At 70.5% G+C, this 45,556-nt stretch carries 46 protein-coding genes and 1 tRNA gene (1 of these 47 only partly in view); 29 read left to right on the top strand and 18 right to left on the bottom strand.

The genetic code is table 11. The annotated features are described in order from the left end of the window. On the top strand, positions 1–609 hold the 3' portion of the coding sequence (locus ACGFMK_RS03305) for a patatin family protein (protein WP_392758015.1). It extends 330 nt beyond the left edge of the window; the window shows 609 of its 939 coding nt (coding positions 331–939); its start codon lies beyond the left edge, outside the window; the stop codon is at positions 607–609. Here ACGFMK_RS03305 and ACGFMK_RS03310 read toward each other — a convergent pair. The 3 genes from ACGFMK_RS03310 to ACGFMK_RS03320 all read right to left on the bottom strand — a co-directional run bounded on the left by ACGFMK_RS03310 (position 606) and on the right by ACGFMK_RS03320 (position 2,481). Continuing rightward, positions 606–1,070: a hypothetical protein gene (locus ACGFMK_RS03310; RefSeq protein WP_392758018.1), complete on the bottom strand. Its 465-nt coding sequence runs from the start codon at positions 1,068–1,070 to the stop codon at positions 606–608. The two genes, ACGFMK_RS03305 and ACGFMK_RS03310, sit on opposite strands and share 4 nt — an antisense overlap. A gap of 85 nt (positions 1,071–1,155) precedes the next feature. Next, a complete protein-coding gene (locus ACGFMK_RS03315; RefSeq protein WP_392758020.1) occupies positions 1,156–1,998 on the bottom strand; it encodes an SAM-dependent methyltransferase in 843 nt (280 codons plus the stop codon). A 30-nt stretch (positions 1,999–2,028) separates the two neighbouring features. After that, positions 2,029–2,481 (bottom strand): MarR family winged helix-turn-helix transcriptional regulator, encoded by a 453-nt coding sequence (locus ACGFMK_RS03320; protein ID WP_392758021.1) that lies wholly within the window; start codon positions 2,479–2,481, stop codon positions 2,029–2,031. A gap of 158 nt (positions 2,482–2,639) precedes the next feature. Here ACGFMK_RS03320 and ACGFMK_RS03325 point away from each other — a divergent pair, with 158 nt between their 5' ends. The 3 genes from ACGFMK_RS03325 (at position 2,640) to ACGFMK_RS03335 (ending at position 5,825) form a co-directional block, all read left to right on the top strand. Next, on the top strand, positions 2,640–3,602 hold the full coding sequence (locus ACGFMK_RS03325) for an alpha/beta hydrolase (protein ID WP_392758023.1): 963 nt from the start codon (positions 2,640–2,642) through the stop codon (positions 3,600–3,602). A gap of 146 nt (positions 3,603–3,748) precedes the next feature. After that, positions 3,749–4,957 carry an alpha/beta hydrolase-fold protein gene (locus ACGFMK_RS03330; protein ID WP_392758025.1) on the top strand — a complete coding sequence of 403 codons (1,209 nt, stop codon included), beginning with the start codon at positions 3,749–3,751 and terminating at the stop codon, positions 4,955–4,957. Positions 4,958–5,126: 169 nt separating this feature from the next. Continuing rightward, positions 5,127–5,825 (top strand): DUF4383 domain-containing protein, encoded by a 699-nt coding sequence (locus ACGFMK_RS03335; protein ID WP_392758027.1) that lies wholly within the window; start codon positions 5,127–5,129, stop codon positions 5,823–5,825. Between the two features lie 18 nt (positions 5,826–5,843). Here the strand turns inward: ACGFMK_RS03335 and ACGFMK_RS03340 are convergent, their stop codons facing one another. Further along, positions 5,844–6,830: an SCO0930 family lipoprotein gene (locus ACGFMK_RS03340; protein ID WP_392758029.1), complete on the bottom strand. Its 987-nt coding sequence runs from the start codon at positions 6,828–6,830 to the stop codon at positions 5,844–5,846. An 85-nt stretch (positions 6,831–6,915) separates the two neighbouring features. Beyond that, complete coding sequence (locus ACGFMK_RS03345; RefSeq protein ID WP_392758031.1) at positions 6,916–8,604, bottom strand: lyase family protein; 1,689 nt, start codon at positions 8,602–8,604, stop codon at positions 6,916–6,918. 1,115 nt (positions 8,605–9,719) lie between these two features. Here ACGFMK_RS03345 and ACGFMK_RS03350 point away from each other — a divergent pair. Continuing rightward, the gene (locus tag ACGFMK_RS03350) at positions 9,720–10,352 is read left to right on the top strand and encodes a TMEM175 family protein (RefSeq protein ID WP_392758033.1); all 633 of its coding nucleotides are present in this window, start codon (positions 9,720–9,722) and stop codon (positions 10,350–10,352) included. 10 nt (positions 10,353–10,362) lie between these two features. Here the strand turns inward: ACGFMK_RS03350 and ACGFMK_RS03355 are convergent, their stop codons facing one another. Then, complete coding sequence (locus ACGFMK_RS03355; RefSeq protein WP_392758034.1) at positions 10,363–10,899, bottom strand: DinB family protein; 537 nt, start codon at positions 10,897–10,899, stop codon at positions 10,363–10,365. 209 nt (positions 10,900–11,108) lie between these two features. On the opposite strand from ACGFMK_RS03355, the gene ACGFMK_RS03360 reads away from it, so the two are divergent. After that, positions 11,109–11,957 carry a hypothetical protein gene (locus tag ACGFMK_RS03360; protein WP_392758035.1) on the top strand — a complete coding sequence of 283 codons (849 nt, stop codon included), beginning with the start codon at positions 11,109–11,111 and terminating at the stop codon, positions 11,955–11,957. An 18-nt stretch (positions 11,958–11,975) separates the two neighbouring features. On the opposite strand, the gene ACGFMK_RS03365 is transcribed toward ACGFMK_RS03360, so the two are convergent. After that, entirely contained in the window at positions 11,976–12,521 is a 546-nt protein-coding gene (locus tag ACGFMK_RS03365; protein ID WP_392758037.1) for an AAA family ATPase, read from the bottom strand. A 109-nt stretch (positions 12,522–12,630) separates the two neighbouring features. Here ACGFMK_RS03365 and ACGFMK_RS03370 point away from each other — a divergent pair. The 3 genes from ACGFMK_RS03370 (at position 12,631) to ACGFMK_RS03380 (ending at position 13,480) form a co-directional block, all read left to right on the top strand. Then, positions 12,631–12,703, top strand: a tRNA-Lys gene (locus ACGFMK_RS03370). Positions 12,704–12,849: 146 nt separating this feature from the next. After that, on the top strand, positions 12,850–12,999 hold the full coding sequence (locus ACGFMK_RS03375; RefSeq protein ID WP_392758039.1) for a hypothetical protein: 150 nt from the start codon (positions 12,850–12,852) through the stop codon (positions 12,997–12,999). 1 nt (position 13,000) lies between these two features. Then, positions 13,001–13,480 carry a SixA phosphatase family protein gene (locus tag ACGFMK_RS03380; RefSeq protein WP_392758040.1) on the top strand — a complete coding sequence of 160 codons (480 nt, stop codon included), beginning with the start codon at positions 13,001–13,003 and terminating at the stop codon, positions 13,478–13,480. Here ACGFMK_RS03380 and ACGFMK_RS03385 read toward each other — a convergent pair. The 3 genes from ACGFMK_RS03385 to ACGFMK_RS03395 all read right to left on the bottom strand — a co-directional run bounded on the left by ACGFMK_RS03385 (position 13,477) and on the right by ACGFMK_RS03395 (position 15,138). Then, on the bottom strand, positions 13,477–14,181 hold the full coding sequence (locus ACGFMK_RS03385; RefSeq protein WP_392758042.1) for a S1 family peptidase: 705 nt from the start codon (positions 14,179–14,181) through the stop codon (positions 13,477–13,479). The genes ACGFMK_RS03380 and ACGFMK_RS03385 overlap by 4 nt on opposite strands. 197 nt (positions 14,182–14,378) lie before the next feature. Continuing rightward, positions 14,379–14,750 carry a hypothetical protein gene (locus tag ACGFMK_RS03390; protein ID WP_323329724.1) on the bottom strand — a complete coding sequence of 124 codons (372 nt, stop codon included), beginning with the start codon at positions 14,748–14,750 and terminating at the stop codon, positions 14,379–14,381. A gap of 22 nt (positions 14,751–14,772) precedes the next feature. Then, a complete protein-coding gene (locus tag ACGFMK_RS03395; protein ID WP_323329136.1) occupies positions 14,773–15,138 on the bottom strand; it encodes a hypothetical protein in 366 nt (121 codons plus the stop codon). 445 nt (positions 15,139–15,583) lie between these two features. Between ACGFMK_RS03395 and lanKC the strand changes: the two genes are divergently transcribed. The 4 genes from lanKC (at position 15,584) to ACGFMK_RS03415 (ending at position 22,162) form a co-directional block, all read left to right on the top strand. After that, positions 15,584–18,148 carry a class III lanthionine synthetase LanKC gene (lanKC, locus tag ACGFMK_RS03400; RefSeq protein ID WP_392758044.1) on the top strand — a complete coding sequence of 855 codons (2,565 nt, stop codon included), beginning with the start codon at positions 15,584–15,586 and terminating at the stop codon, positions 18,146–18,148. A 38-nt stretch (positions 18,149–18,186) separates the two neighbouring features. Beyond that, on the top strand, positions 18,187–18,333 hold the full coding sequence (locus ACGFMK_RS03405) for a SapB/AmfS family lanthipeptide (RefSeq protein ID WP_392758047.1): 147 nt from the start codon (positions 18,187–18,189) through the stop codon (positions 18,331–18,333). A 128-nt stretch (positions 18,334–18,461) separates the two neighbouring features. After that, a complete protein-coding gene (locus tag ACGFMK_RS03410) occupies positions 18,462–20,129 on the top strand; it encodes an ABC transporter ATP-binding protein (RefSeq protein ID WP_392758049.1) in 1,668 nt (555 codons plus the stop codon). Continuing rightward, positions 20,126–22,162, top strand: coding sequence for an ATP-binding cassette domain-containing protein (locus tag ACGFMK_RS03415; RefSeq protein ID WP_392758051.1), 2,037 nt, complete (start codon positions 20,126–20,128; stop codon positions 22,160–22,162). The genes ACGFMK_RS03410 and ACGFMK_RS03415 overlap by 4 nt, the downstream gene beginning before the upstream one ends. Positions 22,163–22,363: 201 nt before the next feature. On the opposite strand, the gene ACGFMK_RS03420 is transcribed toward ACGFMK_RS03415, so the two are convergent. Together ACGFMK_RS03420 and ACGFMK_RS03425 are read right to left on the bottom strand one after the other, a co-directional pair. Continuing rightward, a complete protein-coding gene (locus tag ACGFMK_RS03420) occupies positions 22,364–22,777 on the bottom strand; it encodes an acyl-CoA thioesterase (protein WP_392758052.1) in 414 nt (137 codons plus the stop codon). Then, entirely contained in the window at positions 22,771–24,051 is a 1,281-nt protein-coding gene (locus ACGFMK_RS03425; protein WP_392758053.1) for a hydroxyacid-oxoacid transhydrogenase, read from the bottom strand. Before ACGFMK_RS03425 ends, ACGFMK_RS03420 begins: the two co-directional genes overlap by 7 nt. A gap of 134 nt (positions 24,052–24,185) precedes the next feature. Between ACGFMK_RS03425 and ACGFMK_RS03430 the strand changes: the two genes are divergently transcribed. From ACGFMK_RS03430 to ACGFMK_RS03495, 14 genes are all read left to right on the top strand, one after another. Next, positions 24,186–25,844: a thiamine pyrophosphate-binding protein gene (locus ACGFMK_RS03430; protein WP_392758608.1), complete on the top strand. Its 1,659-nt coding sequence runs from the start codon at positions 24,186–24,188 to the stop codon at positions 25,842–25,844. A gap of 215 nt (positions 25,845–26,059) precedes the next feature. Then, on the top strand, positions 26,060–26,230 hold the full coding sequence (locus tag ACGFMK_RS03435; RefSeq protein WP_392758055.1) for a hypothetical protein: 171 nt from the start codon (positions 26,060–26,062) through the stop codon (positions 26,228–26,230). A 208-nt stretch (positions 26,231–26,438) separates the two neighbouring features. Beyond that, the gene (locus ACGFMK_RS03440) at positions 26,439–26,642 is read left to right on the top strand and encodes a cold-shock protein (RefSeq protein ID WP_013222289.1); all 204 of its coding nucleotides are present in this window, start codon (positions 26,439–26,441) and stop codon (positions 26,640–26,642) included. A 65-nt stretch (positions 26,643–26,707) separates the two neighbouring features. Beyond that, a complete protein-coding gene (locus tag ACGFMK_RS03445; protein WP_392758058.1) occupies positions 26,708–26,932 on the top strand; it encodes a heavy-metal-associated domain-containing protein in 225 nt (74 codons plus the stop codon). Between the two features lie 251 nt (positions 26,933–27,183). Then, entirely contained in the window at positions 27,184–28,218 is a 1,035-nt protein-coding gene (locus ACGFMK_RS03450; protein WP_392758060.1) for an ATP-NAD kinase family protein, read from the top strand. Next, positions 28,215–29,111, top strand: coding sequence for a thiamine pyrophosphate-dependent dehydrogenase E1 component subunit alpha (locus ACGFMK_RS03455; RefSeq protein WP_392758061.1), 897 nt, complete (start codon positions 28,215–28,217; stop codon positions 29,109–29,111). The genes ACGFMK_RS03450 and ACGFMK_RS03455 overlap by 4 nt, the downstream gene beginning before the upstream one ends. A gap of 11 nt (positions 29,112–29,122) precedes the next feature. Continuing rightward, a complete protein-coding gene (locus tag ACGFMK_RS03460) occupies positions 29,123–30,127 on the top strand; it encodes an alpha-ketoacid dehydrogenase subunit beta (RefSeq protein WP_392758063.1) in 1,005 nt (334 codons plus the stop codon). 103 nt (positions 30,128–30,230) lie between these two features. Then, a complete protein-coding gene (locus ACGFMK_RS03465) occupies positions 30,231–31,493 on the top strand; it encodes a GAF domain-containing protein (RefSeq protein WP_392758065.1) in 1,263 nt (420 codons plus the stop codon). Between the two features lie 66 nt (positions 31,494–31,559). Beyond that, positions 31,560–31,739 carry a hypothetical protein gene (locus ACGFMK_RS03470; protein WP_323329160.1) on the top strand — a complete coding sequence of 60 codons (180 nt, stop codon included), beginning with the start codon at positions 31,560–31,562 and terminating at the stop codon, positions 31,737–31,739. A gap of 8 nt (positions 31,740–31,747) precedes the next feature. After that, on the top strand, positions 31,748–32,869 hold the full coding sequence (locus tag ACGFMK_RS03475; protein WP_392758067.1) for a sensor histidine kinase: 1,122 nt from the start codon (positions 31,748–31,750) through the stop codon (positions 32,867–32,869). After that, positions 32,866–33,504, top strand: a complete 639-nt coding sequence (locus tag ACGFMK_RS03480) for a response regulator (protein WP_392758069.1) — start codon at positions 32,866–32,868, stop codon at positions 33,502–33,504. Before ACGFMK_RS03475 ends, ACGFMK_RS03480 begins: the two co-directional genes overlap by 4 nt. Positions 33,505–33,693: 189 nt before the next feature. Further along, a complete protein-coding gene (locus tag ACGFMK_RS03485) occupies positions 33,694–35,115 on the top strand; it encodes a hypothetical protein (RefSeq protein ID WP_392758070.1) in 1,422 nt (473 codons plus the stop codon). Next, a complete protein-coding gene (locus tag ACGFMK_RS03490) occupies positions 35,112–36,083 on the top strand; it encodes a glutamate ABC transporter substrate-binding protein (RefSeq protein WP_392758072.1) in 972 nt (323 codons plus the stop codon). The genes ACGFMK_RS03485 and ACGFMK_RS03490 overlap by 4 nt, the downstream gene beginning before the upstream one ends. 55 nt (positions 36,084–36,138) lie before the next feature. Then, entirely contained in the window at positions 36,139–38,811 is a 2,673-nt protein-coding gene (locus ACGFMK_RS03495; protein ID WP_392758074.1) for a tetratricopeptide repeat protein, read from the top strand. Between the two features lie 36 nt (positions 38,812–38,847). Here ACGFMK_RS03495 and ACGFMK_RS03500 read toward each other — a convergent pair whose 3' ends face one another. Further along, entirely contained in the window at positions 38,848–39,435 is a 588-nt protein-coding gene (locus ACGFMK_RS03500) for a PaaI family thioesterase (protein WP_392758076.1), read from the bottom strand. A 237-nt stretch (positions 39,436–39,672) separates the two neighbouring features. Here ACGFMK_RS03500 and ACGFMK_RS03505 point away from each other — a divergent pair, with 237 nt between their 5' ends. Next, positions 39,673–41,013, top strand: a complete 1,341-nt coding sequence (locus ACGFMK_RS03505) for an MFS transporter (protein WP_392758610.1) — start codon at positions 39,673–39,675, stop codon at positions 41,011–41,013. A 341-nt stretch (positions 41,014–41,354) separates the two neighbouring features. Here ACGFMK_RS03505 and ACGFMK_RS03510 read toward each other — a convergent pair whose 3' ends face one another. From ACGFMK_RS03510 to ACGFMK_RS03525, 4 genes are all read right to left on the bottom strand, one after another. Beyond that, positions 41,355–41,837 carry a hypothetical protein gene (locus tag ACGFMK_RS03510; protein ID WP_392758078.1) on the bottom strand — a complete coding sequence of 161 codons (483 nt, stop codon included), beginning with the start codon at positions 41,835–41,837 and terminating at the stop codon, positions 41,355–41,357. A 5-nt stretch (positions 41,838–41,842) separates the two neighbouring features. Further along, positions 41,843–42,397: a SigE family RNA polymerase sigma factor gene (locus ACGFMK_RS03515; protein WP_323329175.1), complete on the bottom strand. Its 555-nt coding sequence runs from the start codon at positions 42,395–42,397 to the stop codon at positions 41,843–41,845. A gap of 4 nt (positions 42,398–42,401) precedes the next feature. Further along, positions 42,402–42,707 (bottom strand): hypothetical protein, encoded by a 306-nt coding sequence (locus ACGFMK_RS03520; protein ID WP_392758080.1) that lies wholly within the window; start codon positions 42,705–42,707, stop codon positions 42,402–42,404. A 173-nt stretch (positions 42,708–42,880) separates the two neighbouring features. Then, the gene (locus ACGFMK_RS03525; protein WP_392758082.1) at positions 42,881–44,092 is read right to left on the bottom strand and encodes an Ig-like domain-containing protein; all 1,212 of its coding nucleotides are present in this window, start codon (positions 44,090–44,092) and stop codon (positions 42,881–42,883) included. Between the two features lie 457 nt (positions 44,093–44,549). Here ACGFMK_RS03525 and ACGFMK_RS03530 point away from each other — a divergent pair, with 457 nt between their 5' ends. Continuing rightward, entirely contained in the window at positions 44,550–44,753 is a 204-nt protein-coding gene (locus tag ACGFMK_RS03530) for a cold-shock protein (RefSeq protein WP_003097368.1), read from the top strand. Between the two features lie 78 nt (positions 44,754–44,831). Here ACGFMK_RS03530 and ACGFMK_RS03535 read toward each other — a convergent pair whose 3' ends face one another. Further along, the gene (locus ACGFMK_RS03535) at positions 44,832–45,293 is read right to left on the bottom strand and encodes a hypothetical protein (RefSeq protein ID WP_392758085.1); all 462 of its coding nucleotides are present in this window, start codon (positions 45,291–45,293) and stop codon (positions 44,832–44,834) included. Positions 45,294–45,556 lie beyond the last annotated feature (263 nt).

Genomic DNA, 45,556 nt, shown 5'->3' on the forward strand with positions numbered 1-45,556 from the left:
GACCTCGAGTACCTCGTCCACCAGGTCTATTCGGTGCTGGAGCCGATGGACTTCCCGGCGATCCTGGCCAACCCGGTGACGTTCCACCCGCTGGCCACCGACGCCGACACCGGCGAGTCCACCGACCTGCACCCGTTCATCGACGACGTCGACGCGGTCAAGGTCTCGCTCGCCGCGTCGTCCTGCATGCCGGTGCTGGCCGGGCCGCCGATCCCGATGGCCGGGCGCCGGTTCGTCGACGCCGGGGTGGCCGAGCCGATCCCGTTCCGCACCGCGCTCGCCCAGAACTCGACCGATGTCCTGGTGCTGCGCACCCGCCGCGCCGACGAGCTGCCGCTGCGGCCGCCGCGGGTGCAGGACGTCGTCGTGCCGCGGTTCCTGCGCCGCCAGGCGCCGGGCACGATCGCCGCCTGGCACGACACCTACCGCCGGGACGTCGAAGACGAGGAGATCCTCGCGAGCGACCCGCGCATCCTCAGCGTCCGGCCGCCGATGGGCTCGCCGGACGTGGCGGTGCTGGAACGTGATCCCGAAGTCCTGCGCAAAGCCGTGGACCTGGGCAAGAGCGCCGTCCTCGACGTGCTGGAAGGGCTGCGCGAAGCGTCCTAGACGCGCACGGCGTGGTTCGCGCGCGACTGGACGACCAGCCGCTGCGTGCCCAGCGAGACGGCCAGGTACAGCAGGATCGACGCGGTGCCCAGGCCCTTCGCGCTGCTGTCGATCAGCGCGTCGAGTCCGATGTGGACACCGATGCCGGCCAGCCACAGCACGATCGTGAGCCAGGTGCCCTGGCGGAACAGCTGCCCGTCCTGGCGCCAGAGCCGCACGGTGTACCCGCGGACGACCCCGAACCCCGCGGCCAGCACCAGGCTGCCGACGAGCAGGCCGATCACCGGGCCCGACGACGTCGCGTTCTTGAAGAAGGTGCTCAGCTGGAGCACCCCGAGCACCAGCAGGATCAGCAGCACGGCCGGCCTGCGGTCCTCCCGGACCGGGCGCTTCTGCGTCTGGCGCCACAGGATCCAGGCCACGACGACGAGTCCGACGAGGACGTTGACCGAGCTGTTCACGAGCGTTCCCTTCCGCGGTGCGTGCGCACCACGGTGCTCGCGCCGGCGCCCCGGAGCGTCAACCCGGGGGTGGAAGCCAGGTGGATCAGGGCTTGCGGGCGATGCCGCCGATCACCCGCGACTCGGACGGCGACGCGGCGAACACGGTGTGGGCGTCCGGGTGCCACGCCGGCGCGTAGACGAGCCCGGGCGCCAGCATCGGCCAGTCGCCGAAGAAGCGTTCGAACTCGGCCATCGGGCGCAGGAAACCCGGGTTGGTCGTGGTCTCGTAGTACTCGAGCAGGTCGATCAGCGCCTGCCGCTCGTCGTCGTTGACCGGGTTCTCGTTGGTCATCTGCGACAGCACCAGCAGCGATCCGGGGGCGAGCTTCCGGCGGTAGAAGGCGAGCAGCCGGTCGGGGTTCTGGTCGTCCTTGATGAAGTGCATGACGGCGTTGATCACCAGCGCCACCGGCTCGCGCACGTTGATGATGCCCGAAGCGGTCACGCGGTCCCAGAGGTCCTCGGGCTGCAGGAAGTCCGCGGCGATCGCGTGGTGGCGTCCGGGGTCGGCGGTGTCGGCGAGCAGCAGTGTCGAGTGCGCGAGGGCGATCGGCTCGTTGTCGATGTAGAGCACGCGCGTGTCGAGCTCTTCGCGCGTCTCGTCGGCGACTTCGTGGACGTTGCCCGCCGTCGGCAGGCCGGAGCCGATGTCGACGAACTGCCGGATCCCGGCGCGCACGCACTCGCGCACGGCGCGGCCGAGGAACTGCCGGCTGGTCAGGCAGTAGTCGCCCATGAGCGGCAGCCGCGCGCGGACCTTCTCGGCGAACGCGCGATCGATCGCGTAGTTCGTGTTCCCGCCGATGAAGTAGTCGTAGATCCGGGCCGCCGACGGCCGGTCGAGGCTGCTTTCGACGGCCTTGAGCGCGTCGTCGTGGTTGATCATGCTCGCCCCCTGAGTGGCTTGCCGACCATGCTATCCAGCCGGCGTCAGGGCCTCGCGGTAGGCGTTCACGGTCTCCGTCAAACGGTCCAGTTCGGCGCGCATCCGGGCGAGCCCGGCCGCGTCGAGCCCCATCGCGTCGCCGATGACGTCCGGGAGGTTCACGGCCTTCTCCCGCAGCGCCTTCCCGGCGTCGCTGAGGCTGACCATGACCGCGCGCTCGTCGTCCTGCTGCCGGTTCCGCTCGACCAGCCCGGCCGCGTGCAGCCGCTTGAGCAGCGGCGAGAGTGTGCCCGAGTCGAGGTTCAGCTCGGCGCCGAGTTCCTTGACCAGCCGGTTGTCCTGCTCCCAGAGCGCCAGCATGACCAGGTACTGGGGGTAGGTCAGGTCGAGGTCCTCCAGGATGACCCGGTACAGCGACGTCACCGCGCGCGACGCCGAGTACAGCCCGAAGCAGAGCTGGTCGTCCAGTCGCAGCGATGCCATGGCGCCTCCTCTCTCGTAACTCTCCATGATCCCGGCCACGGCGTGGCGGTGCAACCTAAGTGCCCTTAATCTCATTGGACGTCATTCAGTTGTGCACAACTTAGTTGAGAGCTACCTTTGCGCCATCAGGTTGTTCCACCCGCCCCGAGGAGGCAGACATGACCGCCAACCCGCACCACCTCGCCCTGGAACCGGCCGCGCAGGCGTTCGCCGAGGCCACCGACCAGCCGCCGTACCTGTTCCAGCTGCCGCCGGAAGAGGGGCGCAAGGCCGTCGACGGTGTCCAGGACGGCGAGGTCGCCATGGCCGACGCCGAGATCGAGGTGCTTCGGGTGCCGGGTGGCCCGACCGGCGAGGTCGAGACCCGGATCGTCCGCCCCGCGGGTGTTTCCGGGCCGCTGCCGGTGATCGTCTACGTCCACGGCGCGGGCTGGGTGTTCGGCGACTTCCACACGCACCAGCGCCTGGTGCGCGAGCTGGCCGCCGGTACCGGTGCCGCCGTCGTCTTCCCGGAGTACGACCGCTCGCCGGAGGCGCGCTACCCGGTCGCGATCGAGCAGAGCTACGCCGTGGCGAAGTGGGTCGCCGAGCACGGTGCCGAGAAGGGTCTGGACCCCTCGCGCATCGCCGTCGCGGGCGACTCGGTCGGCGGGAACATGACCGCGGCGCTGACGATCCTCGCCAAGCGGCGCGGCGACGTCACCTTCCGGCAGCAGGTGCTCTTCTACCCGGTCACCGACGCGAACTTCGACACCGAGTCGTACACGAAGTTCGCCGAGGGCTACTTCCTCGGCCGTGAGGGCATGAAGTGGTTCTGGGACCAGTACACGACCGACCCCGCCCAGCGCGCGGAGATCACCGCGTCCCCGCTGCGCGCGTCGCTGGAAGAGCTTTCCGGGCTGCCGCCGGCACTGGTGATCACCGGCGAGGCCGACGTCCTCCGCGACGAGGGCGAGGCGTACGCGGCGAAGCTGCGTCAGGCCGGCGTGCCCGTCACGGCCGTGCGGTACCAGGGCATCATCCACGACTTCGTGATGGTGAACGCGATGCGCGAAACCCACGCCGCCGAAGCCGCGATCACGCAGGCGATCACGGTGCTGACGCGCGCCTTCGCGAAGTGAATTCCTGAGAGAGCGCTGAGCGAGTCCCGCGTTGCGGCCCTATGACAGAACTCACAGGGCCGCAACGCAGGTGGTGGGTCAAACGTGCTATATACGCGAGTCCCGTCATCGGGCGCGCGTTTTGCCCGCCTGGAAGGACCCGTCCCATGCATCTCAGCAGCATCCGGCTGGACTCGCCGGTCAACATGATCATCGTGGTCGTGCTGACGCTGCTCGCGATCATCGCGGTGCCGTGGTTCTGGGACCGCTGGAAGCGCAAGCGCCTGTGGCGCAGCGCGACGATCCTGCTCGCGGTCGTCTTCTTGGTCGTCTCCGTCGGCATGGGTGGCAACATGATCGGCGGGTTCTTCCCGACGGTCGGCTCGCTGCTCGGCACCGGCGTCTACTCCGCGCAGGGCACCGACGCCGAGGCCTCGCAGAACGGCGAAGACCTCGAGAAGCTGCGCGACACGGCGGTGGCGCACGCTCGTGAGGGCAAGGGCACCGTCGTCCACATGAAGGTGACCGGGCGGCGCACCCAGCTCACCCGCGACGTCACCGTCTACCTGCCGCCGCAGTACTTCGACGCGGGCTTCAAGGACCTCAAGTTCCCGGTGATCGAGTGGATCCCGAACTACCCGTCCGGCCCCGAGGTCGTCACCGGCGGCTACCACCTGCCGGAGCAGCTGGACGCGGCGATCGGCAAGCGCGTGCTGCCCCCGACCGTGGTGATCGTGCCGGACCCGACGGGCGTCCCGAAGGTCGGCCACGACACCGAGTGCGTCGACGAGGTCAACCGCACCGCGAACGACACCTACCTGACCGCGGACCTGCGGGACTGGGCGCTGCAGAAGCTCGGCGCGGCGCCGGACCGCCGCGCCTGGACGATGGCGGGCTGGTCGTCCGGCGGGTACTGCGCGATGAACCTGGTGACCCGGCACCCGCAGTGGTACGGGCAGGCGGTCAGCGTCAGCGGTTACGACAAGGCTCAGGTCGACGCCGAGACCGAGGACCTCTTCCACGGCCGGCAGGACATCAACGACGCCAACAACGTCCGGCTCAACGTGCGCCTGCACCCGTCGCCGGTGGACATCCTGGCCATCGCGGGTGACAAAGAGAGCTACGAAAGCTTTGCCATCGACCAAATCCGCCTCGCGGTGCGTCCGCCACTGCGGTTTTCGTCGTGGCGCATCCCGGACGCCGGGCACAACATGAACACCTTCAAGTCCCAGATCCCCGACGTCCTCGCCTGGATCGGCGCGCACACCACGGCCCCGGCACCGCCCGTCCGGCAGGTCGAGACCACCGGCGGCGTCCAGCCCTGGCCGCTGCCGCGCTCGGGCGCGCACGGCGCGCTGGCCGACACCGCCCAGTAGGCCGGTTGCCGGTCCTTTGTGGAGGGTCCGGCGATTTCCGACATCGTTGTCATCGGTACGGTGCCAGTGATCGGACGTCTGGGGGATTTCGCCTCGTTTCGCGCACAGTGGTCGCGGGGTACCTGGGTGCGGTGACAGTCGTCACCACATGCTGGGAAGGACTGGAGTCATGGCTCACGCGAAAGGCGCACGCATCCGGGTTCGCGGCCTGCAGCCGGCGCAGGTACTGGCCGGACTGGCCGGGATCGCGTTCATCATCGTCGGCATCATCGGATTCACGAGGACCGGTATCGGGAACTTCGCCGGCCACCACGACGCCGGGTTGTGGCGGTTCTCGAGCAATCCACTGACCAGCCTCGTCCGCGTCGTGACCGGCGTGGTCGGCCTCCTGCTCGCGTTCGGTTCGGGCCGCGCCCGGACGTTCGGCTGGCTGCTGTTCATCGGCTACGGCGCCCTGTTCGTCTGGGGCATGATGATCGACGGCCTCATCTCGAATAACCCGTTCGCCACCGCCGGCAACCCGATGGACCTCGGCCCGGCCGACACCTGGCTGCACCTCGGTGTCGCCGCGCTCGGTCTGCTGATCGCTGTTTTCCCGGCCCGCCGCACGATTCTCGTGCCCGAAGAAGACGAGGTGGCCGACGAACCCACCGTCGTCGAGCAGCGCACCGACCGCGATCGTGTCGTCGACAACGACCAGGTGACGGAGCGCGTCCCGGTGGTCGACGGTTCCGCCGCCGACCGCGACCGCGTCGCCGTCGCGGACACCGAGGCGCCCCGGCGTCGTCGTCCGTTCCTGCGTCGTGACCGCAACGAGCAAGGCCCGGAGGTCGCTCGTGAAGAGCGTCCGCCGGGCCTCGCGCACTAGATCAGTGGGTTCGGGTGGTCAGTAGCTGTAGCCACCCGACGAGTCGTTGGAGCTGCTTCCCGTACTGCCGCTGCTGGCCGGAGCCTGGCTGGTGGCGGCAGTGCTGGGGGTGGTGCCGACCTTGCACCCGTTGGGCTCGATGACGAACCAGGTGCCGTTGACGCCCATGCCGTTCGCGTCGCCCGGCTTCAGGTCCTTCGAGAAGTTGTACACGGGCCAGCCGCCGATGGTGACCTGCTCGGTGCCGTCCGCGCGCTTGATGCTGCCGAGCAGCTTCGAGTCGATGCCCTGCAGTTCGACCTTGCCGTTCGAGAGCACCGGGGGCCAGGTCTTGGCGCAGTCGCCGTTGCAGGCGGACGTCTTGGCCTTCTTGGTGTCCTTGGTGAACAGGTAGAGCGTCATGCCGTTCTGGTCGACGATCGCGTCGCCGAGGCCGTCGATCTTGCTGGCACTGAGCTTCACGACGCCGGCTTCGGTCGCGGCCTGCTGGCCGGCCTTGCCACCCTTGGCGTTCGCGGCGTACCAGGCGCCACCGACGCCCTGGCCGGTCGCGTCGCCGGCCTTGGTGTCCTTGGCGTAGCGGTAGAGCGCCCACCCGCCGACGGTGATCTGCTCGGTCCCGTCGGTCCGGGTCACCTTGCCGACGAGGCTCTTGTCGACCCCCTGGACCTGCACGTCCCCGGTGGCCAGCATCGGCGGCCAGGCCTTGGCGCAGTCACCGTCGCAATTGGACTTCGGCGGCTTGGCCGTGTCCTTGTCGAACCGGTAGAGGGTCATGCCGTTCTGGTCGGTGAGCACCTGGCCCACGCTGGCGACATCGGCGACGACGAGTTTCGACTCGTTCGACGCCGGGGCTGCGTTGCCCAGCTGCTGGCCGCCGCCGGTACCACCGGCCGCCGCCGGAGCGACGACGGGCTGTGCGGTTTCGGCGCCCGAGCAAGCGGTGAGCACTGCCAGCCCGGCTGCCGCAGCGGCGACGGAGACGGCGATGCGCGTGCGAAGCATGGAAGTTCTCCTTGTGTCCGTAGGGTTTTCCGCCGCTCGGTGCGGCTGCCTGATACCCACTACACGGACACTCGGCGAAGGCGGTTCAAAGTATTTTCGCGGGCCCTTCGCCCCAGGTCGGAGGCTCTCCACTTGTCGTGGTGCCGTCGCCGAGGGCGCGATCGACCAGCGTGCCGGCCGCGCCCGTGTAGCCGGCGGGGTCCAGCAGGGCGTCGAGCGCCGCCGGGGTCAGCACGTCGGTGACCGCGGGAAGCGCGTCGAGCACCTCGCGCAGCGGACGGCCTTCGTGAACCGCCCGCCGGGACGCCTCCCCGAGCAGTTCCTTCGCCTTGGCCTTGCCGAGCAGCGGCGAGAGCACCGCCGACAGCCGCTCGGAGACGATCAGCCCGTGCGTCGAGGCCAGGTTGTCCCGCATGCGGCCGGGATGAGCGGTCAACCCACGCGCCAGCTCGACGGCCGTGTGCGCGGCCCCGCCGGTCAACCGCAGGCATTCCCGGACGAGCTGCCACTCGGCGTGCCAGACCCCCGCCGAACGCTCGTCCTCGGTCAGCATCGACTGGGTGACCCCCGCGGCCAGCACGGGCACCTGCAGCGCGGCCGAGCGCACCAGCGTCGCCAGCACGGGGTTCCGCTTGTGCGGCATCGCCGAAGACCCGCCCCGCCCATCGGCGGCCGGTTCGGTGACCTCACCCAGCTCGGTCCGCGTGAGCGTGACGACGTCGACCGCCAGCTTGCCGAGCGCACCGGCGGCGAACGCGAGCGCGCCGACGAGGTCCACGACCGGCGTCCGCAGCGAATGCCACGGCAGCACCGGCGCGGCCAGCCCGGTCTCCTCGGCGAAGGCAGCGGTCAACCGCTCCGCGTACCCGGCGTCGGTCGGCCCAGCCCCCGCAGGCGCGCCTTCCGCAGGTCCGGCGCTTGCCGCTCCGCCTTCGGCAGGCTCGGCGCTTGCTGCTCCGCCTTCCGCAGGCCCGGCGCCCGCAGCCCCGATGTCGGCAGCCACCGCATCAGCAAGCCCGGCGTCGGCGGGCGTAGCGCCGCCGGCGGAAGGCTTCGCGTCCGCAAGCGCGGCGCCATCCCGCCCATGGTCTGCGCGCGTGGACTCGCCCAGCCCGGCGTCGCCCGAGCTCGCGTCGGCGAGGCGGGCGTACTCCATGTACGCCGCCAGCGTTCCGGCCGCGCCGCCCAGGGAGACGGGCAGTCCGCCGTCCAGGACCCGGCGGACTCGCACGGCCGCGTCCAGCACCAGCTGCCGCCAGCCGGCGGCCTTGAGGCCGAACGTCGTCGGCACGGCGTGCGCCGTCAGCGTCCGGCCGGCCATGACCGTGTCCCGGTGCTCGCGGGCCAGCTCGGCCAGGGCCTCGGCGGTGGCGTCGAGGTCGTCGGCGAGCGGCTGCAGCGTCCGGGCGGCGACCAGCATCATCGCGGTGTCGAAGATGTCCTGACTGGTCGAGCCGCGGTGCACGTACTCGGCGGCCTCGGGCGCAATCGCCCCGACGGCCGACGTCAGCGCCTTGACCAGCCCGACGACCGGGTTCGCGGTCGCCCGCGACCCCCGCGCCAGCTCGACGACGTCGATCCGCGCGCTACCTGCCGCCTCGGTGATCGCATCCGCCGCGGCCGAAGGCACCGTGCCGAGCCGAGCCTGCGCTCTCGCCAGCGCGGCTTCGGCGTCGAGCATGGCGCGCAACCAGGCCTCATCGCCAGTCGAAGACTCGGCCGGAGTCCCAGCCCGCACCGGAGACAACAGCCCACAATCGGGGTCGACGGTCATGGCCTCAGCATCGCACGCACCCAGCCTCGGCCACGGCTGAGCAGTCACCCGCCGGAGGGTCTGAGCGTGGCCACCCAGCCGGCGCTTGGTGAGCCCGCGCTGCCTGGCCACGCCCGCCTGGCCACGCCGGCCTGACCACGCCCGCCTGGCCGCCGATGCCGAACCGCGCCCGCTGAGCCACGCTCGCCAGGCCCACACCTACCGAACAGGCCCACCGAATCGTGCCTGCCGACCCGCGCTCGCCACGTCTGCTGGCCAAGTCCACGGAACCGAGCTCACGCCGAACCGCGGCCCGAGCCACGCCCGCTGAACAACGCTCGCCAAGCCGCGCCTGTGGACGCGCTCTTGCCACGCCTGCCGACCACGGCGACCGAACCATGGCCACTGAACCGCGGCCATGCCGAACCGCGCTGCCGAGGCACGCTCGCCAACCAAGTCCACTGAACCGTGCCTGCCGACCCCGTGTTCGCCCCGCGCGACGCTTGCCGATCGAGTCCGACGAATCGTGCTTGCCGACCCGGCTCGCCATATCTACCGACCAAGTCCACTGAACCGTGCCCGCCAACCCGCGTTCGCCTCGCGCGACGCCGGCGATCAAGCCACCGAACAGCGCTTGTCGACTCGCTCTCGCCATGCCTGATGACCACGCCCACCAAACCGCGCCTGTCAACCCCGCGTCCGGCCCGCGCGACGCCGGCGATCAAGCCACCGAACAGCGCTTGTCGACTCGCTCTCGCCATGCCTGATGACCACGCCCACCAAACCGCGCCTGTCAACCCCGCGTCCGGCCCGCGCGACGCCGGCGATCAAGCCCACCGAGCCGCGCCTGCCGACCCGCGCTCGCCACGTCTGCTGGCCAAGTCCACGGAACCGCGCCCGCCGGACCTGGCTCACCGGACCACGCCCTGCCGACCAAGCTCACGGAACCGCGCCCGCCAGACCATGCTCGCCAAACCACGCCCTGCCGACCAAGCTCGTCAACCAGGTCCGCCAGACCAAGCACACCGAACCGCGCCGACCAGCCAAGCCCGCTGAACCCAGCCTTCGAGCCGGCCGAGCCACGCCGGGCGACCTCGGCTTCGGTCACCCGATCGCGTCTGGCACCCTTTCCGACCATGACTGACGCCACGCCCGGCGAAGACACCGCCGCCGCATCCGAGGAACGGTTGTTCGCCGCCGAGCGGCTCGTCTTCTTCTCGGACGCCGTCGTGGCCATCGCCATCACCCTGCTCGCCCTGGAGCTGCCGCTGCCGGAAGGTTTCTCCGGCACCGAGCTGCTGCACTCACTCGGCGATCACAAGTCCGAATACATCTCCTTCCTGATCAGTTTCGCCGTCATCGGCGGGCACTGGCGCGCGCACCACCGGCTGTTCGAGCACGTCACCAGGGTGACCAGTGGCCTGATCAGGCTCAGCTTCGTCTGGCTGCTGATGCAGGTGATCATGCCGTTCGCCACGAAGGTGCTCGGTGAAGAAGGCGCGTTCGAATTCCGCTTCGTCTTCTACGCCATCGTGCAGGTCGTCGCGATGAGCGTGTTCGTCCTGATGGTCTGGCAGATCCAGCGCCACCACCTGTACCGCGCGGACACCCCGCCGGAGCTCTTCGGCAGGACCTACCGCGGGGCAGGCGTGATGATCGCCGCCTTCGCCGTGTCGATCCCGGTCGCGTTCTTCACGACCTGGGCCTACGCCTGCTGGATCGCAATTCCGCTCGTCTCCGGCCTCCTTATTCGGTTCCGCAAGGACTGAAAGGACTGGTTCACTCGCCCGTCGCGCCGTCGATCCGCTCGCGGATCAGGTCGGCTTGTCCACAGTGGCGCGCGTACTCGCCGACCGTCCGCAACATCAGCCAGCGCAACGTGAACGGCGTGCCGGTGCTCCTCCGGGTACCGGTCGCGTCCAGCGAGCTCGCCGCCGCGACGATCTCCCTCGACCGCTCGCATTCGTTGTGCCACAAGGCGAACGCCTCCTCGACGTCGCCGTCCAGCTCCGTGAACTCGAGGTCCGGGTCGTCGTCGGAGTGGTAGAGGTTCGGCACGTCCTCGCCCGCGAACTGGAGCTGGAACCACCACCGTTCGACCGCGGCGAGGTGCCGCACGAGCCCGTGCAGCGACAACGTCGACGGAGAGACCGAGCGCTCCGACAACTGCGCGGGAGTCAAGCCGGCGCACTTCAGCTCGAACGTGCGCCGGTAGTAGTCGACGGTCTCGGCCAGCGCCTGCCGCTCGTCCGCGACCTGGGTCAGTTCGGTGCGCGCACCGGTCAACCGGGGCGAGTAGACGATGTGTTCGGTCATGCGCGGAGCGTGCCACAGAGGTACGACAATTTCGGTTCGCGACGTCGCCCGGTGACCGGGCAACGGCTCATAACCCCAGTTCAGACACGGTTTGGCGGACCCGGTAACGAATCTTCGGGAGCGGCGATCTGATCTTCGTCACCTGCTGCGCAGTACCAGTCCCCACCGGTCGGAGCGGCACCCTCGGTTCGGAAACAGGAGAACGAACTATGAAGCGAACCGGTCGAAGAGCCGCCGTTCTGGCCGCGCTCACCGCGGCGGTCCTCATGGCGGCGCCCGCCGTCGCGTCCGCGGCCCCGCCCGCCAGCGCCCTCGACGTCAGCGACACCACCCTCGGCGCCGGCGACACGTTCACGGTCACCGAGCAGCTCTACAACCCGACCGACTTCACGATCACCGGAGCGAAGGCCGCGGTCTACGCCAAGGAATCGCCGATCGTCGACCTGGTCGACCTCGTGTCGTGCACCGGCTCGATCGCGCCGTGCGCGCAGTACCTGAGCAGCTTCCGCGGCGGCGTCGGCGACCTCGGCCCGGGCGACAGCGCGACGGTGACGTTCACCTTCCGCGTCAAGGAAGACGCCATCGGCGGCCAGTACACGCTGCAGCACCAGTTCGCGGGCGACAACTACGCGTTCGGCGTCGAGGACGGTCCGGCCGTCACGATCACGGCGGCACCGAAGGCCGACGTCAAGGTCGCGCTGACGGCCACCCCGCGCATCGGCGTGTTCGCCCGGGTCGACTACGTGGTCACGGTGTCGAACACCGGCCCGGCCTCGGCGACCGGCGTCCGCGTGACGGTCAACCCGGGGTCGAACCGCACGGTCACCTCGACGACCGGCTGCACCAAGTCCGGCGCGACGCTGAGCTGCACGGTCGGCACGCTGGCCGCGGGCGCCTCGGCGACGGCGAAGTTCACGTCCGAGGGCGGCGTCCTCGCCTGGGGCGCGTTCACGACCACCGCCCAGCGCGCGGCGAGCACCCCGGCCGACCCGAACGCCGCGAACGACACGGCGTCGAAGAAGTGCACGGCCTACACGGGTCTCTACGTGACGTGCTGATCCGTCCATAAGGGAGCGTCAGAGCGCGAAGTCCGCCGTGCGGCCCCGAAGCCGCACGGCGGACGCGGTCTCGTCGACGCTCTGCTCCGAGGTGTCGAGCACGTACCGCTCGAGTTCACCCAGGGCGGCGAACGCCCCGTACATCCCCTTGATGGGCTCGATCTCGGTGAGTCCCCGGCCTTCACGAGCGGTCCCGCGGGCGAGCGTCACCTCGAGACTCGGCCGCAGGACGACGTAGAACAGCTCCAGGCCGTCCCGCTTCACGGCGTCGCGGAACGGCTGCAACGCCCAGGGCCCGACGATGCCGTCAAGCGCCACGTCGTAACCCCCGCGGGCGTACCCGCACGCGGCTTCGGCGAGCACGCCGAGCACGACCTCGTTCTGCCGGGCGGCCGCGGGCAGGTACGGCGGCACGAAGCCGGTCCGGATCCAGACGTAGAAGCTGTCGGTGTGCAGGTGAACGGCCGGCCGCGCCGCCCCTTCGGCAACCGACCGGGCGACGGTGGACTTCCCGGCCCCGGGCGGCCCGGTGAGGATCAGCAGCGAACCGGTTTCGTCAGGCATGGACGCCATCATGGGCAGGTCCATCGGGGCAAGACCAGTCTTGACCTTCACGGCGGGCTGATCCACCCGCGGACGGCCGCCGGGCGGACCCCGGCTAAGCTGAGCACACGGGCCGTTAGCTCAATTGGTAGAGCTGCGGACTTTTAATCCGTAGGTTCTGGGTTCGAGCCCCAGGCGGCCCACTCGAACTCCCTGCTCGGCGGCTGTCCCGTCGCCGGCGGGCGCGGTTGCGTGGGAGGCTTCGCACGTGGACCGGAACCGACGTACGGCCGACTGGCCTGCTCAGCTGACTTCGAGGCAGCGGGGGTGGATTCTCGCCACCGCGATCGTGACCACGATCGGGACGGTCATGTTTCTCGCCCTCGGGCTGCTCACCAGTGTGTGGACTTCGTGGCTGTGGGCCGGGGTGCTCGGTATAGCCGCCGCCCGCCACTGGTATCTCTACGCGACCCGCCCGGTACTCGCGGGGCGGTGGTGACGTGGACCAGCCCCGGTTGCTCCTCGTTCTCCGGCACGCCAAGTCCGCCTGGCCCGACGGCGTCGACGATCACGAACGTCCTCTCGGGCCGCGGGGGCTCAAAGACGCTCCCAAGGCCGGGCGCTGGCTGAAGGAAAACGGCTTCCTGCCCGAGCGCGTCCGCTGCTCCACCGCCCGCCGGGCGCGGGAGACCTGGCAGCTCGTCTCCGGGGAGTTCGAACAGCAGCCGCCGGTCGAGTACGACGATGAACTCTACGGCGGGGACTACCTGGACATCGCGCGGCGGACGCCGGACGACGTCACGAGGCTTGCGCTCGTCGGGCACGAGCCCAGTGTCAGTGAAGTGACTTTCCAGCTCGCCGGCAGAACGGCGATCGACGCGTTTCCGACCGGTGCCGTCGCGGTATTCGCGGTGGCGGAAAACTGGGCCCGGCTCGACCGGGCCCAGCTGACCGCTTTCTTCCGTCCTCGGGATTTCTAAACTCCGGCGACTTGGGAAATCCAGCTGCGGTAACGCGTGATGTTCGTGTACGCCGTGTTGTTCGACCGGTCGCTCGTCGACGCGACGCCGACCTGGCGGCCCGAAGCGAACATCGGGCCGCCCGAGTCGCCGCCGGCCGTGATGCCGTTGACGCGGTTCGCGCACACCGCGACGCCGCCCGTGTAGTCGCTGCAGCCGATCGAGTTCACCCGGACCGTCGCGACCTTCAGGTACCGCGACTGGCAGTTGATCTCGGAGCCGCACTGGCTGGTCGCGCCCCAGCCGTAGACCGAGACGTTCTGGCCGACCGCGACGTCGCCGACGCTGCCCAGCGGCGAGTACGTCGCGCTCACCGACGTCGTCAGCCGGACGATCGCCAGGTCGGCGGGGCCGTTGTAGCGGGTGATCGTGGAACCGGTGGCCGTCGTGCCGCCGCTGGTCTGGTCCAGGCTGCCGATCCGGAACGTGTACGTGCCGGAGCTGCTGACGCAGTGCTTCGCGGTCAGGATGTACTGCGGCGCGATGATCGTCGCGGTGCAGTTCTGCTGGCCGTTCACGAACAGCCGCGCCGCCCAGGGGCCGCTCGAGGCGTTGCTGCCGCCGATGATCGACGTCTCGGCCGTCGCGGGACCGGCGAGGCCGACCACCGCCAACGCCGTACTCGCGGCCAGCAGGACGAATTTGCCGAAGCGTACTTTCACGCTCACTCCTCATGGGTGCGGGATAGCCGCACGAAAAGGCCGGTGGGGACCGAACGTGAGGATTGTCCGTTTGCGGAACGAATTTCCGGAACCGACGAAAGTCGTCCGGCGCACCCTCATTTATTGCCGCGAGGAGGGCTACCTACTGTTCCCGTGCTCAACCATGGGGCGGTCGGGGGAGCTCCTCGGCTGCGCGTTCAGGCGGTGACGCGCGCCGGGGCGGTCTTGCGTAGCCAGTACAGGCCGATGACCGGCAGGACCAGCGGGATGAAGAGGTAGCCCTCGCCGTAGACCGACCAGACGGTCGGGTGCCGGAACGCGGCCGCGTCGACGATGCTCAGCGTGCCGATGGTCAGCACGCCCAGCAGCTCGATCGAGCAGGCCGTCAGGGCCACGCGCCACCAGCCGTCGCCGCGGCGGGCCAGCGCGATCGTCGCGACGATGTACACGACCGCGGCGAACGCCGAGAGGATGTACGCGAGCGGCGCTTCGTGGAACTTCGTGCTGATCTGGACGCCGGCCCGCGACGTCGCGGCCAGCGCGAAGATCGCGTACACGGCGACGAGCACCCGTCCGGGGCCGGTGGCCGTCCTACGCTGTTGCTCCACTCCACACCTCGTTCAGTCGCAGCACCATCACCGGGATGGCCAGGCAGGCGATGCCGAGCACGACCGTGCTCGACCGGCTCCGCTCGGCCAGCGCCCAGGCGGCGCCGGCGGGCAGCACGACCAGGCAGCCGATCAGGTAGGCGAGGAACGTCGCCAGGCTGCCGGGGCGTTCACCGCCGGCGAGCAGCACGATCCCGATCACCAGCTGGACGACCAGCAGCACCTCGATGACCGCGAGCGCGATCAGGAGCGGGTTGTCCGGTTCCCGGTTGCGGGCCGCCTGGACGAAGCTCCAGAGCGCGACGAGCGTGGCAGCCACGGCCACCGTCACGGCGAATCCGAAGATCACCCGTTCCTCCTTCCGGTCCGCCGGCGTCAACTTACCCCGGGGTACCGGACGGCCCGCCGGCCGTGTGGTTCGGGCGTGGCGGGGGCCACGCGAGGCGATCCACAGTGGACCGTGCGGCCAACCTCAACTCGTGGTATCAGGAAAATCGATCACGTGGTGTCCCTTGATGGCATTCTGCCAATTCGGCGGCTTATTCCGGTGGGGTCTTGTTTGGACCTGCAGGAATGGCGTAAAAATCTTCGTGTTACACCCCTACGGAGTGGTTGGTTGCCGGGTGGAAATCACGCAGTGTTCGGCTACCGCCTGGTAAGTGCCTCTTTTGCCTACCTCGGATAGCCCAGTTGAACCCCCGGGTTGGCGGATTGGCGTGGACCCGTCCGGCATGGGGGAATATTCCTCGTCCCGGGACGTGCCGCACCGGGGAACGCACAGAGGGGCTATCTCGATGGACCTGCGCTACGAAGCATTTTGCTTCGCCGATCCGTTGTTCTACGACGAACAACAGGAAATCGGTGCGTCGGTCGGCGAGTTCGCGACGGCGCTGCCGGCGCCGGACGCCGGCTGGGTCGCCGCCCAGCGTGGCGTGTGGCGCGTGCTGCACCCCGAAGGCCGTGAATTACCCGGTCAGGGCTGGAAAATCCACGTCTCCGCCGGTCTGGACAACGCTGGCCGGGTCCTCGCGCAGGTGCACGAGTACTGTCTCGAGTACCGCGTCGCCTACAAGCACCTGCGCTCGCCGCTGATCCTGCTCGCCCGGAACTCGAAATACGCGCCCCGCGACGGAAGCGGGAAACTGATCACGATTTATCCGGCGAATGAAGACGAGCTGAAGCGCGTGCTGGACGATCTGTCGGTGCGCCTCGAGGGCGAGCACGGGGCCTATATCCTGAGCGACCTGCGTTATGGCGCGGGCCCCCTGTATGTCCGCTACGGCGGATTCGCCGAGCAGTGGGTCGAACACGACGGCAACCGCGTCCTGGCGATCCGCAAGCCCGACGGCAGGCTCGTTCCCGACAAACGGGAACCGACGTTCTCCGTACCCGACTGGGTGAAAATTCCGCCCTGTTTGCAGAGCAGTATCGCTGCGCGTAAGGCCGGCGACCCGGCTCAATTCCCCTACCGGGTGACGAGCTCGCTGCACTTCTCCAACGGTGGCGGCGTCTACCTCGCCGACCCGAAAGCGGGCGGCGACCAGGTGGTCCTCAAGGAGGCCCGGCCGCACGCGGGCCTGGACCGGGCGCAGATCGACGCCGTCGAGCGGTTGCGCCGCGAACACAGGGTGCTCGACCGGCTGACCGGCATCCCCGGTGTGCCCCGCGCCATCGAGACCTTCACCGTATGGGAACACCACTACCTCGCCATGGAATACATGCCCGGCACGTCGCTCGGCAACTGGCTGGCCCGGAACTACCCGCTGACCAGGCGCGACACCACGGAAGCCGATTTGACCGCGTACGCCGAACGCGCGCTGGCCGTGCTGGCGAAGGTCGAGGAAACGATCGAGGCGATCCACGCCCGCGGCTTCGTCTTCGGCGACCTCCACGCGCTGAACATCCTGATCGACGAAGACGACGAGAGCCGCGTTTCGCTGATCGACTTCGAGATGGCCGCGGACGTCGAGTCCGGCGAGCGGCCCGCGCTCGGCGCGCCGGGGTTCCGCGCGCCGGCCGACCGGACCGGCTTCGAGATCGACGAGCACGCGCTGGCGGCGTTGCGGCTGTGGATCTTCCTGCCGCTGTCCGCGCTGCTGGAGCTGGCGCCGGCGAAGCTGCGTGGCGTCGCCGACTTCGTCGAACGCCGGTTCGGCCTGCCCGAGGGGTACGCCGACGCCGCAGTCTCGGTGCTGGCTCCGCGTGCGAAGGCCACGGAGCCGGCACCGGTCCACACCGAGCTCGACCAGGAGAAACCGGACTGGCCGCTCGTCCGCAAGCAGATCGCCGAGGCGATCCTCGCGAGCGCGACACCGGAGCGCCAGGACCGGCTGTTCCCCGGCGACATCGAGCAGTTCCGGGTCGGCGGCGCCTGCTTCGGCGTCGGTGCCGCGGGCGTGCTGCACGCCCTCGACGTCACCGGCGTCGGGCGGTTCCCCGAGCACGAGCGCTGGCTGATCGATTCGGTCCGCCGTGACCCGCCGACCCGGCCCGGGTTCTACGACGGCAGTTACGGCATCGCCTACGTGCTGGAGAACCTCGGGCACCACGACGAGGCGAGCCGGCTGCTGGCGTCGTCCGCTCGGCTGGTCGAGCAGACCACCGACCACGCGCTGGAGGGAGGGCTGGCCGGCATCGGCCTGACCCAGCTGCACTTCGCCGCGGCCCGGCAGGACAACGAGTTCGGCAGGCAGGCGCTGACCACCGCGGTCCGGCTGGCCGAGGCGCTCGAAACCGCCGCGCCGCCCGGGAAGTTCGCCCGCGCGGGCCTGCTGTCCGGCTGGTCCGGCCCGGCGCTGCTGTTCATCCGGCTCTTCGAGCGCACCGGCGAGCCCGCCTGGCTGGCGTTCGCCGACCAGGCGCTCAGCCGTGACCTCGAGGAATGCGTGCTCGCCGACGACGCGTCACTGCAGGTCCGGGACGGAGCCACGCGCACGCTCCCGTACGCCGGTATCGGCAGCGCGGGAATCCTCGTGGTCGCCGAGCAGCTGGCGCGGCACCGGCCCGAAGCCGCCGCCTGCGAGAGCCTGCCCGAGCTGCGCCAGTCGTGCCGCGGCGAGTTCGTGATCCACCCCGGCCTGCTCTACGGCCGGCTGGGGCTCGCGGTCGCACTCGGCATGGGGGCCGCACCCGAACAGCGCGTCCGCGACGCGATCGACCTGCACCTGGCCCGGCTGGCCTGGTACGCGGTGCCGTTCCGCGGCGGGCTCGCCTTCCCCGGCAACCAGCTGCTGCGGTTGTCGATGGACGTCACCACCGGCGGCGCGGGGATCCTCCTCGCGCTCGCCGCCCTCCTGGACGGCAAGGAGGTGCTGCCCTTCCTGGGCGGCACGCCGTCCCCCCACACCTCCGGTCGCTGAGGACCGGCGGAATCGAAGAACAACCGAAAGGAACATCCATGGAACTCGTTCTGGAGCTGCAGGCGCTGGAGACCCCCGAGGTGCTCAACGGTGGTCACGGCGGCGGTCACGGCGGCGCGCCGTCGAACCTGAGCCTGCTGGCCTCCTGCACCAACAGCACGCTCTCGCTGCTGACCTGCCACTGACCTGGCGGTTCGCACGCAAGTAGTGCCTAGGTGAACAGTGCGGGAGCGGCACAGGCCAAGTGCGCCGCTCCCGCACGTTCATTCTGGCCCCGGAACCGCCTTCGCGGTACCTCGTCCGAAGGAGTGAGATGCGCGGCTCCGCCGATCGGCTGCTGGCCCGGGTGGCCGGCCTCGATCGACCGAGACTCGCCGCCATCGTCGTCACGGCCCTGGTCGCCACCGCGGCCGGGCTGCTCCTGCCCAGTGCGCTCGCGGCCGCGGTGGACGCCGTGGTCGCGGGCCGCCCCAGCGGACCCGAGGTCTCCTGGCTGCTGCTCGTCGGCAGCGCGGAGATCGCCGCCGACGTCGTCGGCGGCATCCTGACCACCCGCGTGACCGCGTCCGCGTCCGCGTGGCTGCGCCGCACGCTCTCGGACAAGCTCTTCTCGCTCGGCACCCGCTCGAAGGTCGCCGAGGGCGACGCGATCAGCCGGCTCACCGGCGACTGCGTCGGCGCGGGCGGCGTCGTCACGATCGTCGTCCAGTGCGGTTCGATGCTGGTCATCTCGTCCGGCGCCGTGGTGCTGCTGGCGTTGCTGGACTGGCGGCTCGCGCTCGTGTTCCTCGGCAGCATCCCGTTCGGACTGCTGCTCGCCCGCAGTCATCTGAAACACACCGCCGACGATGTCCTTGCCTACCAACAGGTTTCCGGTGAGCTCGCGGCCCGGATGGTCGACGCCGTCGCGGGCCTCCGCACGATCGCCGCGTCCGGCACCGCCGACCGCGAAGCCGAACGTGTGCTGCGCCCGCTGCCGAAGCTGACCCTCGCCGGGATGGGCATCTGGCGCACGCAGGCCCGCATGGTCTGGCGCGCGGGCCTGCTCACGCCGGCGGTCGAGCTGGCCGTGCTGGCCGCGGCCGGCTTCGGCGTGCTCGACCGCCGGCTCAGCGTCGGCGGCGTCGTCGCGACGCTCGGCTACGTCGCCCTCGCCCTGGGCCTCGTCACCCAGATCCCGCTGCTCACCATGCTGTCGCGGGCGCGCGGCTGCGCCGAACGGCTCGTCCAAGTCCTCGACGAGCCCGAACCCACACCCGGCAAGCTCCCGCTGCTGCCCGGCGACGGCACCTTCAACTTGCGGCACGTCGGCGTCACGGGCGCGCTGGCCGAGGTCGACCTGACCATCCCCGGCGGCACGTGCGTCGCGGTCGTCGGCCGTTCGGGCGCGGGGAAGTCCGTGCTCGCCGGGGTGCTCGGCGGGCTGGTCACGCCCGACGAGGGGCACGTCCTGCTCGACGGACGTCCCCTTTCCCTGATCCGCCGCGAGGAGCTGCGCGCGGTGGTCGGCTACGCCTTCGAACGCCCCGCGCTGCTCGGCGCGACGGTCGCCGACGCCGTCGGCTACGGCACGTGGGCCGGCGAGACCGCGATCCGCGGCGCCTGCCGGACCGCGCAGGTCGACGAAGTCGTCGTCCGCCTGCCCGACGGCTACCGCACCCCGCTGGCCGAGACGCCGTTGTCGGGCGGCGAAGCCCAGCGCCTCGGGCTGGCCCGCGCCATCGTGCACCACCCGCGCGTGCTGATCTTCGACGACGCGACGGCCAGCCTCGACACGGTCACCGAGGCCGCGGTCGAGCGCGACCTGGCCGCCGCGCTGCCCGGCCGGACGCGCGTCGTCGTGACTCACCGGGCCGGCACCGCCGCCCGCGCGGACCTCGTGGTTTGGCTGGAGGAGGGCCGGATCCGCGCGGTCGCCCCGCACGCAGCCCTCTGGCAGGAGCCGGGGTACCGCTGCGTCTTCACGGAGGACGACGAGTGAGCCTGCGCCGGTTGTACTGGTCCGCGCTCACCGGGCAGTGGCGTGGTGGCGTCGTGCTGCTCGTGTGTTCGGTGCTCGAAGGGCTCCCTGCTTTCTTCTCGGGACGGCTGGTCGAGCTGTCCGTGGATCGTGGTTTCGCCGTCGGCGACCCGGGCTCCGGGCTCGGCTGGCTGGCGCTGTTCGGCTTGGCCGCGGTGCTGGGCGCGTTCGGCTCGCGGATGGTCTGGCACCAGCTCGGCAAGGTCGTCGAACCGCTGCGCGACGCGCTCGTGACGGCCGTCGTGCGTGGCGTTCTGCACGACGAGTCCCCGCCGCGCAACCAACCGGACTCGAGCGGGGTCGCCCGGATCACCCAGCACGTCGAGGTCGTCCGCGACGCGACCGCCGGGCTGCTGGTGCAGGCCCGCGCCATGCTGGTGACGACGGCCTCGGCGCTGGCCGGGCTGATGACCGTCGCCGGCGCGCTGGTGCTCCCGGTCGCGGTGCCGGTGGTCGCCTCTCTAGTCGTGTTCGGTTGTCTCCTTCCTTCGCTGGCACGCCGTCAGCGCGCGCTGGCCCTGGCCGACGAGCACACGGCCGCGACGGCCGGCGCGTCCCTGGCCGGGATGCGCGACGTCGTGGCCTGCGGCGCCGAGCCGATCGCCGCACTGGCGGTCTACGACGCCGTCGACGCCCAAGCCGCGGCCGCCGTGCGGGTCGCGCGGTCGAGTGCCCTCCGGTCGCTGGTGATCTCGCTCGGCGGGTTCGTACCGCTGCTGCTCGCCCTCTCGCTCGCCCCGGGCCTGGTGGCCAGTGGTGAGCTGAGCGCGGGCGCGGCGCTCGGCGCGCTGGTCTACCTGGCCACGACGATGCAACCGGCGCTGCGCGGCCTCGCCGCCACGGCCGGCACCGTGGTGCTGCGCCTGCTGGTCGCGCTCCGCCGTCTGTCGGAGACGGCCGAGCTGCCCGACAAGCAGGACGGCACGGCGACGCCGCGTGGCACCGACGTCCGGGTCCACGCCCTGACGTTCGGCTGGGGCACGACGGCCGAACCCGTGGTCCGCGGTCTGGACCTGGGGCTGCGGCCGGGGGAGCACCTCGCCGTGGTCGGCCCGAGCGGAATCGGCAAGTCGACACTGGCCGGCTTGCTGACCGGCATGCTCACACCGCAGGAAGGCCGGGTGCTGCTCGGCGGCGTCCCGGTCCGGGACGTGCCCGCCGCGCTGCGGCACGAGCTCGTGGCGCTGATCCCGCAGGAGGCGTACGTCTTCGCGGGAACGGTCCGCGACAACGTCGGCCTGTTCGCCCCCTCAGCCTCGGACGACGCGCTCACCGCCGCCGCGGCGGCAGTGGGCGCGGGTGCGCTGCTGCACCGGTTGGGCGGTCTCGACGCCGAGATCGGCCACGGCGGCGAAGGCGTCTCCGCGGGCGAAGCGCAGTTGCTCGCGTTGGCCAGGGTGTACGCCGGTTCGGCGCGGTTCGTGATCCTCGATGAAGCCACCTCCCATCTCGACCCGGTGTCGGAAGCCCGCGCGGAGCGGGCCTTCGCCGCGCGGGGTGGTGTGCTGGTGGTGATCGCGCACCGGCTTTCGTCCGCGCTGCGCGCGGACCGTGTCCTGGTCATGGACGGCCGTGAGACCGCGGTGGGCCGTCACGCCGACCTGTTGGTGCGGTCGCCGCGCTACGCGGAACTCATGCAGGCCTGGGCGACGCCGGTGGCTGGGGGAGCAGCTACCGAAGACGCTCGGCCGGCGGTGACGGCCGGAACAACTGCGGCTGCAGGCAGCACCGCGACCGCCGGGGCGGTCGGCGCGGACTCCGCGGCCGCAGCAGCGGGTGGTTCGGCCGGCCTGGCCGGGGCAGCTGCCGGTGCCGGTGGCGCCGCTGCAGGCAGGCCCGCCGGATTCGGCGTTGCATCCGCTGTGGACGATCCCGCCGGTGGCACCGCCACGGTTTCGGCAGGCGATCCCGCCGACGGTGCCGCGAGCCGCTCCGCTGATGCTCAACCGCCGCGGCGGCCTTCGCCGGTTCCGCGTACCGCGCGGGCCGGCTGACCGTCCGACCACCCGTCCACTGTGGACATTTTCTATGCCGTCCACGCTACCGTCGCCGAACCGCCGCGGAAGCCCTCGTCGCGAATCTGTGGATAACTCGCCCTTCTTGTCACCACATGTGGATAACTCGCGCCCATTGCCGATTCTTGTCGGTGGTGTCGTGCATGATCGGAAGCACAGGAGATCAACCGGCGCGACAGGTCATCCGGGCTGTAGTGCCTCCAGCGCCTCGCGAAGCTTGCCGGACACCGGAACCGGCCGGCGTGACTCGCGGTCCACGAACACGTGCACGAAGTGGCCCTCCGCGACGAGCGACTCGTCGGCGGCGTACATCCCTATCTCGTAGCGCACGCTCGACTTCCCCAGGTGCGCCACCCGCAGGCCCACCCGCAACGCTCCAGGAAAGGAAACCGATGAGTGATACCCGCAGTGCGACTCGACGCACAGCCCGATCACCGCCCCGGCTTCGACGTCGAGGCCGCCCTGCTCGATCAGCCACGTGTTGATCACCGTGTCCATCAGCGAGTAGTGCACCACGTTGTTGACGTGCCCGTAGACGTCGTTGTCCTTCCAGCGCAACGGAACCGTCTGCCAGTGCGGGTAGCCGTTCACCACAGGGACACCGACTCGCGCAGCACGCCGGCGAGGTCCTCTTCGGATGCCTCGCGGGGTGCGGTGGCCAGCAACCGCTGCTGCTTCAGGGTTCCCTCGACGAGTGAGTCCACATCGGACTCCGTGTAGCCGACGGCACCGATGCCGTCCGGGATGCCGATCCGCCGCATCAGGTCGATCAGCACCGCGGGCAGGTGGTCGGCGAAGTCGCCGGGCCACTCGAAGTCGGGCGCCAGCAGGCGGGCGACCCGCAGGTGGCGGTCCGGTGCCGCGTCGAAGGTGAAGCGGAACGCGGCGGGCGCGGTCAAGGACACGGCCATCCCGTGCGGCACCATGGGTTCCTCACCCGGGTAGCCGTCCGGGTGGAAATCCCTGACCTGCCCGGCGATCGGGTACGCGTTCGCGTGCGGGATGTGCACGCCGGCGTTGCCGAACCCGAGACCCGCGAAGGTCGCGGCCAGCGCCATGGCTTCGCGCGCCTTGAGGTCCGAGCCGTCGGCGACCGCGGCGGGCAGGGCCCACGACAGCAGCCGCAGCGACTGCTCGGCGAACATGTCGGCCAGCGGGTTCGAGCCGCAGTACGGCACGCGCTGCTCCGGGCGCTTGCGGTCGAACTCGGTGTACGGCTTGGCGGTGTAGCTCTCCGCGGCGTGGCACAGGATGTCCATGCCACTCGCGGCCGTGACGCCGGCGGGCTGGCTGACGGTGAGCCGCGGGTCGACGACGGCGAGGGTGGGGCGCAGCCGCAGGTGGCTGATCCCGCTCTTGACGCGCAGGGACAGCACGTCCAGCACGCAGACGGTGGTGCTCTCCGAACCGGTGCCGGTGGTGGTGGGCACGGCGACGAGCGGCTTCAGCGGGCGGTCCGGTGCGCGGCCGCCGCCGACCGGGGCGTTGACGTAGTCCATGAGGTCGCCGTCGTTGCTGGTCAGCAGGTTCGCGGCCTTCGCGGTGTCGATCGAGGAACCGCCGCCGACGGCCACGAAGGCGTCGTACGGGCCGGTTCCGCGGGCGAAGTCAACCGCCTTCTGCATGCTGACATCGGTCGGTTCGACGTGTACGCCGTCGAAGATCTCGGTCTCGATGCCGTAACCCCTGATGCCGTCGGCGATGCGGTGCGGCCAACCGGTCGCGGCGACCTGCGGGTCCGTCACGACGAGCACCCGGTGCGCGCCGTACTGCGTCAGGTCGTAGCCGATCTCGTCGCTGGCGCCGGTGCCGTACTTCAACGCCGGTGCGCCGTAAGTAAAAACGGTTTCATGTTCGGTGGCGGCCAAGACTCAGGTCCTCGCTCCCTTGATCGGATCCAGTCGGGCAAAGCGGACAATCAGTCCATCCTTACCGGGTTTCGGCCAAGATCACTTGACTGCACTGAACGGTGCCCGCATAAGCTCTCCTCATTAGATACCAACTGGGAGCGACCGTCGCCCAGACGGCCGTACGGATCCTGACCGAGGCGCGGGTCCGCCGTGTGTACGCGGTGGTCGGTGAGTCCTTCCTGGAACTGCTCGACGCGCTTCAGCGCGAGCGCGAGATCACGCTGGTCTCGGCACGGCACGACGCGGGCGCGGCGTTCATGGCCGAGGCGGAGGGCAAGCTCACCGAGCGCCCCGCCGTCCTGCTCGCCAGCCGCGGGCCGAGCGCGGCGAGCCTGGCGATCGGCGTCCAGACCGCCTACCAGGACGAAACACCGATGGTGGTCCTGCTGGAGACGCCGGCCGTCGAGCCGACGACGTGGGCCGCCGGTGACCTGCCGACGTCGGACCTGACGGCGATGTTCGAGTCGATCGCCAAGTCGACGTTGCGGGTGACGGACCCGGACAGCCTGCCGAGCCTGCTGGCGCACGCGCTGACGACGTCGCAGGAAGGACGCCCGGGGCCGGTCGTGCTCGGCGTGCCCTGCGACATCTGGGGCATGCCCTACGACGCGGCGAAGCCGATGGCGCGGGTGCGGCCGCCGGCGTCCGGGACGCTGGGCCGTTCGGCGGACGCCGTGGCCCAACTGGTGGACGAGGCCAAGTACCCCGTGGTCATCGTCGGCGGGCGGGCCCGGGCCGCTCGCGACGAGCTGATCCTGGTCGCCGACGAACTCGCGCTGCCCGTCTACAACGCCTTCCGGCGCCAGGACGCCTTCCCGGAGAACCACGCGCGCTACGCCGGTCACCTCGGGCTCGGCATCCCGGCGCGGCAGCTGGACGCCTTGGAACGTGCTGACCTCGTGCTCGCCCTCGGCACTCAGCTCGACGAGGTGACGACGCAGAACTACCGCTACCCGACGGCCCAGCAGACGCTGGTCATGGTGGGGCTGGGCATCGAGGTCAGCCCGCGGCGGCGGGGGCTGACGTTCCGGGTGGACTCCGAGGTCGAGCCGTTCCTGCGGGAGCTGCGGGCGGTGGCCTCACCCCGGACAAGGCGGGCGTCGGCGGCGAACGCCGCGGTGCACACCTTCATGACCCCGCCCGACACCAGCGGGAACACCCGTGTCCACCCCGTGGACGTCGTCCGGGCGTTGCGCAAGCTGGCGCCCGAGGACACCATCGTCACCAGCGACGCCGGCAACTTCGCCCAGTTCATGCACCGCTACTGGTGTTTCACGGCGCCGCGCAGCCAGCTCGGCCCGAGCAACGCCGCGATGGGCTACGCCGTGCCGGCCGCGGTCGCGGCGAAACTGGCCGAACCGCGGCGGACCGTGGTAGCCATGGTGGGGGACGCCGGGACCCTGATGACCGGCCAGGAGATCGAGACGGCCGTCCGGTACCGGGCGCCGGTGATGGTGGTGGTGTTCCAGAACGGCCTGCACGGCGCCCTCGCCATGCACCAGGCCCGCACGCACGGCAGGCTCTCCGGGGTGTCCATCCCGTTGACCGACTTCGCATCGTGGGCGCGTGGACTGGGGGCCGCGGGGTACACGGTGGACGATCGTGAGGAACTCGAGCCGATCATCGCCAGTGCGCTGGTGCGGCAGCGTCCGTGCGTCATCGACGTGCGCACGGACCCCGATGTGGTGACGCCGGACGTGCGGTTGTCGGCCCTGCTGGGCCAGGCGCGCCCGCAACCTCCCGCCCAGTAACGGTTTTGCTCTGTTTCGATCCGGGAAACGCCGGGAATGTTCAGTGGTAGCACGGCGTTGGGTCAGGTAATCTGGCGGTGTTCCGGTGGTGGTTCGCCGCTGAACCTTCCCGGCCGGGTCCCGGCGGGAAAGAACCGGGTTTCTGTCGGTGCCGCATGGCACCATCGCGGTCATGACCCGCATCGCAGCGGGCAGGGAACGAGGGGAGTTTCGACGTGGCCGATCACCAGCACGCCGCAGAAGCGGCGCGGAAGTCCGGCGTCGTACCGGTGCTGTTCAGCGCCAGCGCGGAGGCGCACGACGACGCCGTCGTCGTCGCCGAGCACGAGACGGCCTGGCGTTCGCCGTTCTCGAACGAGGGGCTGCGCCCGGCGAGTGGCGAATAGCTCACCTCTCCCGGGTGAAGACGGCTTGTCGGCGCAGGTCAACTGTGCTTTACTTCAGATGGTCTCGATTTTTGTGTTCGTGTTGAGTCACGCTCGCAGAATCCCGCGGGCGTAGTGTCTCCTCGCCGAGGAAGCAAACCGTCCCCGTGCTGACCCGGGGTGCCGAAGTGGCTTCCTGTTTTTTTGGTGTTACACATGGAGATTTTTGATGACTCAGGGCACTGTGAAGTGGTTCAACTCCGAGAAGGGGTTCGGCTTCATCACCCCCGACAACGGTGGCGGCGACGTCTTCGTTCACTACAGCGAGATCCAGGGTAACGGCTTCAAGAGCCTGGAAGAGAACGCTCGCGTCGAGTTCGAGATCGGCCAGGGCCAGAAGGGCCCGCAGGCCACGTCGGTCACCGTGATCTGACTTTGATCTTGGGAAAGGGTCGTCACCCGTTCGGGGTGGCGGCCCTTTTCGTAAACTCTCCCACCATGATCGAGCACGGGTACACCGTCTCCGGGATGAGCTGCGGCCACTGCGCGCAGTCGGTCACCGAGGAAATCACCGCACTGCCCGGAGTGACCGAAGTGGACGTCGACGTTCCGGCCGGTCGGGTCGTGGTGCGCGCCGACGTCGCACTGGCTGAAGACGCCGTTCGCGGCGCCGTGGAAGAGGCGGGTTTCACCTACGCCGGCACGGTCAGCTTGGTGCCGTAGCACGGCTCCCGGTTGGACAGTCCACACTGCTCAGTCCCGGGGTCACGATGCGTGGCTGAGCCGATTGGTTGAAGTCGGGTCGTTCCGCCGAACGGCGGTGCGGCAGCGCCACACCCGGGCTTCGGCCCCCCTTTGTGATCTTCGCCGCCCCCCTGTTACACCCAGCACCGCACTTGCAACGGCCTGCAACCCTTCCCTGCACCACGCCTGGAGGAGTCTCCTGGTACCCGAAGCGGAATCGGGAGGTCAGGTTGGGCGAAACGGTGGCGGGGATCGTCGCGAATCCGGCGTCGGGACGGGACATCCGCCGGCTGGTCGCGCAGGCTTCCGTGTTCCCCACCGCGGAGAAGGCGAACATGGTCCAGCGGCTGCTGGCCGCCTTCGCCGTGACCGGGGTCGATCGCGCCCTCGTGTCCACCGATCTCGGCGGGATCTCCGCCGCCGTGCTGCGGGCGCTCGGGCGTGGGGGCACCTGGCCGACCGTCGACTTCCTCGGCGAAGACCCGCTCAGCGGCACCGCGAAGGACACCACCAACGCCGTGCGCCGGATGGTCGAAGCCGGCGCCGGCGTCATCGTCGTGCTCGGGGGTGACGGCACCGCGCGGGTCGCCGCGGCGGCCTGCGACGACGTCCCCCTGCTCGCCCTTTCCACCGGCACCAACAACGCGTTCCCGCAGATGCGGGAGGCGACCGTCGCCGGGCTGGCCGCCGGGCTGATCACCACCGGCCAGATCGATCCCGACCTCGTCACGCACCGGGTCAGCATGCTCGAAGTCGTCACCAAGGCGCGCCGCGAGATCGCGCTCGTGGACGTCTGCGTGTCCCTGAGCAGGCACATCGGCGCGCGGGCGCTGTGGGATCCGGCCTCGCTCACCGAGCTGTACTGCACCTTCGCCGAACCCGACGGCATCGGCCTCTCCAGCGTGGCCGGCCAGCTGTGCCCGAGCCCGCGCTCGAGCCCGGACGGCGTCGCGCTGCAGCTCGGCCCGGTCGGCGAGACGCCGTACGTCGTGCAGGCGCCGATCGCGCCCGGGCTGGTGCGGCCGGTCGGGGTGCGGGCCTGGGGGGTGCTCCAGCCGGGCGTGCGGGTCGAGCTCGCCGCCGCGGGCGGCGTGATCGCGCTCGACGGCGAGCGTGAACTCGAACTGAAGCTCGGCGAGAGCGCGTTCGTCGAGCTCAAGCCGGACGGCCCGTGGTGCGTGGACGTCCGGGCGGCCATGGCGGAGGCGGCGCGGAAGGGCTTGTTGCGTACGGAACCCGATCTAGGGAAGGAGCGTCGTCGATGACGGACACCCTGCGGGAGGCGTATCGCACGATGCGGACCATCCGGGCCTTCGAAGAGCGCGTGCACGAAGAGTTCGCGACCGGCGAGATCCCTGGGTTCGTGCACCTCTACGCAGGTGAGGAGGCTTCGGCCGCCGGTGTCTGCGCCCACCTCGACCACCGTGACACGATCGCCGGCACCCACCGCGGCCACGGCCACTGCATCGCCAAGGGTGTCGACGTCAAGGGCATGATGGCCGAGATCTACGGCCGCCGGACCGGCTCCTGCCACGGCAAGGGCGGTTCGATGCACATCGCCGACCTCTCGAAGGGCATGCTCGGCGCCAACGGCATCATCGGCGGCGGCCCGCCGCTGATCTGCGGCACGGCCCTGGCCGCGAAGCAGCAGGACACCGGCGGCGTCGGCGTGGCGTTCTTCGGCGATGGCGCCAGCAACCAGGGGACGACGCTGGAGGCCCTGAACCTCGCGTCGCTCTGGAACCTGCCGGCGATCTTCGTCGCGGAGAACAACGGGTACGCCGAGGCTACGTCGAGCGACTGGTCCGTCGCGTCGGACAACATCGCCGACCGCGCCGCCGGCTTCGGCATGCCCGGCGTGATCGTGGACGGGTTCGACTTCTTCGCCGTGCACGAAGCGGCCGGTGAGGCGATCGGCCGGGCCCGCGAAGGCGGCGGCCCGACGCTCATCGAGGTCAAGTTCACCCGCCGCCGGAACCTCGACTGCCTCGAGCGGTTCCGCGCCCGGGTCACCGAGAGCGAAGAGCTGTCCGAAAAAGTCCTCGACGACCTCGACGCCGAAATCGCGAAGCTCATCGAAGACGCCGTCATCGCGGCGAAAGCCGCGCCGAAACCCACCTGGGAAGACCTGGAAACCGACGTCTACATCTCGTACTGAGGGAGCGCGCCATGGCCCGCACGATCAGCTACCGCGAGGCGATCACCGAGGCGCTCACGCAGGAGATGATCCGGGACGAGTCCGTGATCGTGATGGGCGAGGACAACGCGGGCGGCGTGAACGACGACGACACCCGGGGCGGCATCCTGGGGGCCACCCGGGGTCTCGTCGACCGGTTCCCCGGCCGGGTGCTGACCACGCCGATCTCCGAGTCGGCGTTCGTCGGCGCGGCGATCGGTGCCGCGACGCGCGGCCAGCGGCCGGTCGCCGAGCTCGTGTTCATCGACTTCATGGGCGTCTGCTTCGACCAGATCTTCAACCAGGCGGCGAAGTTCCGGTACATGTTCGGCGGCAACGCGCGCACGCCGGTGGTGATCCGCACGATGTACGGCGCCGGGCTGCGGGCCGCGGCGCAGCACTCGCAGTGCCTGTACCCGATCTTCACGCACATCCCCGGGCTGAAGGTCGTCGTGCCGTCGAGCCCGTACGAGGCGAAAGGCCTGCTCATCCAGTCGATCCGGGACGACGACCCGGTGGTCTTCTGCGAGCACAAGGCGCTCTACGACACCAGCGGCGAGGTGCCGGAGGACAGCTACACGATCCCGTTCGGCCAGGCGAACGTGGTCCGCGACGGCGACGACGTCACGATCGTCGCGATCGGCCGCATGGTCGCGATGGCTCGGCAGGCGGCGGACGAGCTGGCCGCGACCGGCATCGAGGCCGAGGTCATCGACCCGCGCACCACCAGCCCGCTCGACACCCGCACGATCCTGGAGAGCGTCGAGAACACCGGGCGCCTGGTCGTCGTCGACGAGGCTTCGCCGCGCTGCAACCTAGCGACGGACATCTCCGCGCTCGTCGCGAAGGAGGCGTTCGGCTCGCTGCGGGCGCCGATCGAGATGGTGACGCCGCCGCACACCCCCGTGCCGTTCTCCGACGCGCTCGAGGACCTCTACATCCCGGACGCGCAGAAGGTCCTCAACGCCGCGAAGGCGGTCGTGGACTACAAAAGATGATCCGGTCCTTGTCCGCTTCCGGACAACTTGGCGAGATTGTCCCCACCTACCGATCACCCGGCCGAAAAGGCAGACTGGGGGCGTCGAGCGCGAGGAGCGGCGGTTGGGTCAGCGGGACCTCGAGGCAGCGTTGCCGGCCGGGGCCGACCCCCGGCAGCACGCGCGCGTCCTCACGCGGGTGCACGAAGCGGCGGTGGCCGGCCGGGAGCTGCCCACCAGGCCACGGCCGGTGATCAGCGCGTCCTGGGAACGGATGCGCCGGCTCGGCATCGACCCGGACGGCTCGCCCACCGCGCCCGTCCTGACCTTGGAACAGCTCGAAGGGCGCCGCCGCGCCAGCGGGCTGGCCGAAGCGCTGCCGACGTTGCGCGGTGGCCTGACCAGCCTCGCCGAGCAGGCCGCGCACATCATGGTGATCGTCGACGCGGGCGGGCACGTGCTCTGGCGCGACGGCAGTGCCGCGGTCAGCCGCCGGGCCGACCGGGTCGGGTTCGTCGAAGGCGCCGACTGGCAGGAGGAAGCCGTCGGCACCAACGCGATCGGCACCACGCTGGTCACGCGCCGCGCGATGCAGGTCTACTCCGCCGAGCACTACGTCCGGGTCCAGCACTACTGGACGTGCGCCGCCGCGCCGCTGCACGACCCGCGCGACGGCCGCCTGCTCGGGGTCGTCGATCTCTCCGGTCCGGCGTCGACCGTCCACGCGTCGACGTTGGCGCTGGTCGACGCCGTGACGCGGCTGGCGGAAACCCAGCTGCGCACCACCCACCTCACCGAGCTGGAACGCCTTCGCGGCTTCGCCGTCCCGGTGCTCGCGAAGGTCGGCGGGCCGGCCGTCGTGGCCGACGAGCACGGCTGGGTCGCCGCGGCCTCCGGGCTCGCGCCGGTCGACCGGATCGCCCTGCCCTCGGGGCTCACGCCGGGCCGGGCGTGGCTGCCGGCGTACGGCAGCGTCGCGGTGGAACCGGTGCCGGGCGGCTGGCTGATCCGGCTGACCGAAGAGGAAGCCGCCCCGCTCACCCGGGTCGTCCTGGACGTCCGGTCACCCCGCGAACCCGACCTGACGGTGACGAGCGGTGCCGGGACCTGGACGCACCGGCTCAGCCCGCGCCACGCCGAGATGCTGTACGTGCTGGCCAGCCACCGCGACGGCCGCTCGGCGTCCGAGCTGTCGCTCGACCTGTTCGGCGACGCCGGCCGCACGGTCACCGTCCGCGCCGAGATGTCCCGGCTCCGGCGGCACTTCGGCGGCATCCTCGGCGCGAAGCCGTACCGGTTCGCCGACGACGTCGAAGTGCTGGTCCAGCGGCCGGAGAACGCCGAAGCCGTGCTGCCGCACTCGCTCGCCCCGGCCATCCGCGGCTGAACTCCACCCCCGGCTCCACCCGCCGACGGTCCCGGTCCACCCCGCTTCGTTCGTAGCGTCGTCGCCATGAACAAGTCGGATCTCATCCGCCTGGCCATCGCCAAGGCGACGGAACACAACCGTGGGGGAAAGATGACCGGGAAGACCGTGCTCGGGCTCGCTGTGGTCGGCGTGGTGGTGCTGGTGGCGTTCATCGCCTACCGGCTGATCCTCGTCGAGCTGATCACCAGCCTGACCCACAAGTAGGGGGAGCGTTGCCGAAGCGTCCGTTGCTGCCGGACACCATCGCGCCGTCGTGGCTGGTGGTGCAGGCGCTCGGCACGCTCTTCGTCGCGGCGACGCTGCTGACGGCGCGCGAACCGGATCCCCGGATCTGGGCCTGTTACGGCGTTTCCGCGGCGTGCTGGCTCGGGTTCGTCGTGCTGGCCTACCGGCTGCCGAGGACGGCGGCGGCGTTGCTCGCGGTGGCCGGCGCGGTGCCGGCGGCCGTACTCGGCTGGGCCGGGGACTCGTCGGCGATCGTGCTGTCCGTCGTCGCGCTGGGCCGGCTCGCGACGCTGGTCACCGTGGGCGTCGCGGCGATCGTCGCCGTCGGCGTGGCCGACGTCCTGCTGGCGCTGACGTCGTACGCCGTCGCCGGGAGGGCGCTCGGGCTCGTCGACCTCGGCGTGATGCTGCTGCTCGTGCTGCTCGGGCTCAACCGGCGGCAGTACGAGGTGCAGGCGAGACAGGCGGAGGCGCTGCTGGAGCAGACGCGGCTCGCGCAGGCCGAGCACGCGCGGGCCGCCGCGCTCGACGAGCGCACCCGCATCGCGCGCGAGCTGCACGACGTCCTCGCGCATTCGCTGGGGGCGCTGGGGGTCCAGCTCGAGCTGGCCGAGGCGCTGCTGGCCGAGAAGTCCGATGTGGACGGTGCGCTCGCGACCGTCCGGCGGTCCCGGCGGCTCGCCAACGACGGCTTGGCCGAAGCCCGTGACGCCGTCGCCGCGCTCCGCCGGGACGTCCTGCCGCTGGCCGACGCGCTCGCCGCGGTGGCCGCCGCGCACGCCCGTGACCACGGGGTTTCCGTGGCCTTCGACGCCGACGGCGCGTCTCGGCCCTTGCCGTCGGCGGCTGTCGTCGCGCTGGTCGGCATCGCGCGCGAAGCGCTGACGAACGCGGGCAAGCACGCGCCGGGTGCGGACGTCCGGATGCGGTTGGCCTACACGGACGACGTCGTCCGGCTCGACGTCACCAACCACCTCGGGGAGTTCACTCGAACAGGTGAAGGTTTCGGCCTGGCCGGGATGCGCGAGCGGCTCGCACTCGCCGGTGGCACCCTGGCGTCGGGCCCGGACGACGGCCGGTGGCGCGTGCTCGCGGAGGTGCGGAGTTGATCAGGGTGGTCGTGGCGGACGACCAGCAGGCGGTCCGCGAGGGCCTGGTCGCGCTGCTCGGCCTGCTCGACGACATCACGGTCGTGGCTTCCGCGGGCAACGGCCGTGAAGCCGTCGAGGCGCTGGCCACACACCCCGCCGACGTCGTCCTGATGGACCTGCGGATGCCGGAGCTGGACGGCGTCGCCGCGACCCGGCTGATCCGGCGCGACCACCCCGGCACCGCCGTCGTCGTGCTGACCACCTACGCCGACGACACGTCGATCGCGGACGCCCTGCGTGCCGGCGCCCGCGGCTACCTGACCAAGGACGCCGGCCGCGCCGAGATCGCCGCCGCGCTGAGATCCGCCGCCACCGGCCAGGCGATCTTCACCGCCGCGGTCTCCGACCGGCTCGTCGCCGCGCTCGACGGCCGGCCCGCGTCGCGCGCCAAGACCGAGCTGCCGGACGGCTTGACCACCCGGGAGGCCGAAGTCCTCGGCCTGATCGCGCGCGGCCTGACCAACGCGGAGATCGCCAAGGAGCTCTTCATCGGCGAAACGACGGTCAAAACCCACATCAACAACGCCTTCGCGAAGATCGGCGCCCGCCACCGCGCGGAGGCCGTCCGCTATGCGCTCGCTCATCACCTCTGAGAGCCTTGTTCAGCCGTCGCCCGCCGCATGACTTTCGTCCGGACGCGCGGCCTCGCGTGTGCGGCGCGGCGGGCTGACCAGAACAAGGCTCTGAGATCACGTGCTGATGACAGCGGGCGGTGCCGGTGCCCGCGCGCGGGGCGACTCGGCTACCTTTCTGCGGGTAGCGTTCATGGGGAGGAATCGGGGATGACCAGCACTGCGACGGCGCCGGGTCCCCCGGCGCCCGCACCGGGACCCGCACCGCCGTCGCCGCCGGACGGCCGCGACCGGGCCGGGGGCCGCAGCGGCTTGCTGGGCCTGCTCGACCTTCCTGGCCAGGGGATACGCGCGATCGTCCGGTCCGCCGCGACCACCCCGGGCCGGCTCACCGTGATCGCCGTCGGGCTGGTGCTGCTGGCCCTCGTCGCCGGGCTCGTCGCGACGCTGTCGGTGCAGAACCGCGACAACACGATCAGCGGGGTCATCGACCACCGCGAACCCCTCGCCGCCGCGTCCCAGCAGGTCTACCGGTCGCTGTCGGACGCGGACGCGACCGCGGCGAGCGCCTTCCTTTCGATCGGCACCGAACCGCCCGAACTCCGCCAGCGCTACGAGCGTGACATCGCCGAAGCCGGCGCGGCGCTCGCGAAGGCGGCTTCCGACTCCGGTGACGTCGCCGACGCCGCCGGCCCGGTCGACGTGCTGAACCAGTCGCTGCCGGTCTACACCGGCCTGGTCGAGACGGCGCGGTCGAACAACCGGCTCGGCTACCCGGTCGGCGCGTCCTACCTGCGCGAGGCGTCCGAGCTGATGCGGGCGAAGATCCTGCCCGCCGCCCAGGACCTCTACCGCGTCGACACCGAGAAGCTGATCGAGGAGCAGGACAGCGCCACCGGCTTCCCGTGGCTCGCCGTGATCCTGGTGGTCGCGCTGCTGGCCGCGCTCGTCGTCGCCCAGGTCTACCTGACCCGCCGGACCAACCGGCTGCTGAACGTCGGGCTCGTCGTCGCGACGGCCGCCGTCGTGGTGTCGCTGCTGTGGGGCTCGGTCGCGCTGATCGTGCAGGGCAGCCTGGTCGGCGGCGGCCAGGACGACGGCTCGCACCGCGTCGACGTCCTCGTGCGCGCGCGGATCGCGGCGCTGCAGGCCCGCGCCGACGAAACGCTGACGCTGGTCGCCCGCGGCGACGGCGCCGCCTACGAAAAGGACTTCGGCACCAACGCCGTCCAGCTGGCCGGAGCCGACGGTCAGGGCGGCCTGCTCGCCGAAGCCCGCGGCCTGATCCCGGACGGTGACGGCGCCAAGAAGGTCGCCGACGCGACCAAGGCCGCGAACGACTGGTTCCAGGCGCACAAGCAGGTCCGCTCCCGTGACGACTCCGGGCAGTACCAGGAAGCCGTCGACCTCGCCGTGCTGGAGGACAAGACCGACGGCTCGGCGCCGGCGTTCCGGCGGCTCGACGACAGCCTCCAGGACGCGATCGACGTCGGGCGGCAGGAGTTCCTCGACAGCACCCACAACGGCGACCGCGCGCTGACGCTCCTCGCGCCCGGCTTGGCCGTTCTCGCGGTCGTCGCCGCGGCGGGTGTCACCATGGGAATCCGGGAGCGACTGAGGGAGTACCGGTGAGCAGGCGGGGTTACGCGGTCCGGACGGGCGTGCTGGTCGTCGTCGCGGCACTGGCGGCGGCCTGCGGGAGTCCCGGGAAACCGGTCGACCCGGCACCGGTGAGCAACGCCGCGTGGCCGCAGCCCGCTCACGTCGGCGGCCCGGACTCGACCGCCGGTGGCGGCGCCGACACCAGCTGCAACCCGCTGGCCAGCCTCGCGCCGAGCGGGACGTCGATCCCCTCCGGCTCGACCATGGCGAAGATCAAGGAACGCGGGAAGCTGATCGCCGGGGTCGACCAGACGACCTACCTGTTCGGGTTCCGCAACCCCACCACGGGCAACCTCGAGGGCTTCGACATCGACATGGTCAACCAGATCGCCAAGGCGATCTTCGGCTCGGCGGACGGGCACGTCCAGTTCCGCGCGATCCCGTCGTCGCAGCGCGAGAACGTCCTGAAGGACCACCAGGTCGACGTCGTGGTCCGGACCTACAGCATCACGTGCGACCGCCGGAAGGTCGTCCAGTTCTCCTCCGTCTACTACAAGGCGGGGCAGCGGATCCTGGTCACCAAGGAGTCCCCGGTCCGGAAGCTGACCGACCTCACCGGCAAGCGGGTGTGCGCGGCGAAGAAGTCGACGTCGCTGGCGAAGATCGCGACGGACCCGGCCAAGCCGGTGCCGGTCTCGGTCGACAACTGGTCGGACTGCCTGGTGATGCTCCAGCAGGGTCAGGTCGAGGCGGTGTCGACCGACGACACCATCCTCGCCGGGATGGCCGCGCAGGACCCGACGCTGCAGGTCGTCGGCGACCAGTTCACCGAGGAGAACTACGGCATCGGCGTGCCGAAGGACAACGAGGACATGGTCAAGTACGTCAACGCCGTCCTGGACCAGGTCCGCGGCAACGGCGCCTGGCAGGACAGTTACCACAAGTGGGTGGAGTCCTCGCTGGGCCCGGCGTCCCCGCCGTCACCGCAGTACCAGTGAGTGGCTCGCGACTAGAATCGGTCCTCGTACGTCGTCGGGGATCTGGGAGGTAGCAGTGTCGGAGGAGCCGCGCCGTCCTCGGCACGCCGCACCGGACGACGAGCAGCAGGTGGCCCCGCCGAGCTGGCAGCCGCCGCCACCGGTGCGCTGGGAGACGCCCGAGCCGTCGATCTCCGGCCGGCTCGACGACACCGAGCCGCCCGCCGCCGAGAAGACCGTCTTCCACACGCCGGTCCGGCGTCCGCCGACACCGCCGCGGGGTGAGCGGACCTTCGTGCGCGGGCAGATCCCCGGTGCGAACGACCCGACCCGGCCGCCGGGGCGGATGACCCCGGTCGCGCCCCCGGTCGCGCCGTCGGTGGAACCGACCCAGGCGGTCCGGCCGGACCCGAACGCGCCGCAGCCGACGAGCGTGCTCGCGGCGCCGGCGCCGGAGACCCAGAGCATCATGCCGCCGGTGCCGCGGCCGGAGACCGGGCCCGGGATGCTGCCGGACCCGGGCACCGAGAGCGTGCTGCCCGAGCGCAGCAGCGACGGCAGGCACACCGGCACGGGTACGGGTACGGGCGCCGGGACGGGCAGTGGTTCGGGGTCCGGCTCCGGCTCGTTCCCCGGCACGTCGCGGCGGACGTCGTCCCGGACGTCGCGCTCGCGCCGCGGCCGGCTCGGCGCCGGGCTGGTCGAGGTCCCACCGGTTCCCGCGCGCGACCCGGCGTCGGCGGTGCTGACGAACCCGGTGGTGTCGGAGGAAAAGCGCTTCTGCGGCAGCTGCAGTGCGAAGGTCGGCCGCGGTGCCGACGGGAAACCCGGTTCGCCGGAAGGAAAGTGCGAAAACTGCGGTGCGCCGTTTTCGTTCCTGCCGAAGCTGCAGCCGCACGAGCTGGTCGGTGGCCAGTACGAGGTGCTCGGCGCGATCGCGTACGGCGGCCTGGGCTGGATCTACCTGGCGCAGGACCACAACGTCAGTGACCGCTGGGTCGTCCTCAAAGGACTGATCGACACCGGTGACGCGACGGCGATGGCGGCCGCGGCCAACGAACAGCGCTTCCTGGCCGAGGTCGAGCACCCGAACATCGTCAAGATCCACAACTTTGTGCAGCACCCGGACGCGCACAGCGGCACGACCGTCGGCTACATCGTCATGGAGTACGTCGGCGGCCAGTCGCTGCGGCAGCTCGCGCTGGCGCACCACCGGGAGAGCCGGCGTCCGGAGCCGCTGCCGATCGGCCAGGTCATCGCGTACGGGCTGGAGATCCTGCCCGCCATGGGCTACCTGCACAGCCAGGGCCTGCTCTACTGCGACCTCAAGCCGGACAACGTGATCCAGACCAACGAGCAGCTGAAGCTGATCGACCTGGGCGCGGTCCGGCGGACCGACGACTACGAGAGCCCGCTGTTCTTCACCACCGGCTACAGCGCGCCGGAACTGGCGACGCAGGGCGCGTCGATCGCGTCGGACCTGTTCACCGTCGGGCGCACGCTCGCCGTGCTGAGCTTCGAGTTCACCGGCTACACCACGAAGTTCAAGTCGACCCTGCCGGGCCCGGACGCGGTCCCGCTGTTCGCGCTCTTCGGTTCGTACCACCGGTTCCTGAAGCGCGCGACGCACGCCGACCCGGACCGGCGGTTCCTCTCCGCCGAGGAGATGGCCGACCAGCTCACCGGGGTGCTGCGCGAGATCATGGCGCTGGGCACCGGAAAGCCGCGGCCCGGCGCGTCCACGGTGTTCGGCCCGGAGAGCCGCACGTTCGGCGTGCAGCTCGTGGTGCCGGAGGCCGGTGGCAGCGTGCCGCTGCCCGGCGCGGCCGAGGTCGTCGCCGGCCTGCCGATCCCGCAGGTCGACACGGACGACCCGGCGGCGGGCGTGCTCGCCACGACGACCTCGCTCGAATCGCGCGGCGCGATCGAGGCACTGGCCGGCGCGCCCCGCGAGTCGATCGAGGTGCGGCTGCGGATCGTCCGCGCCCGGATCGAGCTGGGTGAGCTGTCGGAGGCGCAGCGCCAGCTGCAGGCGGCGCAGTACCTGGCGATCAAGAACGGCTTCCCGCACGACTGGCGGATCGACTGGTACCGCGGCCTGATCGAGCTGGCGGGCGGCCGTTCGCGCGTCGCGCACGTCGCGTTCGAGGCGGTGTACGACGACCTGCCCGGCGAGATCGCGCCGAAGCTGGCGCTGGGGGTCAGCGCCGAGGGCGTCGGCGACTACTTCGCGGCCGCGCGGTTCTACGAGCTGGTCTGGCGGACCGACCGCAACTACGTCAGCGCCGCCTTCGGCCTCGCCCGCGTCTACCTGGCGCAGGGGGCCCGGACCAGCGCGGTCGAGGTGCTCGAGACGGTGCCACCGTCGTCGACGCACTACGTCGACGCGCAGGTCGCCGCGATCAAGATCAAGACGACCGCGACCCGGGCGGCGGGCAAGGAAGCCCTGGTCAGCGAGCACGACCTGCTCGACGCGTCGGCCCGGCTCGAGCGTCTCCGCCTGGACGCCGAGCGTCGCACGAAGCTCTCGGCCGGGGTGCTCGAAGCCGCGTACGAGTGGCTTCGCGGCCCTCGGCAGGGCCCGCCGTCACCGGGTGGGCGGGTGCTGGGCTGCGAGCTGGACGAGCGTGAGCTGCGGTTCGGCCTGGAGCGCTGCTACCGCGCGCTGGCCCGCCTGGCGGCGACGGTCGAGCAGCGGGTGGAGCTGGTCGACAAGGCGAACGCCATCCGCCCCCGCACGCTCACCTGACCACCAAAAAGCGGCACTTTCACGTGAAAGTGCCGGTCAGGGGTTGATCTCCCAGTCGCCGCGTTCGCGCTGGTTCTTCTCGTGCTGCGCGGCCAGCTTCTCCAGCGCCTGCGGGTCGCCGTGGTTCGAGAAGTGGTCGAAGCCCACCACGATGAACAGGGCGCGGGCGCTCACCGCGATCGGGCCGTCCTCCGCGTCGAGGCGGCCGTCCGCGCTGACGTAGATCTTGCGGCCGGCGATGCCGTCGAGGCGTGCGGTGATGAACAGCGTCGAGCCGACCGGCACCGGACGGCGGAAGTCCGTCTCCAGCTTCCCGGTGACCGCCGGGCGGCGCATCAGGTTGCCGACCGTCGAGCCGAGCGCCTCGTCGAACGCGCAGGCCAGGAGGCCGCCGTGGGCGAGCCCGGGGGCACCCTGGTGGGCCGCGGTGACGGTGAACCGCGAGTGCACGACCTGGCCCTCACCGACGGTCGAGCGCAGGTGCAGCCCGGCGTCGGCCTCGTCGCCGCAGCCGAAGCACTCGCCGAAGTGCACCCCGAGCTCGGTGCCGGCCGCGGGGGCCTTCGGGTGCGGGACCGCCGGCTCCACCGGTGCCGGCGGCCAGGGTTGAGAAACACGACTCATGCGCTGACGTTAACTCGCCGGTAGTCGTCCGCTTCGTCCGGCCCGCGGCGTGACCGGGCAACGCCTACCTCTCGGTAGCCGGAAAATTCCACACCGTAGAGATTCTCCGGCTCAGACTGCCGACCTGCGACGACCGGGCAAGACTGGGGTGATGAGCTCGAATGGCCCAGTGGGCACCGCACGGAGGAGGTCGTCGTCGGCATGAGCGAACCAGCAGCAACGACGGGCAAACCGGCGGTGGACGAGAGAACCGTCAAGCGGGCCGTGTGGGCGTCCGCGATGGGCAACGCCACCGAGTGGTACGACTACGGCGTCTTCACCTCGGGCGCCATCGCCGTCAGCATCGGCTCGGAGTTCTTCCCCGGTGAGGGCAACGCCGTGCTCAAGTCGCTGGCGCTGCTCGCGGTCGGGTTCATCGTGCGGCCGTTCGGTGGCGCGTTCTTCGGCCCGCTCGGGGACAAGATCGGCCGCCAGAAGGTCCTGGCCATCACGATCCTGCTGATGTCGGGCTGCACCTTCCTGGTGGGCGTCCTGCCGACGTACTCCGGCGGTTACAGCATGGGCATCGCGGCCCCGATCGCGATCCTGCTCCTGCGCATCATCCAGGGTTTCTCCACCGGCGGTGAGTACGGCGGCGCGGCGACGTTCATCGCCGAGTACTCGCCGACCAAGCGCCGTGGCTTCTTCGGCAGCTTCCTCGAACTGGGGACGCTCGCCGGGTACGTGCTCGGCAACCTCGTGGTGCTGGCCGTGACGCTCTCGCTGTCCGCCGACCAGGTCGACGCCTGGGGCTGGCGGATCCCGTTCTTCGTCGCGCTGCCGCTGGGCCTGGTCGGGCTCTACCTGCGGAACAAGCTCGAGGACACCCCAGAGTTCCGCCGGCTGGAGGCCTCGGGTGAGAAGCCGCGGAAGGCGCCGCTCAAGGAGATCTTCACCCGCAACTGGCGGATGATCCTCAACCTGATCGGCATCGTGCTGCTGCTGAACGTCGCGGACTACCTGCTGCTGACCACGATGCCGACGTACTTCACCGAGACGTTGAAGATCAACGACAACACGTCGACGCTGATCATCATCGCGGTCGAGGTCCTCCAGATGGCGATCATCATCCCGCTGGGTGCGCTCTCCGACCGGATCGGCCGGAAACCGCTGCTGCTCACCGCGGCCATCGGGTTCCTGGTGCTGAGCTGGCCGTCGCTGAAGCTGATGCAGTCCGGCAGCATCCTGTGGCTGTTCGTCGGGTTCCTGATCGTGGCGATCCTGCTGGTGCTGATGCTCGCGGTGATCGGCTCGACGTTCCCGGCGATGTTCCCGACCCGCGTCCGGTACGGCTCGTTCGCGATCGGCTACAACATCTCGACGTCGCTGTTCGGTGGTACCTGCGGTGTCATCGTGACGGCGCTGATCCAGAGCACCGGAAACCCGGACTGGCCGGCGTACTACCTGATGGCGGCGGCCCTGATCGCGATCATCCCGATCATCAAGATCCCGGAGACGTCGCAGGTGCCGATCGAGCAGATCGACACCGAGGACAGTGGGGGCGGCAAGTCCCTGACCGGCGCGTCCGCTCAGCGTTGAGCGCAGCGCGCCTCGCAAAAACGTGTGCCCCGTCCGGATCACCGGGCGGGGCACACGTGCGTCGTGGGTCAGCTGGCGTCGTTCCGAGGAGCGAAGCGCTTGCGGGACCAGGCAGCGAGCGCGCTCGCTACGACGACAGCGACTCCGGTTTCGACGATCAGTGCGGCGAACACCATGTGCTTCCTCCTCGGGTTCTCGGGCCGGCGAACAGCGCCGGCTGAGCAGTCGGGCGGCGTCCGATCGGAACACCACAGGTGTATCGCCACGAACCAGCTCGGTATTTCGTCGGAAACCCACCTCGAAACGGTGATCTACGCCATGTCGCCGACCTGCGGAAGCGGTCAGCGAGACGTCGTCGGCGTTGGTCTCGTGCTCGTCTCGGTCGGGTTGGCCGACGGTGGCGACGTCACCGACGAGGGTTGCCTCGACTTCCGGGAGGTCGCGGCAACCGGCGGGCTCGACGGCCGTTGGGTGCTCGGCACCGCGCGGCCCGGCTGGGCCGCCGGCGGTGCGATCGACGTCGCCGGGACCTCCTTCTGGGACGGGGTCGGCATCGGCGACGGGGGAGCGGTGGTGCCGATCGTGGACAGGCCGGGGTTCGCGGGCTGCACCGGGTCCGGCGGCCCGAGGCGGTGGCCGGCCAGGAAACCGGCCACCGCGAGGATCACCGCCGTCGCCGTCGAGGTGCCTGCGACGGCCATTCGCTTGCGCCGCCGCCGGATCCGGCCACCACGCTCGATCACGTCGGCGGCCTCGAGCCGCATCGGCGGCGTTTCGGCGGCCGCGCCGGTCAGGATCACGCGGACGTCGTCTTCGGGGTCCATGTTCGTCACCTCCCCTCCGTGGGTGCGCTGAACGACAGCGCGCTGTAGTGCGGGCCGAGCCGGTTGCGCAGCGTGGCCAGGCCCCGGGAGGCCTGGCTCTTCACCGTGCCGGTGCTGCAGCCGAGGGCCTGCGCCGTCTCCTCGACGCTCAGGTCCTCGAAGTACCGCAGCACCAGCACGGCGCGCTGCTTGGGGGCCAGTACGGCCAGTGCCTGCCGGACCAGCATGTCCTGGTCGCTCCCGGCGGGTTCCGCCGGGAGCTCCGGCAGGGTGTCGGTGAGCCGCTCCCGTTTCCACCTGCTGCGCCGGTGCTCGGCGAGGAACGTGCGGAGCACGACCTTGCGGGCGTAGGCGTCCAGGGTGTCGTGGCGCGACAGCCTCGGCCAGGCGAGGTACAGCTTGATCAGGGCCGCCTGCGTGAGGTCTTCGGCTTGGTGCCAGTCGCCGCAGAGCAGGTACGCCGTGGACCGGAGGCTGTGCGCGCGCTCGCCGAAGTACCGGGCGAACTCGCCGTCCCACGGCGAGCCCGGCCCGGTCGACGGACGGGAGCGGGAGATCACCTGACTACCGGGTCTCCCGGATCGCCGGGAGGTGCAGGTCGCCGGTCGGGCCGGCCGGGACGGCGCGGGGGACACGCGGAGCCTGCTCGGCGCGCGGGGCCTTCGACGTCGCCGGGACGGCGCTCGGCGCCGACACGGGCTTGCGGGTGGTCTGGGCCGGGGCCGGAGCCTGGGTGGGCGGCTCGGCCGGCCGGGTCGTCGTCGCCTGGGGCGGCGCCGTCGGCGACGGGGCGGCCATGGCGATGCCACCGGTCAGGGCGCCACCGGCGAGCACGAGCGCGCCGAGGGACAAGGCGATGCGGATACGCAAGACAGCTCCTCATTCTCGCGGGCGCGGCCGTCGATCGCCGCGCCTCTGCCCGTAGTCATGCGGTGGGGGATCGCCGGGGTTGCATCGGATTTCCCGGGTTTCGCGGAAAGCACGAACGGCCGGGAAGTCCGTGCTGGACTTCCCGGCCGCCCGGTGTTCCTCGAAGGTCTTTCTCAGCCGGCGAGCGCCGACAGCTTCTGCCAGCTCGCCCAGTCGTAGGTCCAGTCGCTGTAGTCGCCGTCCTTGGCGGTCAGCGTCTGCGTGCTGCCGGTGATCTCGACCGGGTCGCCGGTGAGCACGCCGTCGTAGTACTCCTTGGCGCGCGCGGGCGAGAGGTTCAGGCAGCCGTGCGAGATGTTCTTCTTGCCCTGCGCCCAGACCGACGCGGCCAGGCCGTGGATGAACTCGCCGTTGTTCGAGATCCGGACCGCCCACGGCACCACGACGTTCTCGTAGTGGTACTTCGGGTTGCTCATCGAGTACGTGGCCTGCTTGCCCATCACGACGTGCGTGCCGCTGTGGGTGACGCGGCCCGGGTCGGAGTCGAGGCCGTAGCTCACCGGGTAGTCGGCGATCTGCTGGCCGTCACGGATCACCTGCATGGTGTGCTGCGTGGTGTTGCCCTTGACGATCTGCGAGCGCCCGATGGCGAAGCTGGCCGAGACGTCCTGCTTGCCGTACACGCCTTCGCCGATCTTGACGCCGTAGATCTTGGCGTTGACCTTCACCTGCGTGTTGGGCTTGAAGTACTCCTTCGGCCGCCAGTGCACCGAGGTGTCGCCGTCCAGCCAGGCCCAGGAGCCCTCGGTCTTCGGCGTGGTCTCAACGGAAAGCGCCTTCTCGACGGAGGCCTTGTCGGTGACGCGGCTCGGGAAGGTCAGGGCGATGGGCATCGCGATGCCGTACGTCTGGCCGTCACCGACGTTCAGGCTGGCCTGCATCTGCCGCCTCGGCTTGACGGTGGTGAACGTGCCGCCGATGGGCACGTTCTTGCCGTCGGAGCCCTGCGCCTGGCCGGACCAGGTGTAGGTCTTGCCGTAACCGAGCTGCTCGGTGGTGTTCCAGCTCTTCTTGTCCGCCGACGTCTGGCCCTGGACCTGCTTGCCGTCCGGGTTGGTCAGCGTGACCGAGACGATCGTGCCGCTGTCGACCTTGACGCCGACCGGCTCGCCGGGCGCGACGTCCTGCGCGCCCGCGGCCGGGGTCACCGCCAGTTTCGCGGGCTGTGCGGTGGGAGCCGGCGCCTGCGTCGGGCCCCCGCCCGACGTGCCGCTCGCCGACACCGTCGGTTCACTGCTGCACGCCCCCAGCGTCAGCACGGCGACCAAGCCCAGTGCCACAGCCGCGCCCCGGCGCCGCGTGGAGTTCCTCACCGTCACACCCATTCCCCTTTGCCCCTTTGGTGCTTCCCCTCTTCGAGACGTGTCGCGGACCCCGGACGTTGAGCACTGTCCGAGTGACGAACGTCACAGCTGGTCCGGTGGGCCTTCACGGAGGGGGCACGACCGGCTCCGAGCCGTATCCGGTGATCACGGAGCCGATGTGCTGCGCAAGACTAACCGGTGGGTCCGACAGAAGCGGGTGGGGAGCCCTACGACGTTCCGGTGACCTTGGCCGTGACAGGCGTTTTTCGCCTCGATCACGGGGTTCAACTTTGGCCAGATCCCGGTAGTCTGCTTGCAGGCCGTCGTTTTGCGTGTTCGTGGCTTCACACTCGCGGAACTTCTGACGCGAGCCATGGAGCCGACACGCTCTTGACTCGACTCGTTGGAACCGCCCGGGACGGTCGGGGTGCCGCTTCGGTGGCATTCGAAGCGGATCTGTGTAACGAGGAGAACAGCGGTGGCGCAAGGCACTGTGAAGTGGTTCAACGCGGAGAAGGGCTTCGGCTTCATCGCGCAGGACGGCGGCGAAGGCGACGTGTTCGTGCACTACTCGGAGATCGAGGGGCGTGGCTTCCGCACTCTCGAGGAGAACCAGCGAGTGGAGTTCGAGGTCGGCCAGGGCCAGAAGGGCCCGCAGGCCCAGAAGGTCCGCGCGATCTGAGACAGGCCCTTTGCGCGTCTTAAGGCCTGAGTGAAGGGCCCCCAGCCTTGCTACGGCTGGGGGCCCTTTCTCATGTGTTCAGCGACGTCCCGCGGCCGGCGCGTCGAACGCGTCGGCGGGGAAGTGGAACTCGTCGGTGAGGTCGGTCAGCTCTTCGTCCTGGCTCTGGACCTGGCGCTGGCTCTGGACCTGGCGCTGGTCCTGGAGAGAGGCGGCCTGCCCCTCCCAGTTGAGCCGCTCGAGGATCCACTCCTGCGCCAGGGCCTGCGGAGAGATCCCCCGCGCTTCGGCGACGTCGGAGAGCTGCTTGCTGGCGATGAGGCTCATCCGAAGCTGAAAGACCTGAGCTTCCCCGAACCGCTTGCCGGTCCCGGTGCTCTCGTTGTCGGCATCGGGCGCCAGAGCGGCCAGGTAGCTGGTGAGTTCCTTGTCCTCGACAACACCGTCGTCGGCGGTCTTGGCGGCACCGCGGTGACGCCCGGAGGACACTGCCTTGAGGTTCGTGCGGCTGCTCAAGCGGCCGAGTGAGGGAAGGGGCACGGACCACACGATAACGGTTAGGTCTCACACCACAAACCACTGTGAGCCACGACACGCCCCTTTATTTACCCGATCAGCCCAACCCCCACCCATTAAGCCCAATCAACAGTAAACACAATGCAACCAGTCACTAACAGTACGAGTCGATCACACAAAGAAACTGGCTCAGGAAACGCCGAAAGTCTGGCAACCGCACCGTGGGGGTCCGGGGGCTCGGCCCCCGGGCAAAACACCGAAATGATCGGGGTCCGAAGGGCGAAGCC

The organism is Amycolatopsis sp. NPDC049252 (genome assembly GCF_043197175.1).
GTDB lineage: Bacteria > Actinomycetota > Actinomycetes > Mycobacteriales > Pseudonocardiaceae > Amycolatopsis.

What these genes read in the sequence shown, in the direction of transcription:
- ACGFMK_RS03315 (WP_392758020.1), bottom strand. Translation starts at nt 1,998, where the DNA reads ATGATCAACCACGACGACGCGCTCAAGGCCGTCGAAAGCAGCCTCGAC.
- ACGFMK_RS03320 (WP_392758021.1), bottom strand. Translation starts at nt 2,481, where the DNA reads ATGGCATCGCTGCGACTGGACGACCAGCTCTGCTTCGGGCTGTACTCG.
- ACGFMK_RS03325 (WP_392758023.1), top strand. Translation starts at nt 2,640, where the DNA reads ATGACCGCCAACCCGCACCACCTCGCCCTGGAACCGGCCGCGCAGGCG.
- ACGFMK_RS03330 (WP_392758025.1), top strand. Translation starts at nt 3,749, where the DNA reads ATGCATCTCAGCAGCATCCGGCTGGACTCGCCGGTCAACATGATCATC.
- ACGFMK_RS03335 (WP_392758027.1), top strand. Translation starts at nt 5,127, where the DNA reads ATGGCTCACGCGAAAGGCGCACGCATCCGGGTTCGCGGCCTGCAGCCG.
- ACGFMK_RS03340 (WP_392758029.1), bottom strand. Translation starts at nt 6,830, where the DNA reads ATGCTTCGCACGCGCATCGCCGTCTCCGTCGCCGCTGCGGCAGCCGGG.
- ACGFMK_RS03345 (WP_392758031.1), bottom strand. Translation starts at nt 8,604, where the DNA reads ATGACCGTCGACCCCGATTGTGGGCTGTTGTCTCCGGTGCGGGCTGGG.
- ACGFMK_RS03350 (WP_392758033.1), top strand. Translation starts at nt 9,720, where the DNA reads ATGACTGACGCCACGCCCGGCGAAGACACCGCCGCCGCATCCGAGGAA.
- ACGFMK_RS03355 (WP_392758034.1), bottom strand. Translation starts at nt 10,899, where the DNA reads ATGACCGAACACATCGTCTACTCGCCCCGGTTGACCGGTGCGCGCACC.
- ACGFMK_RS03360 (WP_392758035.1), top strand. Translation starts at nt 11,109, where the DNA reads ATGAAGCGAACCGGTCGAAGAGCCGCCGTTCTGGCCGCGCTCACCGCG.
- ACGFMK_RS03365 (WP_392758037.1), bottom strand. Translation starts at nt 12,521, where the DNA reads ATGCCTGACGAAACCGGTTCGCTGCTGATCCTCACCGGGCCGCCCGGG.
- lanKC (WP_392758044.1), top strand. Translation starts at nt 15,584, where the DNA reads ATGGACCTGCGCTACGAAGCATTTTGCTTCGCCGATCCGTTGTTCTAC.
- ACGFMK_RS03405 (WP_392758047.1), top strand. Translation starts at nt 18,187, where the DNA reads ATGGAACTCGTTCTGGAGCTGCAGGCGCTGGAGACCCCCGAGGTGCTC.
- ACGFMK_RS03410 (WP_392758049.1), top strand. Translation starts at nt 18,462, where the DNA reads ATGCGCGGCTCCGCCGATCGGCTGCTGGCCCGGGTGGCCGGCCTCGAT.
- ACGFMK_RS03440 (WP_013222289.1), top strand. Translation starts at nt 26,439, where the DNA reads ATGACTCAGGGCACTGTGAAGTGGTTCAACTCCGAGAAGGGGTTCGGC.
- ACGFMK_RS03445 (WP_392758058.1), top strand. Translation starts at nt 26,708, where the DNA reads ATGATCGAGCACGGGTACACCGTCTCCGGGATGAGCTGCGGCCACTGC.
- ACGFMK_RS03455 (WP_392758061.1), top strand. Translation starts at nt 28,215, where the DNA reads ATGACGGACACCCTGCGGGAGGCGTATCGCACGATGCGGACCATCCGG.
- ACGFMK_RS03460 (WP_392758063.1), top strand. Translation starts at nt 29,123, where the DNA reads ATGGCCCGCACGATCAGCTACCGCGAGGCGATCACCGAGGCGCTCACG.
- ACGFMK_RS03470 (WP_323329160.1), top strand. Translation starts at nt 31,560, where the DNA reads ATGAACAAGTCGGATCTCATCCGCCTGGCCATCGCCAAGGCGACGGAA.
- ACGFMK_RS03485 (WP_392758070.1), top strand. Translation starts at nt 33,694, where the DNA reads ATGACCAGCACTGCGACGGCGCCGGGTCCCCCGGCGCCCGCACCGGGA.
- ACGFMK_RS03500 (WP_392758076.1), bottom strand. Translation starts at nt 39,435, where the DNA reads ATGAGTCGTGTTTCTCAACCCTGGCCGCCGGCACCGGTGGAGCCGGCG.
- ACGFMK_RS03510 (WP_392758078.1), bottom strand. Translation starts at nt 41,837, where the DNA reads ATGGACCCCGAAGACGACGTCCGCGTGATCCTGACCGGCGCGGCCGCC.
- ACGFMK_RS03525 (WP_392758082.1), bottom strand. Translation starts at nt 44,092, where the DNA reads ATGGGTGTGACGGTGAGGAACTCCACGCGGCGCCGGGGCGCGGCTGTG.